This is a genomic window from Serratia sp. BIGb0163 (genome assembly GCF_024809935.1).
GTDB lineage: Bacteria > Pseudomonadota > Gammaproteobacteria > Enterobacterales > Enterobacteriaceae > Serratia > Serratia quinivorans.
Window position 1 is genome coordinate 229493 of the sequence record NZ_JANUDZ010000006.1, and the last position, 55393, is coordinate 284885.

Genomic DNA, 55393 nt, shown 5'->3' on the forward strand with positions numbered 1-55393 from the left:
CACAAGAAAGATTCAATGAAACAGCCATCGCAGAGCTGACCAACTATATCAATATAGCTAGTTATGCGAAAAATAAAGCCATATCATTCCCATACAGCAAAGACTTTATAGCAAACTTCTTTAGTTCATCTAATGTCAATGAAATTGATAGAGTCATCCCAAGACTAACATTCGACACTTTAAATGATGATGATAAAAACATTGCACTAAGAAAAATATCCGACTTAATTTACATGAGAGAAATAGATGTAAAACGGCAAGTGATTCTAATAAAACACTTTGGTGATTTACTAATTTATAATGACGAAGAAATAACATCTGGCTCAAGATCAATATCAAGACTTTTTGACATGATCCAAGAAAATCCTTTCATAGCTTCTTGGCTTGACGTCCAAAATATTAACTTCGTGAAATGGAATCGTGATGATAAAAACTCTGCAATTGCAATTATTGTCGATAACATTAAGCTATTCCCGACATTAAGAGAAAAAACTGCTGTAAAAAACAAATTACGAACATTAAGCGATCAAGGTGGCTAATGCTCTGCGCGCGCAATACTCCCTCGCCTACGCGCTCTGACTTTATCATGCACATTTCATGCATGACACCGAGGCCCTGTAAGCCCTTGTGACGCGGGGTTTCGGCTGTTTTGAGAGTCTGGGGATTAATGCAAAATCATGCACCCTATGCATGCACGCGCAGTTTGAGGCAGGCTAGCCAGAAAAAAGGCTGTTTTCGGGCTTGGGGGAAGGGTAAAAACCCCGCAGCAAAATCAGCATTGCAGCGGGGCCAGTTCAATCAGTGAAGTGTTTGATTTCGGCTATAACGGCGGTAACGATTTAATGTCCTTTTTTCCGGCGGCGGTAAATCTTCACTGGTCACCGTCTCCGCTTGAATGGGCTGGCATAAAATCTTATCGACGCTCTCTACCGTTTTAAAGGTGCAGGAGCACACGATGTTTTGGCACTGGTAATAGGCTTCTTTCGTCCGCTCCGTGATATAGCGGCTGGTGCGAGTATAGGAGGCATGGGTGCACAACGGGCAGCGCATCATGATTTGGCCCCTTTCTGCTGCAAGCGTCGACGTTTTTCCTTCAGTTCTGAGACAACCTGCATGCGTCTGGCAGGACTGTTTTGCAGTTCCGGCAATGCGCCGGTTTCTTCCGGTATCGTCAGGCCAATCTCATTAAGCACCGGGTGGTCGATATTTTGCTGTGCCATGGCAACGTGAATACGGCCTTGTAGCGTTCCCAGTACCTGTTGCTCAATCATTTTCATCGGATTGTCCGCATAGACGCCGTAAGCCCGTGAAGCCAGTGCGCAAGCCTTGATAACTTCAGGGCTGATAAGCGCCTTGCTCAGCGCATCCACTGCCTGATGCATCGCATGAGCAGCAAAGGTCGTGAGGGCGTCTTTGTGCGCATCCACCACTTTCGGGGCTGTGCCGCCGCAACTGAGGTGAAGCTGCATTTTGTCCAGCTCCATTTCTTCAATCAGGCCGTCGAATTCCTTTGCCAGTTCCCGCGTGGAAATCCGGCTGTGGTGTTGCGCTTGTAGCTCCGGGGTCATTTCCCCACGCAGTTTGCGAAACAGGGTGCGCCACTGGCTTTCTGCCTCATGACTTTCCACTTCCGTGTCTTTCTTCTGTTGATGACAGCGGGCGATCCCCGTAATGACGTCCGTCAATGCCTGATAGTTTTTATCGTGGGCGGCGCGGGCATCACGCAGGGCGTGCAGTTTATCGGTGATGTATTTCGGTAAGGTGGTGGTGCTCATGGGGTTATCTCCGGTGTCAGTCAATGTGAGGCTATTCTGCTGACGGCCGTACAACATCGCCATTCATCCCGGTTGGACTGTCCGCAGGACAACAGCACTGAAAACTGACGATAAAACCATCAACGAGATTTTAGTTTTATATAAAACTATTCACTACTGTTCACTTTAATAAAAAAGGTAGATAAATCAGTAAATAAAGTAGTGACTAGTTTATCTAAAACTATTCACCCAGTGTTCACTACTGTTCACTTTTCTAAAAAAGACCTTTACTCTGGCTAGCCATGGTTAGATTTATTTTTGATATTCCTGCCTATTTATAAATTGCTTATTGATTGCTGAAAACTATGGACTAAAGGTGAGGAAGTACGAGGAGGGGTGGGCTAGTGCAACTTAGTGCAATTCGTTGTTTTTACGTACAATTCCTTAATCCACCACACAACATCCCCTTGTTGCCACCCCGCAAAATATTCTCATAATAGGGCGCTACCAGACGAACCCACACAGCACCGGTGAGATCCCACCGGGTATAAACGAGGTAGCATTCCATGCTTGCAGTTGCCACACAGCCCCCTTCCACACTCTCGCCCGTCCCGATCGATTACACACCACGCGATCGCTTCATTCGCCTGCCGGAAGTGCTGTACACCACCGGGCTGTCACGCTCTACCGTGTACGAGATGATGACCCGCCGCCAGTTCCCGGCCCAAATATCCCTTGGCGGCAAAACCGTGGCATGGCTCGAATCAGAAATCGAAAGCTGGATGGCTGAACGTATCGCCAACCGTCATCAGGGGGCCGCAGCATGATGCGGTTAACGCTCGGCCGACAGAACTTTACCCTGAACGATACCGACGCACTGTTTGTCGCAGAAGCCATCCTGTTGCAACGCAAACAGCCGGATATTGCCTTACCGGAACACCGCAGCGATAAACATGGTGTGATCCGCCTGGCCAGCAGCCAGGCCGAACCGCGCCTGTTCCGTGCCGGGCCGGTGCCACTGACCAGCGCCGCCGCCGATACCCGCCACGACCAGCTTACCGACTGTTGATCACTATGCGATCGATTGAACATCCGGGGGCGTCTTACGGCTTGCCCCCACGTCCAGCCCTGCGCTATAGTCCCCCCGCTGTCGCACAATCGGCAGCCGGGCGTGAGAACCCGAGTTACTCAATGGCGACACCACACGCGCCAAGCGTGTTTTTTTTCGTCGCAGCCTTAGTGCGCTCATTTTTTGCACAGTGGTTTATATGCTACTGTGGCTGTCAAACAATGGTGGCTCAGGCGGGGCAGCCTTCGGGCTGGCCGGTATTCATTGAGGCCGGTTTCTCACCCCCGTCTGGGCTGCCACCCTTGCGTGAGAACTTCGGTGGTAGCAATAACCATTACTCAATGGAGGCTGCCACCATGGCTACTATCCTCACCCCGACTCACCCTGAATTCTGTTTCCTGTTTGCGGCCATTCGCCGTACTGCCCTGACGGCAGCCCCGTGCATGCTGCGCACCGTGGCGGATTCCGAGCACAACGCCCGCCGCCTGCTGGCGCGTGACTACATTTTGTCGTTTGCGGGCCGTCTGCCTGCGCAGGGGGTGGCATGAATACGCTGGCCGCCCGTTTCCACAGTGAAACCTTCTATCCTATTCCGCATGCTGATTTCCTGCGTCTTCAGCACGCGCATTCTACCGGCGTGCTGTTTCTCGACATGCTGGACACGCTCGAATCGACCGGTCAGCACCCGGACACCGCTCAAAAAGCCGCCTTTGCGTCTGTCATTGCTGTACTCACTGACCAGCTCGGACAGGTCGTCAAAACCTGTGATTCCCACATTCTTGCCAGCATGGAGGCTTCCGCCGCATGAACACCCCACAGTCTTGTTTACCCATTGAAGTCCGTACCGCTGTTTACCGCCGTGCATTGGCCCATGCCTATCTCGATACCTGCGCTTTTTACCGGGTGAACCCCGGTTACACGCTGGATGAGCTGCAAATGGCGATTGCGATGGACATTGAGGGCTACTTTGTCCGCCAGCACGGCGCAGAGGTGGGCATGGATATGGCCTGCACCATGCTCAGTGACATGGTGCAGCCGGATATTCTGGTGGCGCCCCCGCGCCTGACCACGCTCGGCCAAAAGATGATGGATGAGCTGTGCTGTGGCCGGATGGCCGTCACCTGTAACACCACCGTGCACTGAGGAGACAAAACAATGACCGCATTAAGCGTTTCTCACACCTCACGTGCAGCGACCGGTCACTGGCCGGTGTTGCTCCCCGCGCTGGGCATTCATATTACTGCAGGGGGCCGGGCGCAGCCCTGCCCGGTCTGCGGCGGCAAAGACCGCTTTCGCTTTGATAATCTGCAGGGCCGTGGGACATGGTTTTGTAACCAGTGCGGCGGTGGCGATGGCCTGAATCTGGTCGAAAAAGCGCTGGCCGTGACCGCCAAAGAAGCCGCTGTGAAGGTGGCCGGGGTATTGGGTGAGCCGTCGGGCAATACATTGCCGGAGCACAATCCCCAGCAGGAACAGCAAGACAAGGCGCAGGCGCGAAATAACGCAGTGCAGCAGGCCAGACAACTGCTCGCCAGCGCGCGACAACAGGCCGGGAATAGCTATCTGACCGCCAAGGGCTGGCCGGACACTGACGCCCTGACATTACAGGGGCTGTCACTGCGTGTCGGCGGTATCACTTACCAGCCCGGCGATCTGCTGATCCCCTTGACCGACAGCACCGGGGAGGTGGTCAACATCCAGTTGATCAACGCCGCAGGCGACAAGCGCACGCTGGCCGGGGGACAAGTAAAAGATGCCTGCCATTTCCTGCACGGGCAAGATAATGCCGTTATCTGGCTGACTGAGGGCTACGCCACTGGCCTGACCGTGCACCACCTGACCGGGGAAAGTGTCTGCATCGCTCTTAGTGCCAATAACCTGCCCGCCATGGCGCAGCAGTTGCGGGCTCACTACCCTGACGCGCTGTTACTGTTGGCGGCCGACAATGACGAGAACGGCACCGGGCAGGCCCGTGCCGCCGAGGCCGCGCAACTGAGCGGCGGTAAACCGGCGTTGCCACCAGAGGTGGGAGATTGGAACGACGTATACCAGCAACAAGGCAAGCTGGCCGCGCTTGCGCAGTTGACGGCCTTTAGCCAGCCCAAGCAACCCAGCCCGTTTGATACGCTCAGCGATGCCGACCTGAAAGCCATGAGCGCCAGTGAAAAGGCCGAACTTCTGGCGGAGCACTACCAGCATCTGTTGGCCGTGCCACAGGTCGGTGAAGACCTGTGCCGCTATGAAAACGGTGCATGGCAGGTGTTGCCGCACCGGGTACTCAGCCGCGAGATTGCCGCCCTGTTCCAGAAAATCCGCGCCCCGTTCTCGGCGGCAGGTATCAACAGCATTCTGGACACGCTCCGGCTGATGGTGCCGCAAATGGGCACGCCGGCACGGCACCTGATTGGCTTTCGTAACGGGGTATTTGATACCACCACCGGGCACTTCAGTGCGCACCAGAAAACGCACTGGCTGCGTACCGTCAACAGTGTGGACTACACGCCGCCCAAGGCCGGGGAAAATCTGGCCGACCACGCCCCGCACTTCTGGCGCTGGCTAACCCGCGCCGCCGGGCAACAACCCGACAAGCAGGCGCGCATTCTCGCCGCGCTGTTTATGGTGCTGGCGAACCGCTATGACTGGCAACTGTTCCTTGAGGTCACTGGCCCCGGCGGCAGCGGTAAAAGCGTGATGGCCGCCATAGCCAGCCTGTTGGCGGGGAAAGACAACACCACGTCGGCCACCATCGATACGCTGGAATCGTCACGGGAACGCGCCTCCGTGGTCGGGTTCTCGCTGATTATCCTGCCTGACCAAGAGAAATGGAGCGGTGACGGCGCAGGCATCAAAGCGATCACCGGCGGCGATGCGGTGGCGATTGATCCGAAATACCGGGATGCCTACTCCACGCACATTCCGGCGGTGATTCTGGCGGTGAATAACAACCCGATGCAGTTCAGTGACCGCAGCGGCGGGGTGTCCCGTCGCCGGGTGATCCTGCCGTTCCCGGAAGTGATACCGGCCAACGAGCGTGATCCGCAGTTGCTGGCAAAAATCACCGGCGAGCTGGCGGTGATCGTGCGCCACCTGATGCAGCGTTTTGCCTCGCCCGATGACGCCCGCGCATTGCTGGAAGCACAACAGAACTCGGGTGAAGCGCTGGAGATTAAACGCAGTGCCGATCCGCTGGTCGATTTTTGTGGCTACCTGCTGGCAGTCAATGCGCCTGACGGTCTGTATATCGGTAATGCCAACATCACCCCGGCGAACCCACGCAAGTACCTGTATCACGCGTACCTGTCGTTTATGGAGTCACGCGGCCACCAACGGCCCATGAGCCTGAGCGCCTTCGGGCGTGCCGTACCGCAAACCCTGCGTGAGTATGAAATCGCGCTGTTGAAACGCAAGACTAATCAGGGGATGCAAACCAATCTGATATTAAGTGAAGACTGTGAAGCCGACTGGCTCCCCAAGTGTGAGATGCGCTGAGCGAATGGCATCACGATCGTTTCTGCCGATCAATAGGCGGTTATTGATCTGCCGAACCCATTGGACGCTGTTGTGTAGTGGCACTTATAGTTCCCCTGTACAAACCGCATACACCCAACACCGGGGAACCCCGTAGCGGTGACTACTCAGGCCTGCATTGCAGGCCTTTTCTCTGCCTGAAATCTCTCCCTGCCGCTCACCCGCAGCGCAATAAATCACCGGTTTAGGCCGGTATTTTGCATTTTGGGGTCTGACTGTTCACTGTGAGTGACCAGTTAGGGCAAACTCGTCACCAACTGGTCACTACTTAATTATTTGTTTTTAAACAACTAAAACCAAAAGTGAACACTGTGAACAGTTTTTCTATAAATCTTTTTTTCTGGCGTTCAGATTATTGCCTTGTTAGAGACTCTTCCAGTCAGGCAGCTTGTTGGCCCGCTTGCGCCATGAGTGGATTAGCGCCATGAATAAACCAAACAGCAAACCGGCAAAGAGGGCGTTTAATACCGCGATTTGTACAGTGACACCTTCATTTTTCCAGCTACCAAACCACATAAGAAGGCCCCATAGCGGGCCAAACCAAACGGCGAAGAACAGCGTATTCAGCCAGAAGGGGGCAAACGGTGGCGGTGGCATTTTACCCCCCATTTTCCAAAACAGGCGCAAGATCGGTGGTGCATAATTGCTCCGCCACATCTTTTTATCTTCCATCAGGGCGATTGCCTTTTTCTTCTTATCTTCAAATGCCATCATCCGAATCCTTTCATTGGGTATCTATAAAGATCGTCTAATAATATGCCTTATCAAGAGTCAGCCATAGCGTGAAATGAATGAACGTTCAGCCCTCCTGTAGCAAGGCAGATCTTACCGTCAGAAACACTTCTAGAACCCGCTCAGGCCGGTATTTGCATTTTTGGGCTGACTGTTCACGGTAAGTGACCAGTCAGGGCAAACTCATCACCAACTAATCACCGATTAATTAATTGTTTTTAAATAACTAAATCCAAAAGTGAACAGTGTGACTAGTTTTTCTATAAATCTTTTTTTTCTGAGAGAGATGACGGATTGGATCTATCATGGGGCAAAGCCAAAAACAGACTCATTTAAGGGATAACAGCTAAGATGGAAACGACCAAGAAAATAATTTTGGAAGGATTAGAACGGCATGATTTAAGCGAACTACCCGGCCGCCCTTATGATTGTTCCTTCGAATTACTGGCCGACAAGCCAGCAAGAAAGCGCTTAATCATGGTCGGGTTCAATGGTTCATCTGCAGATGGCGGTTTTACGAATGCTGAAGCAGTGATAAACGGCTTTAATTCACCTTGTTTCTCTAATGTTCAGGCCGGTACTGAAGGTGAATGGGGTATCAAACATTTGGCAAACCGCCTGCAATCAGTCCCTGAGCAGCTAGGCTTTAGATGGCAAGATACTGTCTATACCAATGCACTACTCATGTGTTCTAAAGATGCCCTGTCGCTCAAAAAAAGTGCTCAAGAGAGCACAATTGGCAGTTTGGATCGACTGATTGAAAAATCTATGAGTTTCTTTGAAAACGTTACCGTCCCCCTATGCAAACCTGAGCTAATTATTGCTTACAGTAACGGAATGAACTCTCACTCAGCAGCTCGCTTGCTATTAGAAGCATTCGGCGATGGCGATGAACCCGAGTACATAAGCCGAAACCGCTACTACTCCACGTTCTGCTTTACGGCACGGTTTAAGCAATTCGATGTGCCAGTGGTAGGCATCCGCCACATGTCGCGCTTCAAACCTGATGTGCAGCTCATCAAACAAGCATGGGAAAAAAAGCGCTAATTGGTGATACCAGATTCTAGAATCACCCTCTAAATCGGTATCACTTTTCTACATTGGTATACGTTTAGGTATATCCTACAAATCTTAACTCTATTTTTATCAAAAATTACAATAAGTTAATCAAGTTATTCAGATTCCCCCAGCCCAAATAGGTCACCGGTGATACCAGATAGATCCAGTGACAATAACGAAAAATCCCGCAATTCACGTTGCGGGTTTTTTTGTGCCCTCAATTTGCCCCGTGAAGTCTGAAGTCAACTTATTAAATCCGAATCTTCCAGGCACTTTCTAAAACATTATTGTTTTTGTGGCGCCCCAAATTTTGGAAACCCGGCAGTAGCAAGACAAACAGAAATCGAATCCGCCAACCCGCTCAGTGAGGCTTCAAGAAAGCCCCTGCGCGGACAACCACTTTCTTCGGATACCAGAACACAGCACTCCCTTCAATTTAATGAGTATTTAAAGTTACATTATTATACTCAATCGGCAATTGTGAGTATAAAAAGTTACATTAAACAGAAAAATCGTGTTTAATGAGTAATTAGTGACTCATTATCTACCGGGAGGCGGATATGGAAACTTTAACCCTGCAAGCGTTCCTCAACAATCAGTGGATTGATGTCGCCAATATTGCTTTCCCTGATGCCGAGCAACAATCATACAAAATCACCGAATTGCACTATCACACCGACTTTGCGATAGATTATTTAGATCGGGATGATAACCACGCCGTCTCAATCAACCATCCTGTCTCCCTGTTCTTTGAGGACGAAGGCCCACGCGGCTGGATGAAATTTCTGGACGACATCGTGCCCAACGGGTCAAGCCGCCGTTATTGGTTAAAGTATCTCGATATTGATGAGCTTACCCCTGGCCAGCAGGACTTTGTGCTGCTCAAGTATGGCACCATGTCACCCGTCGGGAATTTGCGCATCAAAGAATCCTTAGCCGAGGCTAATCCTCTGGCCGACAGACTGTTTTTTAGCATTGAGGATGTCAAAAACAGAGCCGGCGACTTTCTCGATTACGCTCAACAACGTGGTGCCGCCGCAGGTGGGGCGACAGGTGCGGGCGGAGAAGCACCAAAGTTATTATTGCGATACAGCCATGATGAGCGGATTTGGATTGATACCTTCCAAAATGACCTGACCAACCGGGATATACCCTATTTGGTAAAATATCCGCGCGGTCAAAAAACTGAAATTGATTGCAACATCGTCAGAGCTGAATTTCATTATTACCATGAGCTGGAAGCCATGGGGTTTAACACAATATCAACCCAACACATGCGGCTTGAGGAGGGAATAACCTATCCTTCAATCTGGTTGCCAAGGTTTGATATTTGTTTTGAAACTGCCGACAAGGTGAAGCGCTTCGGTATGGAATCGGTTTACTCTATGCTGAAAAAAACGGCCGGTACAACCCTGGATCAAGAGATAACAATAAGGACACTGATTGAAAAAATCACCCAAAGCAATATGGTGACAGAGCATGGGTTTGATTTTGACGTGCGGGAATTTGTGATTGAGTGGGTACGAAGAGATTTGCTTAACATTATCTTTGGCAATAGTGACAATCACGGCCGGAACACCTCATTTATCAAAGACTCCTTCAGTATTCAGCTAGCCCCAATTTATGACTTCGCCCCAATGAAAGCAGATCCAGAGGGCATACCAAGAACAACCAAATGGGCACAAAAATTAGAAGTTGGCGGAGAATACAACTATGAAGCCATTACGGCTGCACTCGCCGACCTGGTGCCTGAAAACGAACTTATGCATGCATTAAAAACCACAGCGAAACAATTGGTTGGGCTTAAGGAAAGATTACAAAACAGAGGCGTTCCCCTACAAATCATTGAGATGCCATCGATCGGTTTTGACTATATACCAGAGAAGTTGAAGAAATGGGGTTTGCTATGAAAACGCCAGAAAAGATGAGTGATTCAGCGAGAGAGACCATTAATCGGCTGCGTGAAAAAAACAAGGCTAATTATAAAGAAAACAGCAGCATCAGCGATGTGAAAAATGAAGTGAATTCAGAAAAAGAGAGAGGGCGCCAAAGAGCCTCTGGCACCTCTAAATCGATGAGTGCAATTGAACGGAATTCTGCCCGGCATAACATCATGAAATTGCTTCTCTTGGGAGAGATCACTCAGGGGCAAGCTTTAAAGACATTGAGAGTCGACGTACTGGGATTAAAACAGGAAAATTATGCCACTCTGGTTTCGGTATCGAGAAAGACATTGTCGGAAATTGAAAATAACAGAGGTAACTATACCTCCGACATTATAAATAAAGTATTCAAGCCCTTTGGGCTTCAGGTGGGATTAGTGCCGATATCTCGTCATACCTTAAGTACTTTACTTAACGAGTAAAGTACCATTTACCAAACCTCGGCCAAGTTCCTCTAAAACCCGTAACCTAAATTACGGGCTTTAGAATCAACGGCACAAACCTCTCGCCACTAGTGATCCAAATACAGGTAGTGCATCCAGCTGGTCATGCGCAGCAGGACTTTACGCATAATGGAAAGATGCTCAAAGTGCTCGGTATATACTGCAGTCTGCGCCGTCACGCCATCGGGCAGTTTGTCGAGTTCCTTGCTGGGGGCCAGATCAATCATCACGTAAACCCCTTCCTGTTGGGCGCCAACATTTAACCCCTGCAATGCCCCGCTGGCCTGGTAGCTGCCGTCCGGTACCACCGGCAACACTCGCGTCACCGAGCCACCATAGATTTTGCCCGGCAAGCCGTTAAATACCACCTCGGCTTTATCGCCCTCGGTTAAACGCAGGATCGAGTTTTGTCGGAATACCGCCACCACCTGCCGTTTTTGCTGCGGAATAAAAATCATCACCGGCTTGAAAGGCAAACGCACTGCGGTGGTGCCCGGTCTGGCCAGTACCTGGGTAACATAACCGTCGCTGGGTGCGCGAATAGTGGTTTGTTCCAGGTTATAAGTGGCCTCTGCAATTTGTGACTTCAGGCTGGCGATATGGGCATCTTCACCGTTGTAGTGGCCCGAAAGCTGTTCCTTCGCCTGCTGATGCTGGGCCCTGGCGGCCTGCAGCGCGGCGGATTGCGCCTGGTATTGTTGCTGCGCATGGCTGATGTCTTGCTCAGAAAAAGGGTTGACCGCCATGGTCGCGCCTTTGGCATAGCGCTGATAATCCTTGCGGGCCCGTTCATACTCGGCATTTACCCGCTGAACATTCGCGGCAGACTCATTCAATGTCGCCTGGCGCCCACGTACATCCGCCTGCGCACCGGCAAGCTCCGCCTGCAGTTTGTTGAGTCGGGCGCGGTAGCGGGTATCATCAAGGCGAAACAGAACTTCCCCTTTGCGCAGTAACACGTTGGTTTTATCGGTGACTTCAACAATCATCCCCGAGACCTGCGGGACGATCGGTACGGATATCGCGATCTTCTGCGCCCGGTAGGTATAAGGATGGTTGTAGTTCATGCCCAGGATTAAGGCACCCACAATGAAAATACCGCCAAGCACCGCCGTCGGCACCGTCCATTTATTGACCGGGATACGGAACAGTTTGAATACGCCGTAGCTCAGCGCAACGTAGCTGAGAATAATTAAGAGATCCATACTGTTTGCTTAACCTTTATTGGACGACGAGCTTTGAGCGGCAACCTGCGTCTGCATACGCTGCAATTCACTTTCGAGCCGATTAATTCGTGCCTGCAACACATCAGGTTGCTCAGCTTTGTCGCTCATTCCCCAGCCCCGTTCCGGCCGGTATAAAGTCGCCCAAATCCATAACAGTGGCCAAATGGCATGCAGAGTAAACAGGCTGACCCAGCCTGCCACATGGATGGCATCCTGATGCGGGTGCTGGCGTTTCTTGGCCAGCAGATAAGGAATATCGTGGATAATGATCACGCCGTAAAACAGAATTAAAAACACGGCGATCAATACGCCTAAAGCGAAGTAATCTAGAAACATGCGAAACCCTGGTTAATAAGGCAAACTAATTACCGACGTCTATGACGTCTTATATTCTTTAATATCATTGGCAATGGTATCTATGGCATTTTTCACATCAGCCACTTTTAACTGCGACTTTTCATTATTCAGATTCTCTCCGGACGCCTTCCTCACCACTTTGATTACCGGCTGGTTGGTTGAAGCGTCGATAAATTCACCTTCCATATAAACGGCGCTTTCCATGGTGCGGTGGCCGGTTACGCTTTGCGTTGCGGCAACCAGCAGCGTAATCGGCAGTACTTCATACACCTGTAGCCCCTTCTTCTGCGTGTCGATCGCCGTGATAGCTCCACGGAAAATCAGCGTATTTTCACGCGGAACATCCTCCAGGGTAAAATGCGACCCCATAGCTTGCTTGAACTGCCTGTTGGTGTAACTGAGAATATTATCAAGCGCCTGCTGGCTCACCATCTCGCTAGGCTTTGGCCGTGGGAAATAGATCATCGGCTGGTAAACCAGATATTTATATTTGGAAAAATCAACGTTCTTATCCTTCCAATATAATACATCCTTACCGGAGGCCGATTGGCTCTTGGTAATATCATTATAATCAGGCAGAAACGTCGAGAATTTCTCTTTTTCAGTGACCGATGATGAGCAGGCGGTCAATGTTAACGCCACGGGTAAAATTATCGCGCAGGTTTTTTTCATTATAATCTTCCATGTCAATTTTAATGCATAGCAAATAATTGACCAAAAGAATACCCGCCGGTCAGTGATAAGTCATATGACAATAACGGCAAAAATGTATATCATTTTTGATATACAAACTCAGAATGGCTCACCGCGTGAAAGCAAAAGACTTCAGGATCGACGAACTCAGGATCGTTCGCACCATCGCCGAAACCGCCAGCGTCAGCAAGGCGGCACAGCTGCTGGATATGCCGCAATCCAATGTGTCGCGCACCCTGACGGCGCTGGAACGGCGACTTGGCCTGGAGATATTTCTACGCAGCCCACGAACGCTGTCTTTGACCGAGTTTGGTGAACAGTTTTTACGTCGCGCCGCTCAGCTATTGGATGAGCATAACGACCTGCTCGATATGTCCGGCACCTATAAACAAAGCCTGAACGGCATGGTGACGCTTGGCGCACCGATCGGCATCCATTCATTCCTGACCCGTTATCTACTGCCGCCGTTGCTGCGCGAGTCACCCGAACTGATCGTCGACCTGGTGACCCGCAATCCGGATGAACGAGAGAAAAAATATGGCGCGGTTTTCGACAGTGACAGCGATCTGCTGATCAGTTTCTTCCAGCCACAGAATGAAAGCCTGATCGCCCGACCACTGACCCGCTTCCGGGTGGGGCTGTTTGCATCGCCGGATTATATCGCCAACTCTCCGCTCGTGGAGCCGACTGAATTGACGCAGCATCGCTGCATCACCCTGCGGGTATTGGGCGGCAGCCGTAATACCTGGAGCTGTTACAACTCGCTGGGGCAGTTGGTCGATGTAGCGGTCAACGGCACCAGCATCTGCGACAATATTCTGCCGGCGATTGAGTTAGCCAAGCAGGGGCTGGGCATTGTTTATGCTCCTTACTACTCGGTGGCCTCGGCGCTGGAGTCCGGTTCACTGCTGCCCTGCATTGAGCGCGAACGCTGCATCGATATGCAGGCGTATCTTATTTACCGCCAACGTGGCGTGTTACCCCACCGGGTGCAGGTGATGATGGACAGCATCATGAATACCATTAAGCTGCACGAACATCGATTGGTCTAACCGCCAGCATCCATTAACGCATACGGCTACCACTCCCGGCATATTATTTAAATAAACCCAGAGTCCAATTTCGGACTCTGGGCACAACCTTATGAAATAAAATAAAAACCTTCAACTTGAATATATCTTGAAACATTCTCAACCGCACTGAATTTAAATTAATGCGTAATATCGCCATGAGACAAATATAAGGAGTAGATAATGAAAAAAAGAATAAAAATGCTGATCGCCGGCATGTGTTTATTTTCCGCTGGTTCTGTTTTTGCCGCCGAAGGCTTGCAAAGCGCCAGTCGTCTGGCCGGTGTATTGGATCTGAGTCAAACACAGCGTCAGGAAATACATGTTATTCGCGATAAGGCGCAACTGCAGCTCGACAGCATCAAAACGGATAAGGTCGACAACGGCGCCATTCTGAAAGTGCTTGGCTCCTCTCAGTGGGACGAGCCAACGGTAAAAAAACGCATTGCTGAAATGGGCATTTATCAACAACAGGCGGAATATATCCGTTACCGCTACTTGTTTGACGTAATGCAAACCCTGACGCCAGAGCAGAAAACCAAACTGCAAAAAATGATCAAGTAACCCCATTCCCAGCTATACCCACTGCCACTCATTCCCCCGGCAGTGGGTTACGCCCAGGGCAAAGAACGTTTAATTCCCCGAATTAAGCAGCCTCCCCTATACTCAGCCGGTACAACACGCATAGACTACAAGCTAACGTGCTGATTAACGGGGAATCAAGGTGACAGACAAGCCGCATGCAGCCGGGAGTGCTCCAGGCAACGACCACTTCAACGATGCGCTGCAAAAAATCATTCCGCATAAGCCAAGCGACATCATTGCTCGTCTGATGGCGGAGCTGAAACCCGAGGCCGTCGAAGTGACCGCCAGACGCTCACGCCAGTTCAGCGGTAAAAACCCTCAGGTATTCCTGCTATTACAGGGTGCGGTCAACCTGCATCGTCAGTCGGACGATCTGCTGATGACCACCATCTACGCGCCGCATATCATCGGCCTGGCGGAACTGCTGCACCCGGTGGGACAAACCTATCTGCATCTGGAAAAAGACTGTGAGATCCATGTGGTGGCAGGCAGCAAGGTGCTGCAAAAGCTCGACCAGCACCCCATGTTATGGGCCGACGTCTCTCGCATTTTGGCTTATCAACTGCATTTCGCCAGCCTGCGTGACCTGCACTTGTTGAATAACCATGCTTATGACGCCATCCGCGGTAAGCTATTGGAATTGATCAATGCACCAGAAAGCACAAGGCTCGACTATTCGGCATTGAGGTATATTCAGGAACGCACCACACTGGCGCGCAGCACCATATTAAAATGTTTGAGTGACTTGAAGACCGGCGGTTATATCGCCATGGAGAAAGGCCACCTGACTCAGGTGTTTAATTTGCCTCAGCGTTATTAAAAAAGGCCGCTGGGGATGCCAGCGGCAACGGACACTACTGATATTGTCTTTCTAGCTTTCTTATTGCTTACACACAGTGGCAATAATAGAGTAATAAAATCCTATGCCCATCATTATCCAGTCCGAATTCGGACTCTTTCCGCTGTAATTATTCCGTAAAATACACCGCAATCAATCTCTTTCTGTATTTAATCAGCCGCCAGACCGCATTGCGATACCCTCTGGCCAACGGGATAATCATGAACAAAAACGCATTATGCTTAACCGGCAGCTTACTGCTGTGCGGCGGTCTGCTGCTTACCGGTTGTAAAGATAAAAACCCTAAGGCCACGCAGCTTCCGCCGCATCCGGTCGGTGTAGTCACCTTGCGCTCTCAGCCACTGGCAATAAAAACAGAACTGCCGGGTCGCACCAATGCTTACCGCACGGCGGAAGTCCGGCCTCAGGTCAGCGGTATTGTCCTCAAGCGCCAGTTTGTTGAAGGCAGTGACGTGCAGGCCGGTCAATCGCTGTATCAAATCGACCCGGCCAGCTATCAGGCCGCCTGCGACAGCGCGCTGGGCGATCTGAAAAAGGCCCAGGCCAGCAGCGAAATAGCGCATCTGACCGTAAAGCGTGAGCAACCGCTGCGGGCCAAAAACTACGTCAGCCCGCAGGAATTCGACACCAGCGTGGCTCAAGCCAGGCAGGCCGATGCCGATGTTATCGCCGCCCGCGCAGCGCTGGAAAGCGCACGCATCAACCTGCAGTACACCAAGGTTATTGCGCCAATCTCCGGGCGCATCGGCAAATCCAGCGTCACCGAAGGTGCGCTGGTGACCTCCAGCCAGAGCAGCGCGCTGGCGACGGTGCAACAATTGGATCCGATGTATGTCGACGTCACCCAGTCCAGCGACGATTTCCTCAAGCTTAAACAGGCTATCGCCTCCGGTACCATTACCCACAACGGCGGCAAAGTGCCGGTCAGCCTGATCCTGAATAACGGCCAGCGTTATCAGCCGACTGGCACCCTGGAATTCTCCGACGTCACCGTTGACCAAAGCACCGGTTCCATTACCCTGCGCGCGATCATCCCTAATCCGCAGCATAGCCTGCTGCCCGGCATGTATGTCCGCGCCGAGATTGACCAGGGGCAACAGAAACACGCGCTATTGGTGCCGCAGCAAGGTATCACTCGCAACCCGCGCGGCGAAGCCACGGCGCTGATTGTCGACGCCCACAATAAAGCACAGTTACGTCAGGTGATCGCCAGCCAGGCGATTGGCGACAAATGGTTGGTGACGTCGGGGTTGCAGGCCGGCGACAAAGTGATCGTCAGCGGCATGATGCGCCTGAAGCCGGGTATGCAGGTACGGGCAACGGAAGAGACGCCGGACACCGCTCAGGCCTTGTCTGACGTCTATCACGGTTAAGGGGCGCCAAGGCATGTCTAATTTCTTTATCAACCGCCCGATATTTGCCTGGGTTATCGCCATCATCGTCATGATGGCCGGTGCCCTGTCCATCATGAAGCTGCCGATCGCGCAGTATCCGACCATCGCGCCGCCGGCGGTCAGTATCAGCGCTACCTATCCGGGAGCCGACGCCAAGACGGTGCAGGATACGGTCACCCAGGTGATTGAGCAGAATATGAATGGCCTGGACGGCCTGATGTACATGTCGTCCAACAGTGACGCCGCCGGTAACGCCACGGTCACCCTGACCTTTGCCACCGGCACCGATCCGGACATTGCTCAGGTACAGGTGCAAAACAAGCTGCAACTGGCGATGCCGCTGCTGCCGCAGACCGTGCAGGATCAGGGGATTAACGTGCAGAAGGCCTCCAGCAGTTTCCTGATGGTGGCCGCCTTCACTTCCGACAGCAGTGCCATGACGCAGGCCGATCTGGCGGACTATGCGGTCGCCAATATCAAAGACCCGATCAGCCGTACCAGCGGCGTCGGTCAGGTACAGTTGTTCGGCGCACAATACGCCATGCGCATCTGGCTGGATCCCAACAAGCTGGATAATTACCAACTGACCAGCGAAGACGTGGTGCGTGCCATCAAGGCGCAGAACAACCAGATTGCCGGTGGCCAGCTCGGCGCCCTGCCGGCGGTACCGGGGCAGCAGCTCAACGCATCGATCATTGCCCAAACCCGCCTTAGTTCGCCGCAGCAGTTCGGCAATATCCTGCTGCGCGTCAATCAGGATGGTTCTCAGGTGCATCTGCGTGACGTTGCTCGCATTGCGCTGGGCAGCGAAAACTACACCACCAGCGCCGAATACAACGGCAAACCGGCCGCCGGGCTGGGGATTAAATTAGCCACCGGCGCCAACGCGCTGGATACCGCCAACGCGGTGAAGGCTGAAATTGGTCGTCTGGAACCTTATTTCCCGGCCGGGATGCACGTGGTATATCCGTATGACACCACGCCGTTCGTTAAAATCTCGATCGGTGAAGTGGTGAAAACGCTGATCGAAGCCATCATCCTGGTGTTCCTGGTGATGTATCTGTTCCTGCAAAATCTCCGTGCCACGCTGATCCCGACCATTGCGGTGCCGGTGGTGTTGCTGGGGACCTTTGCCATTCTGGCGGCCTTTGGCTTCTCGATTAACACCCTGACAATGTTCGGCATGGTGCTGGCCATTGGCCTGTTGGTGGATGATGCCATCGTGGTGGTCGAGAACGTCGAACGGGTCATGACGGAGGAAGGGTTACCGCCCAAAGAGGCCACACGCAAATCGATGGCGCAGATCCAGGGCGCACTGGTGGGCATCGCCATGGTGCTGTCGGCGGTATTTATTCCCATGGCGTTCTTCGGTGGCTCAACCGGCGCCATCTATCGCCAGTTTTCGGTCACCATCGTTTCCGCCATGGTGCTGTCGGTACTGGTGGCGATGATCCTGACTCCGGCACTGTGCGTCACGCTGTTGAAACCCGGCGTGCATGCGCCCAAAACCGGCTTCTTCGCCTGGTTTAACCGCCTGTTCGAACGCAGCACCCAACATTATCAGGGCAGCATCGGCAATATCCTCAACCATACCGGTCGTATGCTGCTGATCTACCTGCTGATTGTGATTGGTATGGCGCTGCTGTTCATCCGCTTGCCCACCGCCTTCCTGCCCGACGAGGATCAGGGGGTATTCATGAACATGATCCAACTGCCGGCCGGCGCCACCCAGCAACGCACCGAGGCCGTATTGGGCCAGGTAACCCACTACTACCTGAACAAGGAGAAGGCTAACGTCAATTCGGTCTTCACCGTTGCCGGGTTCGGCTTTAACGGTAACGGCCAGAATAACGGGTTGGCGTTTGTCAGCCTGAAGGACTGGAGCCAACGTCCGGGGGAGAAAAACAAGGTTGAGGCGATCATCAAGCGCGCCAATATGGCCTTTGCCCACACGATCAAACAAGGCATCGCCTTTGCCTTTAACCTGCCGGCGATTACCGATCTCGGCACCGCTACCGGCTTTGACTTCGAGCTGATCGACAACGGCGGTCTCGGCCATGCCGCGTTAACCAAGGCACGTAACCAATTGCTGTTTATGGCCGCCAAATACCCTAACGTGGCGACCAAGATCCGCCCAAATGGCCTGGAGGACACGCCGCAGTTCAAGGTCGATGTCGATCAGGCCAAGGCCGAGGCGCTGGGGGTTTCGGTTGACGACATCAACCAGACGCTGTCCACCGCCTGGGGTGGCACCTACGTTAATGACTTTATCGATCGCGGTCGGGTGAAAAAGGTCTATGTGCAGGCCGATGCGCCGTACCGCATGCTGCCGGACGATCTCAACCAGTGGTACGTGAAGGGTAACCGCGGCCAGATGGTACCGTTCTCCGCCTTTGCCAGCGCGCACTGGGAATACGGCTCACCACGCCTGGAGCGTTACAACGGTCTGCCTTCGATGGAAATTCTGGGTGAACCGGCCCCGGGGCGCAGTTCAGGCCAGGCGATGATGCTGATGGAAAAACTGGCGGCCAAACTGCCGAAGGGCATCGGCTATGACTGGACCGGCATGTCTTATCAGGAACGACTTTCCGGCAACCAGGCTCCCGCGCTGTACGCCATCTCGCTGGTGGTGGTGTTCCTGTGTCTGGCGGCGCTGTATGAGAGCTGGTCCATCCCGTTTGCCGTAATGCTGGTGGTGCCGCTCGGCGTGGTCGGTGCGCTGTTGGGGGCCACCTTACGCGGCCTCAATAACGACGTTTACTTCCAGGTCGGCCTGCTGACCACCATTGGCCTGTCAGCCAAAAACGCCATTCTTATCGTCGAATTCGCCAAGGATCTGATGGAGAAAGAGGGCAAACCGCTGATTGCCGCCACCCTTGAGGCCACCCGCATGCGTCTGCGTCCGATTCTGATGACTTCGCTGGCCTTTATCCTTGGCGTGCTGCCGCTGGTTCTCAGCAGCGGTGCCGGTTCCGGCGCGCAGAACGCAGTCGGCACCGGCGTCATGTTCGGCATGATCAGCGCCACCCTGCTGGCGATATTCCTGGTCCCGGTATTCTTCGTTGTCGTCCAACGTCGCTTCGGCCGTAAATAACCCGATTAACCCTGGCGGGCCGCTTTGGCCCGCACTTTTTTAAAAGGCCTCATGATGATTAAAAAACAGAAATTAACCTGGATCCTGCTGAGCGCGGGTTGCTTAAGCCACCCCGCCTGGGCGCAAAGCCCGTGGACACTGGGTGCGTCGGTGTTGGTCAGCCCCAGCCCTTATCAGGGGGAACAGGACCGGGTAATGCCACTGCCGGTGATCGGTTATGACAGTGACCGTTTCTTCGTGCAGGGGCTTAGCGCCGGAGCCTATCTGTGGAAGGACCAGCAGAATCAGCTCAGCCTGAACGCCTACTATTCTCCGTTGCATTTCAAGGCCTCCGACAGCGACAACGACGCCATGAAACAGTTGAACAACCGCCACGCCACCATGATGGGCGGTATCGGCTATCGCCATCAGGCCAGTTGGGGCACCCTCCGCACCGAGCTGGCGACCGATATGCTGAACAACAGCAACGGCTTTACCGGCGACGTCGCCTATCTGTACCCGATCGAACGCGGTGATTGGCAATTTCGGCCCGGCGTTGGCGTCACCTACAGCAACGGCAAAACCAATGATTACTACTATGGCGTTTCTTCCGATGAGTCGGCGCGCAGCGGACTCTCTGCTTATAAGGCCGGTTCGTCCTGGTCGCCCTATCTGGAACTGTCAGCCAGCTACCAGCTCACCCCGCAATGGACGACCTTTATCACCGGGCGCTATACCCACCTGGCAAACAGCATCACCGACAGCCCGATGGTGGATAAAAGCGGCAGCGGCATGCTATGGACCGGCGTGACCTACCGCTTCTGACAGTGCGGTCCGATTCCGGACCCGGTTTAAATATCGCCCAATGAGTGAACATGGGATTCTGGGGCATCCGAGAAACTGAGCGGGGAATGGCGTTAAACGCCGCAGCCAGGTCGGCGCTTCCCCCTGAATGGCTCAAGAGATCCTCGGCTCAACAAGAGGAGCATCGCATGTTCAACATGAAAAAATTACCCTGGGTTCTGATGGCGCTGCTGGCGCTGAGTGGTTGCGACCGAGCGCAAGACCGCCCTGCACCGCCGTCGTCGTCATCTGCCACCGCGCCGGTACCACTGGTGCAAAATAGCGGCCTACCACAGAGTGCCGCAAGCACTCAGCAGTTGTACTCACTGCTCGGCCCGATCGCCCTGTTCCCGGATAATTTGCTGGCACAGGTCCTGGCAGCGAGCACCACGCCCGATCAGATTACCGCCGCCAATGCCTGGCTGCTGCAGAACAAAAGCCTGACCGGCAGCGCACTGACGCAAGCAGTTAACGCGCAGCCCTGGGCGCCGGCGGTAAAAGCCATGGTGACCTTCCCCGACGTGCTGCAGCAAATGGCACAGAATCCGGGTTGGACTCAGGCTCTGGGCAGCGCTTATAGCCAAGATCCGAGCGACGTGATGAACGCGGTTCAGCTACTGCGTCAACGCGCCAGCAACAGTGGTGCGTTGAAAAGCAACGCACAACAGCAAGTTATCGTTACCGCTAATAACGCAGCAGGCACGCCCGCGACTGCGGCCAATAAAACCACGGCTGCACCGACCCAAACCATCGTCATCAAACCGGCTCAGCCAAGCGTGGTATATGTGCCCAGTTACGGCACCGCCGTTTATGGCAATCCGCCAGTGGCCTACTATCCGGGCTATGCGCCACCACCGGCTTACAGTACCAGTGACATGGTGGCTACCGGGTTGATCAGCTTTACCGCCGGGGTCATGGTCGGATCGATGTTCGATAATAACTGGGGTGTGCACTGGGGCGGCAGCCCGGTAGTGGTATATAACAACCGGACCTTTATCAGCAATAACGGTTGGCATCACAACGGATATGGGCCACGCGCGCCCTTCAGCGAACCGCACTTCGCACCGGCGCGCAGCAACTTTACCCCACGGCATGCCACGCCGCTGGATCATCAAGGTCTCCGTTCACCGACCTTCGACCCGCATCGCAATGCCGAGCGTTACGCAGGCCCAGTGCGTACCACGACACGCCAGCCGGAACGTCATGTCGAGCATGCCCTGCCCCAGCGCAGCAGCGGATTGCAATCCGAACGTCATCTGGCCCCCGGACCGGTACGCTTGTCCTCCGTGCATCAGCCCCAGTTCCAACGTGAGCGTGATGTGCGTCCCTTCGGCGATGGCGCATCCCACCCGGCATTTTCCAGCGCGCTGAACCGCTCGTGGGGGGATGGGCATCTCTTCGGCGGGAATAATCATCGCCGCCGGCTGTAATCGCACTCAGACAACAGTCCACAGCAGATGTCGGGCTTTTCACAATGTCCGCGTATACACTCGCGAAGCCTCACCCCAGGGGTGATAGCCCAGCCCATTGAAGGCAAACCCCTGTTTCTCGTAGTAGCCTTCCAGATCGGTGCACAAATGCAACTGCGGGAAGCCGAACTTGCGCGTCTCCTCCGCCACATGATTAATCAGTTGTGAGCCATAACCGCGCCCGCGGTGCTGCGGCTCCACATACAGCGCACACAGCCAGGGATAAAGTTCACCACGGCTAATAAAGTCATTGGTGATCAGCCCAGCACAGCCCAGAATTTGTTCGTTATCCATTAACAAATACCACTGCGGCAACGGATTGACCGCGCCAATGCATCGGGTGATGGCATCCTCATACATCATCAGGGTCTCTTCCGTGGCCCAATGTTGTTGGAAGTAGCGAATCGCCTGAGATTTAAACTCGGGTAACTGACGCACCGAAATCATCTTCATATCCGTTCCTGAGGTTAGTTTTCATGCTTTTTCCGGTCGACGATTATGCGACAGCCTACACGGGTTATCACTACCTTTATTATGGGAATCAGTTGGATGTGCGGATAATATGGTAGCACTGCCCGAATATCCGGCAGCGGTTTACCCCAACAGGAGTCGTTATGACACAGAATATTTATGACAATCAGGCGTTTTTCGACGGTTATGCCCAGCTCAGCCGCTCGGTACACGGGCTGGATGGTGCACCGGAATGGCAAAGCATCCGTAGCATCCTGCCGGACTTGCAGGGTAAAAAAGTGGTCGATCTTGGCTGTGGTTATGGCTGGTTCTGCCGCAGCGCACGTGAACAGGGCGCCGCCAGCGTTTTGGGCTTAGATCTGTCGGAGAAAATGCTCGATAAGGCACGGACGATGACAGAGGATAGCGGTATTGAATACCGCCAACAGGATCTGGAACAGCTTCAATTGCCATCGCAGTCTTTTGATCTGGCTTACAGCTCACTAACGCTGCACTACATCAAAGATCTGGCACGGCTGTTCGCCACGGTTTATCAGGCGCTGGTGCCGGGCGGGCAGTTTATTTTCACCGCCGAACACCCGATTTACACCGCCCCAAAACAGCAGGGCTGGCTGATGGACGAAAACGGGAAAAAATCCTGGCCGGTCAACGGTTATCAGCAGGAGGGGCAACGCATTTCAAACTGGTTGGCGGAAGGAGTGATCAAGCAGCATCGCATGCTCGGCAGTTACCTTAATCTGCTGGTGCAGCAAGGTTTCGTCGTGAGTTATCTCAATGAATGGGGCCCTTCGGCACAGCAAATCGCAGAAAACCCCGCGCTGGACGAAGAGAAAGAACGCCCGATGATTTTTATTCTGGCCGCCCATAAAACCGCGTAGTTATTCCCTGCCACAGTAAATCCTTAACATATCCAATATTGGGGAGGCTGCCTCCCCCAAAGTCACCTATGGCCCAGCCTTCAGGCACGGATATCCTGATATTCCGGCATGGTGTCAAACTCATGTTTGGCGAACGGGCACAGCGGAATAATTTTACGGTTTTCCGCCCGCATTTTCGCCACCACCAGCGCCACCAGCTTTTTACCGACGCCCTGACCTTTCAATACCTCATCCACCCAGGTGTGATCGATAATGGTTAATTTGTCTCCGCTCGGTACAAAGGATATCTCGGCGATCATTTTTCCCTGCCGATCGTTTATATAAAAACGTTTCTCGTCTGCCAGAATTTCAAGATCCATAAATTTATCCCATTTTAAAAGTGCATAACTGTGGGTGAACGCTAGAACAAACCTGATATTAGTCTACTATTTAATCAGTAACACAACATAATTTTGACAGTGGCTGAGGAGTTCAAAATGGGTGAAGGCTCAAAAGACGGCGTTATTCTGCTATCCCGAATCTTATTGATGATCCTGTTTATCATTTTTGGTTGGATGAAATTGATCGGTTTTGGTGCAACCGTTAGCGCAATGGAAGGTTATGGCACGCCAATGCCCTATTTGGCGGCGATTATCGCCGTGGTGGTTGAGTTCTTTTTTGGCATCGCGCTTATTCTCGGATTATTTACCCGGCCTATTGCGGTTATTTTTGCCGTCTATGTCCTGGGCACCGCTTTTATCGGTCACCCGTTCTGGAAAATGACCGGCATGGAAATGATGGGCAACGAAATAAACTTCTTTAAAAATATCAGCATTATCGGCGGGCTGCTGTTGCTGGCGGTCACCGGTGCCGGGCGTTATTCGCTGGACCATAAATTCTTTAATAAATAGCCTATTCCAGCCGGCGGCAACGCTGCCGGCTGCTGCTGTTCCACAATCCCCTAACGGCTGCGCTTGGCGTGGCGCTCGAAATTATCCGCCCTGGCCTGCGCCGATTTGCGCAGCGTGACATAGCAGGCACCTTCACCGCCGTCACGCGGCAGCGCCCGGCAAAAAGCCTGAACCTGTTCAAACTGTGCCAGCCACTTGGCGAGATAGCTGCGAATGATATTGGCATGGCTCTCTTCTTCCCGACCACGGCCGTGGACAATCAGCAGCGAACGCAGGTTTTGCTTTTCTGCCTGCAAAATAAAGCGGAACAGCGCCTGCCGCGCAGCCTCCACCGATTGTTTCAGCAGGTTCAGACTGGCCTGCGGCGGATAGCGGCCATGGCTCAGTTTGTCCAGTACTCCCTGCTGAATGCCCTCGCCTTTGTATTCCAGCGGGACTTCGCAAGGGATCAGTTCGAGAAAGCCGGTACTGAGAAAGTTTTCCTGCCGCAGCGCCTGCGCCTCACGCCGGGCACTTTTATCCATCGTTTCCTGCGGTTTAAGGTACAGGGTCTCGGGGGCGCTGGATAACGGGATGACATCCGCCATCGCCTGTTCAAAAAAGTCTTTGTCCTGGTTGCTCATCTTTCTGCCACTCTCAGACTGGGCCTTTAATGCCGGGGATGAACCTGATTGTAAGACGGCTTGCCGCGGTTGCAAGCCGGGAATTTTCCGCAATTGTCGTCAACGGGTGAGGTTCTGTGCAGTTTTCGTTATACTGCTAAACCATTATTGAGTGCCGCAAAGGATCGATCCCATGAAAATGCGCGAGCTGGAAACCCAGTTTCAAAATGCCATGAGCGAGTTGCAGGCCAGCTTCGAAAAGCAGCACCGTGAATGGCAGCACAGCTATCAGGCACTGCAGCAGTTGCTGGAAGAGGCTAAACAGCGTGAAGTCGCATTGCGTATGCAAAATGAGCAGCTGGTGCGCAAGCTGAGCACCGCCAGTTCAGTGCCGGAGCAGCACGCGTTAGTGAAGCAAATCAAAATGCTGGGCGCCCATCTGGACGCGCTGGCCAAGGATGCAGCCACCTTCAACCACCACCTGCGTCATCAACAGCGGGCAGCCGACAATTTCAGCGGCGAACAGCGTTGACACCGGGCGCTGTCACGCAGCGCCTCCTGCCAAATACTGGCGCAATGAGAGTGTAATAAATCATAAATGACCTGGATCATCATCGCTGCCCTGATCGTTGTATTTATTATTGGTTACCGCATTCTGACTTCCGATACTCGCAAAGCCATCGACTCTCTGGCCCACCTGCTGAAAGTAAAACCGATGCTGATTGAATCCATGATTCAGGAGATGGGCAGCCGCAATAGCCAGACGTTTATCCGCGTGCTGAACAACGGTTACACCGAAGAGATGCACCAGGCGGCCTATTTGCTGTTTATCTATCTGACCTTTATCAAACAGGCGGATGACCACCAGATAGCTCTGTGGCGGGAAACGCTGATACGCGCCGGGCTGTCGCCGGAGCTGCATGCCGAACACACCGAGGCCGCGCTGTTTTACTTTGCCGATCTGGATATCGACGCTTTCGAACTGGCGCAGTTTCGCCGCGCTTACAATGAGCGTTTTAATCAGGAAGCGATTGCGAATTGGTAAAATTGTGTCCCCCGCTGGCGGGGGAGGCATTACTGGAACATGCTGTAGATATAGCGCGAAAGCGCATCACGCGAGCTGAAGCCGTGGGGAATGCCGTAACGCGCACTCGGGGCATCGCTGCTTAAATCCAGGGGAAACTCAAGGTACTGATTGCTGATGCGCACCGGCGAGGTCGGCGTGGCAAAATGCACGCTTTTCTCTTTCAGCGCCGGGTGGATCACCAACGCGGTTCTGCCCATCCGCGCCTCACGATTCACATAAACGTAGTGCTCACCCTTGCGGTAACCATAAGACTGGTCGGTGACATAATCACGCTCAAAGCCAGTATTCTCCAACACTCTAGCCACTTCATCCGGCCGTAAATACATCGATTTCTCCTCTCGTTCTGGACCGCTGAGCGACCTTACCGTAATCATGAGATGAAACAATAAATTTTTCGGTATGGATGTGGGTTTAGGAATAATCCTTAACTATAGATTTTGCCGGTTTTGCAGCAGCAAGCGCAGCGTCAACAGCACGCCCAGAAACACTATCAGCGCCGCCGCCAGATAGATTGATGGCACGCCCATGCGGCTCATCAGCAAACCGGCCAACGGCCCGGTGATCCCCAGCGCCAGATCGAGAAACGCCGAGTAGGTGCCCAGCGCAGTGCCCTGATTCTGCTGCGGCACCTGTTTCACCGCCTCCACGCCCAGCGCCGGGAACACCAGCGAGAAACCGGCACCCGCCAACAAAGCCCCGGCCTGCACCATCAGCGGATCGCCGGCCTGCCAGATCATCAACAACCCGACAATCTCGATCAGGAACGACACCAGCGTAACTTTCAAGCCGCCGTGGCGATTAATCGTCTGGCTAAATATCAGGCGGATACCGACAAAGGCAACGCTGAACAGCGTCAGTGAGAACGCGGCCCCACTCCAGCCCTTATCAGCATAGTAGAGGGTAATGAAAGTGGCGATCACGCCAAAACCCACGGTCCCCATCGCCAGCCCCAGGCCGTAAGCCCAGATGCGGCCAAACACGGCGCTAAAGGCAATACGCTGACCGGCTGCGATCGTCACATTGGGCTTACCGCTCGCCAGCCACAACGAAATCGCGACCGCCAGCACGATCAGCGCCGCCACCCCGGCCAATCCCCAATGCTGGTTGAGATAAACGCCCAGTGGCGCTCCGGCCGCCATGGCACCGTATGTCGCTACCCCATTCCACGAGATCACCCGGGCGGTATGCAGCGGCCCCACCAGACCAATGCCCCACAGCGTGGAGCCGGTGCTGGCAAAGCTTTCGCCGACGCCAAGAAACACCCGGCCGACGCATAGCAGGATTAAACTCAGTAACGGCAGGCCGCTGAACCAAAAAGCCACGGCGTAAAACAGGCCGCTTGCGCCGCAGCAGGCCAGGCCGAACAGCACCACCTTTTTCGGGCCGAGCTGATCGGCATAGCGTCCGGCATGCGGGCGGCTAAACAAGGTAGCGAAATACTGGGCGCTGATAATCAAACCGGCCAGTACCGAGTTGTAGCCCAGATCGTTATGCACAAACCCAGGCAGCACCGCCAACGGCAGGCCGATGGTCAGGTAACAAACGAAGGTGAACATCACGACCGACAAAATACGTTTATTCAGTTGGAGATGGTTTTCTTTGGAACTGATTGCGGTCATCGAAGGTGGCTCGCATCGAACGGGGTAAGCAACAGTGCTCAGCATACCCCGATGGGATCCGATGATAAATGTGAGAGTTATAACGAATTATTATTTAACTACGCGTTTGTTGCCTGCGCCATTCGCTCGGATTAACACTATAAATACGCAAAAATTCGCGGTTAAAGTTCGACTTGGTGGTAAAGCCTGCCGCCTGCATGATATCGGTCACCGGATCATCACTGGCAAGCAGCCATTGCGCCGCCTGGTGGACACGCAGCTGATTCACATATTGCGACACATTCATGCCCGCATGCCGATTGATGGCTTGTGACACCCGACGCGCCGGCAAGCCCACTTTGCGCGCCAATCGGGCCAGGTTCAGCTCAGGCTCCAGATAAAGATCATCCTGCAGCAACCGCTGTTGTACCCGGTCAAACCACTCGGCCAATTGCTCTTCGTCTTCGGTAACCTCCGGCGTCGACTCCGGCAGCGACTCCACCGGATGGTCCAGGGGACGGCTACGGGACAACACCAGATAAAGGCTCAAGGCCACCAGCACGTTAACGAGGGTCGCCAGCACAGCAGCGTGCCGGCCATCGAACAGTGAGAAATCGAGTGCAATCACCAGTTCGGCCAGCGCGATGGCTATTAACAGCATGCCCAGACCGCGCCACAACCGGTAACTGAGCCAACTTTCCGCCAGCGCCACCTGCTGTAAGCCGTTCTCACCGCGCCGCAACGCGTACAGCAGTGCCAGGCCGTAACCCAGATAAGCGCTAACAATCAAGGTATCCAGCCAAAAAGGCGCGATCAGACTGGCTAACAGCGTCAGGCCCAACGGCGTCAGGTGCCCAAGCTCACGCCAGCGAAGCTGGCCCTGGGTACTGACCAAAAATGCCAGATAGGTCAACGCAGGGATCGCCACCGCGCCGAACGGTTGCAACCGGTTAAGTTGCGTCACGCCATAGCCGTAGCGGACACCCACCAGCAGACTTTGCCAGGCGCATAACAGCAGCAATAGCTGGAAAACCCAAAGCTGCGGCCGCGGTCGTCCCAGGCGGTACAACAACCCCAGACACAGCAAACCAAACAGAAAAGTGAGCGGAATAAGTGGCATTATCGGCATCTTGTTGTGTTCACACAGAACCGGCAGTGTACTGTCAAAACAATCATTTAACGACCCGGATCGCGATCGAGGTCGCCGGATAGCGCCGCCAATGCCACCCTCGCAAGGTCAACATTTTGAGGAGTGAAAATGAACAGAGCGTTATTGTTGTGGATACTGCTGTGCGGCGTTGCCAGCGCTACCCCTTATCAGGTCGCCACCCACGATCAAGTCTTCCAGGCCGGTTCACGTTCGTTGAACAGCCGAATTTACTACCCTACCACCGAGACCGCTCAACAAAGGGCCATCGGGGCGAATCCGGTCTTTACCGGTATCAACAGCCAACCGGATGCCGTTGTGGCCAGTGGACGTTTCCCGCTGATCGTTATCAGCCATGGCAGCGGCGGTAATAACAGCAGTCAGGGCTGGTTGGCGGCGGCATTAGTCCAACAGGGAGTGATCGTGGTGGCGGCCAATCACCCCGGCAGCACCACCGGCAACTCTGTCCCGGCGCTCTCCGCCGAATTGTGGTTACAGACCGAAGATATTTCCGCCTTGATCAGCGCCATCACCGCCGATCCCCAGTGGGATAAAGTCATTAATCGCCAGATGATTGGCGTTATCGGCCACTCCAAGGGCGGTTACAGTGCCATTGCCGCCATCGGCGGACGAGTTCGACTGGCCGATTTTATCAGCGGCTGCCGACAGGCCCCGCAGTCACCCAACTGCCAGTTTTATACCCAGGCCAAGGTTGATTTGGCTGCGCTCTCCGCCCGGCAATTTGATGCGGATTATACCGACCCGCGCATCCGCTTTGCCGTTGCCCTCGATCCCGGCATGGTGCCTTATCTGTTGCCTGCCAGCCTGCGTCGGCTCAATGCCCCTTTATTGGTCATCGAACCTCAACGTTTCGAACCAGATAACCGGATACCCGGCCTTGGCGGTGCCGCACTGGTCAAAGACGCAGGGCAACAACCGATTGATGCACTACGGCTGTCGAACGGTAACCATTTCGATTTTGTTCCGCTTTGTCAGTCGAATGGCCGTCAAATTCTGGCCGCAGAGGAGAAAGACGCAGCGGTGTTATGCGCTTCCTCCAATACGCAGCGTGAATGGGTACACCAGAAGACAGTGGCAGCCATAATGACGTTTATTCGCCCGTGGCTACCCGCGCCCGCAGAAAATCAATAAACGCCCGCACCTTTTCCGGTACGTGACGCGTGTTTGGATACAGTGCATAAATGCTTTGTATCGGGAATTGATGGTCTGCCAGCAGCGGGCACAGCTTGCCTTCGGCAATGGCGGGTCGCACCAGCCATTCTGGCAGCAATGCCACCCCGGCACCGTGCAGGGCAAAAGCCAGCAGTGCAGCGGCGCTGTCCCCCGTCAGTGTGGCGGCGTCTTCAACCTTGAACAGCACCGCCTGCCGTTCCGGGGTAATCACCTGCCAGCTCAACGGTGAACTAAGGCGGCTGTGGGCTATCCACTGCGCCTGCGCCAGTTGCGCCAGCGAGCCAACAGGATGACGCGCCAAATACGCCGGTGAGGCGACCGGCAGGATGGCAAAACTGTCGAGCCGCGCTGCGTGATGACTGGAGTCCGCCAGTTGCCCCAGCCGGATCGCCACGTCGAAGCGCTCCGAAATCAAATCGGCATGATAAGAAGAAGAAACGTGCTGAATGCGCAAGCGCGGATGCAACTGGGAAAATGCCGCCAGCGCCGGTACCACCACCTGTGCGCCGTATTCCGGCGTGGTGGTGATACGCAATACCCCGCTCAGGCCGTGGTGATCGCGGCGCACGTCATCCAGCACATTCTCCGCGTCTTGCAGTAGCCGCAGGCAGCGTTGATAAAAGCGTTCACCGGCATCGGTCAACGCCAACCGCCGGGTGCTGCGCACCAGCAACGAGACGCCCAACTCGCTTTCCAACTGTTTGACATTGAAACTGACCACCGCCTTGGTTTGCCCCAATGCCACCGCTGCGGCGGTGAAACTGCCCGCATCCACCACCGCCACAAAGATCGCCAAACGCTGCAGGTTAAGCATAGTGTTGCCCGTTATTGTCAAAATTATTTTGACAGTGTAATCGTTCGCAGCCGATTTATCCGCAGTTTCCCACCCGCTACACTGCGGGCCTTCAACCGGAGGCCTCATGCCCTATCGCATCAAAGTCGCAATCGTCTATCTGCTCGGATTTTTTGTCGATCTGATCAACATGTTTATCGCCAATGTCGCTTATCCGTCGATCGGCCATGCGCTGCAGGCTTCGGTCGGTGAACTGGCCTGGGTCAGTAACGGTTATATTCTCGGCCTGACGCTGGTGATCCCGCTCAGCGCCTGGCTGGCACAGCGCATCGGCGGACGACGGGTGTTTTTGTTGTCGCTGACGCTGTTTATGCTGGCGACAACCGCGGCGGGCTACGCCAGCTCCATTGGCGAGTTGATTGGTTGGCGGGTACTGCAAGGTATGGGCGGCGGTTTGCTGATCCCTATCGGCCAAACGCTGACCTATCAACTGTATCGCAGCCACGAACGCGCCGGGCTTTCCGCCGCCATTATGCTGGTCGGCCTGCTGGCACCGGCGCTGTCACCGGCGCTGGGCGGGTTGATTGTCGACAGTCTTGACTGGCGTTGGGTGTTCTTCGCCAACCTACCGCTGGCCGCGCTGGCGTTGCTGCTGGCCGCGCTGTGGTTACGCCCGCAGGCGGCCGATCCGCAGCGCAGGCCGCTCGATCTCAATGGGTTGCTCAGCGCCTGCGCTGCGCTGACGCTAATCCTGCTGGGTCTGACCCGGCTGGGTGAAGCCGATGGCCTGACGCAGGGCATGGTGTTATTGGCTGCCGGGGCACTGATGCTGGCCTATTACCTGCGACGCAGCCTGCGCATTGCCCAACCGCTGCTGAATTTGCGGCTGATGCAGGATCCGTTGCTGCGCACTTCAATGATGATTTATCAATGCATTCCCGGCCTGTTTATCGGCGTCAGCCTGGTCGCCATGCTATATCTGCAAAATCAATTGGGCATGCACGCCGCACAGGTCGGCAGCCTGATGCTGCCCTGGTCGCTGGCCTCGTTTTTGGCCATCACGCTGACCGGCAAGAAGTTTAACCACCTTGGCCCACGACCGCTGTTTATCGCCGGTTGCCTGCTGCAGGGGTTGGGCATTCTGGCGCTGTCGCAAATTACCCATGCCGGGGATCATGGGTTGCAGCTGGCGGCCTTCGCCCTGATGGGCTTTGGCGGCAGCCTGTGCAGCAGCACCGCGCAAAGCAGCGCTTTCCTGCAGATTGCCGATGAGCAACTGGCGGATGCCAGCGCACTGTGGAATATCAATCGACAGCTCAGTTTTTGCCTGGGGGTCGCCCTGCTCAGCCTGCTGCTGAATCTGCTGCTTGAACATTTTTCCCCCGCCGTCGCTTACCAAAGCTGTTTTTACCTGGCCGCCGCCAGCACGCTGATCCCACTGCTGCTGTGTCTGCGCATCGCTAACCGCGCCATCGTGCGCCATCTCAATACTCAACAGGAAAACTGATGAACCGCTATTTTACCGAAGTGATCGACGCTCATGTCGCCATTGAAAACTGGCTGGAGAAAGGTGCAGGGGAAGAACAGGCCTTATTGGCACGTTTTGACCCGGCATTCAGCATGATCGCGCTAAACGGCAGTCGGCTGGATTTCGCCGCACTGAGCGCCTTTTTCCACGCGCATCGCGCCGCTAAACCGGGGCTGGAAATCACTATAGAAGAGATGACGTTGGTGGCCGAATGGCCGACCGGTGCGGTGGTCAGCTACCGTGAAAAGCAAATGTTGCCGGGACAGGCGGCAACGCTACGCAACTCCACCGTGGTGTTCGAACAGACCCAAACCGGGCTGGGTTGGCGGCACCTGCATGAAACCACGCTGGCGCAGTAATCAGAGAAAACCGTCGGCCAGGAACAGCTCCCAGGCGACAATTAACCCACACAGGGTGACGGCGCTGAAAATCACTTCGAATAAATAACGATTGATCATCATGAGCTAGCCCTCAAAAGAAAACACCCGGCAAAACCGGGTGTTTAAATACTGTCTGGATGCTGCGGTACCCGCAGACTTCACTTATTTAGCGGCTGGAGCTGCTTTTTTGGTGGCTTTGTGGTGTTTTTTAGCAGCCTGGGCTTTTTGAGCTGCAGCTGGCTTGGTCGCTTTGTGGTGCTTTTTAGCGGCCTGGGCTTTCTGTGCTGGAGCGGCTTTGGTCGCTTTGTGGTGCTTTTTGGCGGCCTGGGCTTTCTGTGCTGGGGCTTTCTTGGTCGCTTTGTGGTGCTTTTTAGCGGCCTGAGCTTTCTGAGCTGGGGCTTTCTTGTGCGCTTTCTTATGGTGAGTGGCTTTAGCTGGTGCCTTGGTAGCAGCAGCGGCTGGTGCAGCGGTAGTGGTTGCAGCTGGAGCCGCAGCCGCTGGAGCTACTGCATCGGCAGCGAAGGCAACAGAAGACAGACCCATGGTAGCAGCAACGATCAGGGCTAATACTTTTTTCATCTTTAATTCCTCAGAGTGTTTTTTCAGTAAGCCCCGTTGGGCCGTTGAAGCAGATACTAGAGGAATCGATGAGCCGCTTCCGTGAGTGATTGGTTTCGCCGAGTAACCAAATGTACAGCGACAGTATGACCATCGGACAGGCCGTTTTTTTCCGTGATCGCCAACACATTTTAAATAATGGTCTACACTTAAAAGACATGTGTCGAAACGGAGAATCGAATGTTTAAGAGATCAGAAAAAGTAGAACGCGACATCGATCAAGACGTCACCCTGCTGGCGGATACGCTGGATGAGGTGCTACGCGAATCCGGTGACAAGACCAAGGAGGAACTGAAAGAGCTGCACAGCAAGGCAAAAGGCGTTTTACGCGATGCCCGTGCGCGCTTCAATGGCTCCAGCAATTTGACACAGCACGCCCGCGATGTCGTCGGACAAGCCGACAGCTACGTGCGCGACAAACCTTGGCAGGGCGTTGGGATCGGGGCCGCTGTCGGCATCGTCCTTGGCGTACTGCTGGCCCGGCGTTAACACCCCTTGCAGTCATAAAGATAAAACAGATGTGCGTCTGGCCCACGGGAAACCGTGGGCCGTTTAATTTCTGCCTTTGAACAACTCAGCCAATCTGGCCACCGCACGCTCCGTCTCGGTCTGCTGAGTAAAGTTGGCAAACCCCATCAGCAAACCAGTACCTGTAGGCTCTGTGATTCGCCAGTCCGATAGCGCCTGCACCGACAGACCGCACTGCCAGGCGTCCTGCGCCAAGCGCCGATCCTCTCCATCCTGTTTAAAACGAGCCAATAGCTGAATGCCGCCGTCCTGCGACGCCACCGTCAAATACTCCGCCAACTGTTGTTCCAGCGCTTGCGCCAGCCACGCTCTGCGCTGGCGGTAGATTGGCCGCATCCGTTTCAAATGGCGATAGAAATGCCCCTGTTCTATAAAGTCCGCCACGCTGGCCTGTAACAACGGCGGGCAACCGCAGCCGCGCAGCCGACTGCTGCGCCCAAAGGCTTCCACCTGCCCTGCCGGTACCACTAAATACGCCATGCGCAATGCCGGGAACAGCGTTTTGCTGAAGGTTCCGGCGTAAAGCACCCGCCCCTGACGATCGAGACTTTTCAGCGGTGGCAACGGCCTGCCGTGGTAACGAACCTCACTGTCGTAGTCATCTTCAATCACCCATGCCGCCTGCTGTTGCGCCCACTCCAGCAATGCCATGCGCCGCGCCAGGCTAAGCGAAACCCCCAATGGACTTTGGTGAGTCGGCGTCAGCACCGCCATCCGTGCCTGAGGCGCCCTGGCCATACCGCTGGCAATGTTCATGCCCTGTTCATCAACCGGCACCGCCACCGGCCGCATGCCGGCGGCTTGAAACAGCGGCAGCGTCACCGGATAGCCCGGATCCTCCAGCCATACCTGATCGTCCGGCTTGAGCAGGGTACCGATCACCAGATCCAGCAGCGCCTGATACCCTGCGCAGATAAACACCTGTTCCGGTCGGCAACTGATGCCGCGCGAAAGCTGTAAATAATTGACGATCGCCGCACGTAGCTCAGGCAATCCCTGAGTTGAAGGATGGGCCAGAGCAGCCAGTGGGCTGGTGCGCAACTGGCGGCCGACAATCCGCTGCCACAGTGCGCGAGGAAAGGCATCCAACGCCGGTAGCCCCAGTTGAAACGGCTGTGTGGCGCCGTTCGGATGCAGCGGATTCGCCGTCACCGCTGGCAAAGGCTCCACCGCCAGCGCCGCACGCACCGGCAGGTTTTGCAACTGCGGGGAAACATAGGTTCCCGCCTGCCCCCGACTTTGCAGAAAACCTTCGGCAATCAGCTGAGCATAGGCACTTTCCACCGTCGCGCGCGCTACGCCCAGATCGCTCGCCAGTCCACGAACCGAAGGCAGCCGACTGCCCGCCTGCAGAGTTCCCTGCGCAATGGCATCTTTAATTCGCAGATAAATCTGCCGGTACAGCGGATCGGCAAGCCGACTGTCCAGCGTTAGGGAGGAAAGAAACGGACGCATCACGTCTTAATGCTACAAATCAAGGCGAAATAGTCCCCTCTCCCTTGGGAGAGGGTTAGGGTGAGGGGAAGCACACTGATGCAAAAGCCCCTCACCCCGGCCCTCTCCCAAAGGAGAGGGAGATGCTCACTCAAGCAACGTCGCACACACATATGCCCAATACTGCTGGTCTGATGGATACAGTGCATTATGGCCCGGTTAAATAATCATTTTATGGCCCTATAGTATAGTCCATATCACCGTTAAAGTAGCGTCATGTTCCTGTTATTCGCACACCGAGGTTGACCATGATTAAGCAACGTTTGAACTATTCCGCACTCTCCCCCGCACCGTACAAAAGCATGGTGAGCGCCCTGATGGCACTGGAGAAAGGCGCGCTGGACAAAGCGACGATTGAACTGATGTTCATGCGTGTTTCGCAGATCAACGGCTGTGCCTTCTGCCTGGATATGCACGGCAAAACGCTACGCGAAAGCGGCGTCAATAACGCCAAACTGGACCAGTTGGCAGGCTGGCGCGTTAGCCATGAATTCAGTGAGCGCGAGCGTGCAGCACTGGAATGGGCAGAGTCCGTCACTCTGATCGCCACGACTGGCGCACCGGACAGCGCGTTTGAAGCACTGCAGGCGCACTTCAGCGACGTGGAAATTGCCGATTTGACCTTCGCCATCAGCATCATGAATGCCTTTAACCGCCTGGCCATCAGCATGCGTCAGTGATAAAACCGCACTTCCCCTCTCGCGACGAGAGGGGTTTTCCGTCAATAACCCTCTGCAAAAAAAATTTACCCGCCGCTTTTCCAGCCCCGCTGCGCCCTGCGCAAAAAACCCAACAAAACACCATATATAGCGTGGTTGATAAAACAAATATCTACATATAGTATTTAAGCCATCAACCGCAGGGAATATGTCGCGGTCGGTAACGCCGTCAGAAACGCCGTTCAATGCTCCGTTATCTGACCTTTCCGCCTTTCCTTCAGCTTAAAAGGTAAATGCGAATCATGAGCATTATTATTTACAGTAAACCGGACTGTGTCCAGTGCAACGCCACCTATCGCGCATTCGATAAACAAGGGATTGGTTATCAGGTGATCGACCTCACCCAGGATCAACAGGCGCTGAGCCATGTCAAATCCCTTGGCTATCAGCAGGTTCCGGTGATTATCGCCGGTGACGATCACTGGTCCGGTTTCCGCCCGGACAAAATTGGCGCACTGGCTCACGCCCTGGTGCCTTGAGGCCGACCATGAACCCGCTGGTCTATTTCTCCAGCAGCTCGGAGAACACCCACAGGTTCGTTGAAAAGTTGGGCTTGCCGGCGATGCGCATACCGATCGCCGGTGCCCGCAGCAAACTGTTGATGGAAACACCCTATATTTTGATCGTGCCCAGCTATGGCGGCGGCAGCGCCGTGGGAGCCGTGCCGATCCAGGTGATCCGCTTTCTCAACGATCCACAGAATCGCGCCTTCCTGCGCGGCGTCATCGCCGCCGGGAATACCAATTTCGGTGCAGCGTACGGCATTGCCGGCGACATCATCGCCAAAAAATGTCAGGTGCCTTTTCTTTACCGTTTTGAACTGCTCGGCACCACACAAGACGTTGCAAACGTTCGACAGGGAGTAACCGCATTTTGGCAACGACAGAACTGACCAGGCCCACCACCAGCGCGCTGGATTATCATTCGCTCAACGCGATGCTCAATCTTTATGATGCCGAAGGCCGCATCCAGTTTGATAAGGATCGACTGGCGGCGCGGCACTACTTCCTGCAGCACGTGAATCAAAACACCGTGTTCTTCCACAACCTGGAAGAAAAGCTGCGCTATCTGGTGGAAGAAGGTTATTACGAGCAAAGCGTACTGGCGCAATACGACTTCGCCTTTATCAAGCAGCTATTCCAGCAGGCCTACGCGAAAAAATTCCGCTTCGAGACCTTCCTCGGGGCCTTTAAGTACTACACCAGCTACACGCTGAAAACCTTTGACGGCAAACGCTATCTGGAACGCTACGAGGACCGGGTGTGCATGGTCGCCATGACGCTGGCCGCAGGCGATACCGCACTGGCGCAGGATTTGGTAGAAGAAATGATCTCCGGTCGCTTCCAGCCGGCGACGCCAACCTTCCTCAACTGCGGCAAACAGCAGCGCGGCGAACTGGTTTCCTGCTTCCTGCTGCGCATTGAAGACAACATGGAGTCGATTGGCCGGGCGGTGAATTCTGCGCTGCAACTATCGAAACGCGGCGGCGGCGTGGCATTTTTGCTGACCAATATCCGTGAAGTCGGTGCGCCGATCAAACGCATTGAGAACCAATCCTCCGGCGTTATTCCGATCATGAAAATGCTGGAAGACGCCTTCTCTTACGCCAACCAACTGGGCGCACGCCAGGGGGCAGGAGCGGTCTATCTCAATGCCCACCACCCGGATATCCTGCGTTTTCTCGATACCAAGCGCGAAAACGCCGACGAGAAGATCCGCATTAAAACGCTGTCGCTCGGAGTGGTGATCCCGGATATCACCTTCGAGCTGGCGAAAAACAACGAAGAGATGTACCTGTTCTCGCCGTATGACGTCGAGCAGGTGTATGGCGTGCCCTTCTCGGAAATCAGCGTCAGCGAGAAATATCGCGAAATGGTGGATGACAAGCGCATCCGCAAATCACGCATCAATGCGCGTGAGTTTTTCCAGGTGCTGGCGGAGATCCAGTTCGAATCTGGTTACCCGTACATGATGTTTGAAGATACCGTCAATCGTGAGAACCCGATCGCCGGACGCATCAATATGAGTAACCTGTGCTCGGAGATTTTGCAGGTTAACCGCGCCAGCACTTACCACGATGACCTGAGCTATGACCAGGTGGGCAAGGATATCTCCTGCAACCTCGGCTCGCTAAACATCGCCAAAACCATGGATGCGCCGGACTTCGGCAAAGCCGTCGACACCGCGATCCGTGCGCTGACTGCGGTGGCAGATATGAGCGACATTCGTTCGGTGCCGTCGATCGCCGAAGGCAATCGCAGCTCGCACGCCATCGGTCTGGGCCAGATGAACCTGCATGGCTATCTGGCACGCGAACGCATCTTTTATGGCTCGGAGGAAGGGATTGATTTCACCAATATCTATTTCTACGCCGTTGCTTACCACGCCATTCGCGCCTCTAACCAATTGGCGATTGAACGCGGCAGCGCCTTCGGCGGCTTTGAGGATTCCACCTACGCCTCCGGTGAGTATTTCAGCAAATACACCGAGCGGGATTGGCTGCCACAGACCGAGCGAGTTCGCACACTGTTTGCCGACGCCAATATCGCCATTCCAGGCCGTGAAGAGTGGCTGGCGCTGCGCCAGTCAGTGATGATGCACGGACTGTACAACCAGAACCTGCAGGCGGTGCCACCAACCGGTTCCATTTCTTACATCAATAATTCGACCTCCAGCATTCATCCGATTGTGTCACGCATCGAGATCCGCAAAGAGGGCAAGATTGGTCGCGTGTATTATCCGGCGCCCTATATGACCAACGACAACCTGGAGTACTACCAGGATGCCTATGACATCGGGCCGGAAAAGATCATTGATACCTATGCCGCCGCCAGCCAGCACGTCGATCAGGGATTGTCGCTGACGTTGTTCTTCCGCGACACCGCCACTACGCGCGACATCAACCGCGCGCAGATTTACGCCTGGCGTAAAGGCATCAAAACCATTTATTACATCCGTCTGCGCCAGATGGCGTTGGAAGGCACCGAGGTGCAGGGCTGCGTGTCCTGCGCACTGTGAGGCAAATTATGAATAGCATTAAACCGGCGCAGCTGGTGCGCGCAGTCAACTGGAACATCATCGAAGACGACAAGGATCTGGAGGTGTGGAACCGTCTGACCTCCAACTTCTGGCTGCCGGAGAAGGTGCCGCTGTCGAACGATATTCCCTCGTGGGCCACGCTGACACCAAAGGAACAGCAACTGACCATCCGGGTGTTCACCGGCCTGACGCTGCTCGATACCATTCAGAATACCGTCGGGGCACCCGCGCTGATCGCCGATGCCATTACGCCGCACGAGGAGGCGGTGTACTCCAATATCAGCTTTATGGAGGCGGTACACGCCCGCTCCTACAGCTCGATTTTCTCCACGCTGTGCCAAACGCCGGACGTCGACGACGCCTACCGCTGGAGCGAGGAAAACCGTGCGCTGCAGAAAAAGGCCAGCATCATTTTGGCCCACTACCGCAGTGACGATCCGCTGATGAAGAAGGTCGCCAGCGTGTTCCTCGAGTCGTTCCTGTTCTATTCGGGCTTTTACCTGCCGATGTACTGGTCTAGCCGCGCCAAACTGACCAACACCGCCGATCTGATCCGCCTGATCATCCGCGACGAGGCAGTACACGGCTATTACATTGGCTATAAATTCCAGAAAGGATTGGAAAAGGTCGACGCCGCCCGCCGGCAACAGGTGAAAAACTTCGCCTTCGATCTGCTGCAGGATCTGTACGACAACGAGGTGCGTTACACCGAAGAGCTGTACGACGGCGTGGGCTGGAGCGAGGACGTGAAAACCTTCCTGCACTATAACGCCAACAAGGCGCTGATGAATCTGGGGTACGAAGCGCTGTTCCCACCGTCGATGGCGGAGGTCAATCCGGCGATTCTGTCTGCGCTGTCGCCGAACGCCGATGAGAACCACGACTTCTTCTCCGGCTCCGGCTCGTCTTACGTGATTGGCAAAGCGGTCAATACCGAGGATGACGACTGGGATTTTTGAGGTTAATAGCAGGGGCGAATAACTTCGCCTTATAACGATAACCGGTGAACGGGCGCAGCATGCAGCGCCCCTACAATTCATTCTTTTGCTAGCTGCACATTACTTTCGAGAAAACCTCGCATATCGCCCCAGGAAAGCGTTTTTCCCGTTGCCACTAGATTGGCATAACGATTTTCTGCCTCATCCTCAAAATTGCGGCGCAGTTCTCTTCTCTGAATTTTCTCGGTAATTGCCTGTAAAATAAAACTGTTAGAAGTTATACCACTTTGTTTTGCTGCCGCTATTATTCGACCTTCAAGCCTTTCAGGTATCAAAACAGTAATTATTGGCATAGTAAGTCCCTCTCTTACATCCTCAATATATTCATTCAGAGATCACGGCACGCTGCCGGATGCGTTGCCAGATGGCCCGCTTTTCATCGTCATCGGCGCTCGACCAGGCGGCGATTTCATCCAACGTGCGCCAACAGCCACGGCACCACGATTTTTCGGTGTCGATCTGGCAAACATTATTGCAGGGCGAACGGACGCCATCATCGATCTGACTGCCCGTCTTCCTTCTTCTACTGCGGCCTACCATTAAACGCTTCCTCGCGGTGGATTTCCCGCCACAGGATACCCGATCCCACCGCGGAAAAACCGGTCGCAAGCATCAGATAATGCCACCGTTGGCACGCAAGGTTTGGCCGTTGATCCAGGCACCGTCGGCACCGGCCAGGAATGATACCGCCGCGGCGATATCCTGCGGCTGGCCCAGACGCTCCAGCGGTGCCATTTTCGCCAGACGTTCGACAAGCTCCGGCGTTTTACCGTCCAGAAACAATCCGGTGGCGGTCGGGCCCGGCGCTATCGCATTGACGGTGATATTACGCCCGCGCAGCTCTTTCGCCAGCACGCTGGTCAGCGCCTCAACGGCGGCCTTACTGGCGGCGTACATGCCGTAGCCCGGCTGTAACAACCCGACCACGCTGGAAGAAAAGTTGATGATGCGGCCATTGTCGCGCAGACGTTTCGCCGCTTCACGCAGGGTATTGAAGGTGCCCTTCAGGTTGATGTCGATCAGCCGATCGACATCGGCATCGCTCATTTCCGCAACCGGGGCCAGTGCAATTACCCCGGCGTTGTTGACCAAAATATCCACGCCGCCGAAGGCCTGTTCGGCGTGGTCAAACATTTTTGCCACCGCTGCGGCATCGCTGACGTCCGCTTTGGCGCTCAGCGCGCGGCCGCCATTTTGCTCGATTTTGCGCACCAGTTGATCGGCCAAAGCCTGATTACCTGAATAATTGACGATCACTGTCATACCGTCGGCGGCCAGCCGTTCGGCGATGGCGGCACCGATGCCGCGTGATGCGCCGGTTACGATGGCAACTTGTTGGGTGGTGGTGTTCATCTGATCTCTCCTCGTCGGCGCTGCGCCGGCAGACTTGCTGGCGTGAGATCATCATGCACCTTTCGCAATGGCGGATAATCCCCTAATCTTCGTTATCACTATTCGAATAAAACGAACAATCCCATGGACAGAATTGATGCCATGCGTCTGTTTACCCGCGTGGTGGAACAACGCAGCTTTACCCAGGCCGCGCAGGATCTGGCTCTGCCACGTTCGACGGTGACCGATGCCATCAAACAACTGGAGGCCAGGTTGCAGGTGCGGCTGCTGCAGCGCACCACTCGCCACGTCAGCCCAACGCTGGATGGCGAGGCTTACTATCAGCGCTGCCTGACTATTCTGGCGGATATCGAAGATGCCGAAATGGCCTTTGCCGGTGCAAAACCGCGTGGGTTGTTGCGCATTGATGTGCATGGCACGCTGGCCCGCCACTTTCTGCTGCCGGGGTTGCCCGACTTTCTGGCGCAATACCCGGATATCGAATTGTTTATGAGCGAAGGCGATCGGCTGGTGGATCCGGTGCGGGAAGGCATCGACTGCGTGATCCGCGTAGGTAAACTGAAAGACAGCGATATGGTGGCGCGTCGGCTGGGTGAGCTGGAAGAAGTGACCTGCGCGGCACCGGACTATCTGCAACGCTTCGGCACGCCACTTGGCATCGATGAACTTGAAGGGCACCGCATGGTGGGTTTTCGCTCCTCGGCCAGCGGCAGCATAATGCCACTGGAGTTTAATGTCGCAGGCCAGCCGCAGCAGCTAATATTGCCCTGCACGGTGTCGGTCAGCGCGGCGGAAAGCCTGGTGGCTGCGGCTCGTATGGGGTTGGGGATTATTCAGGTGCCGCGCTATCACCTGCGCGACGATTTGGCCAGCGGCAGTCTGCTGCCGCTGTTACCACAATTCCCTTCCACACCAATGCCGGTATCGCTGTTGTATCCCCGCAGCCGCCAACTTTCACCCCGGGTACGGGTATTTATCGACTGGTTCAGCAAGGTGTTCGCCGCAGGCAACCACTAAAAAACCGCCCATAAGGGCGTAATGCCGGTCAGTTAAGCAAAGTTCTGAATCAGAATGTACGACGTTGTTTAAGTGGGCGTCCCCCTCTCCAGAGGGAGAGGGCCGGGGTGAGGGGCTTTGGCCTTGGTATGTATCCCCTCACCCTAACCCTCTCCCAAAGGAGAGGGAACAATAACAAGCATTACCCATCGGGGCGGCCAATGGCTTACATTGTGCCGTAGTCCAGCGGGACCCAGTTGTAGCCTTCACCCTGCTGATTGAGATAACCCAATCCCGGGAATGACAGATGCGCAGCGCCCACCAGCACACTCTGCCGGGCGCTATCACCAAAGACTCGCAGGCGCTGAGCCACCGCCGCTTTGGCATCGCTGTCGAAACTTATGGCAACGCGCGGATCGGGAAGCTGCACTGCCGCCACATGGATCAGATCGCCAATCACCAGCAGCTTTTTACCTTCGCTCTCGACCAGATAAATACTGTGCCCCGGCGTATGGCCATGAGTCGCGAACGCGCTGATCCCTGGCGACAACTCACCGTCACTGGCGAAAGATTTAAAGTGCCCAGCAGCCTGATAGGGTTTGATCGCCGCCATTGCCCTTTCAAACGAGGCTCTGTCTTCGCTTTTCGCCTGCTTCAATCGGCTCTCGCTCAGCCAAAAATCGGCATCCTGCTGACTGGCGCGCACCACCGCATTCGGGAATACCGCCTTGCCGTTTTGCGACAGGCCGCCGAGATGATCCGGATGCAGATGGGTCAGATAAATTTCGTCCACCTGTTGCGGCTGATAGCCGGCGGCCTTCAGGTTGGCCACCAGCTTGCCCAACCCGTCCCCCAGCAACTTGCCGGCGCCGGTATCAATCAGGATCAGCTTACTGCCGGTGTTGATCAGATAGGCATTGACCGAGGTGATCACCGGCAGTTTCTGATGGCGCTCGGCCAGGGCGTTTTCAATCTGCTTTGGCGAGCTGTTAAGCAGCAGTTTTTCCACCGGCAAACGGAGCACACCATCGGACAAGGCGGTGACCTCATAGCTGCCCAGCATGATGCGATAAAAACCCGGCGCGGGGGTTTTCACCTGTGGCGCAGCGGCCAGAGTTTGCAGCGACATGACGGCCAGCGCCGCCCCCAGCAGGTAACGTTTCCAGAACATAACGACTCCTTATTGTAAATTTGGCAGCGCTAAGTATTGACGCAAAACCCAGAGCCTGCCCGCAAGAGCGATGACACAGGCAAAAAAAATCCCCGCGGGGGCGGGGAAAGGCAAAGAAAACTGAGTTTTTTTTGTTATACGAAGAATTTGGCCAGGACTAACAAAGAGAGTGAGACGTTGATCGCACCGCCAATACGGGTGGCGATCTGGGCAAACGGCATCAGCGACATGCGGTTACCGGCAGTCAGGATGGCCACATCACCGGTGCCGCCCTGCCCGCTTTGGCAGCAGGAGACAATCGCCACGTCGATCGGGTGCATGCCAATTTTTTTGCCGACGAAGAAACCGGTCGCCACCAGGGTGGAAACGGTGCTGACAATCACCACCAGGTTTTGGAGAGTGAAGGCGTTAACCAGTTCCTGCCATGGGGTGATGGCTACGCCAACGGCAAACAGGATTGGGTAGGTCACCGCCGTGCGGAAGAACTTATACACCACCTGCGAACCTTCCTGAATGCGTGGGGAAACACCGTGTGCCAGCTTCACCGCTACCGCCGCGAACAGCATGCCAACCGGTGCAGGCAGGCCAATCATGCGGTGCAGCAGCATCCCGACCATGTACAGCAGGATGGCCAGCAGCGCGCCACAGGCAATGGTACTGACATCCACCTTACCGCTGATTTTATCCACCGCGCTCATTTCGCTGTCACCCTGCTTGCTCGGCATCAGGCTGCCCTCACCGGTCAGGTGCGGGTAGCGTTTACCGAGTTGATTCAGCAAGCCGGCAAGCACAATGGCGGTCAGACTGCCGAGCATCACGATCGGCAAAATACGACCTAACGCCACCCCCTGCTCCATATGCAAAATTGCCGCGTAGCCCATCGACAGCGGGATCGCGCCCTCACCGACGCCCCCGGCCATGATTGGCAAGATCAGGAAGAAGAAGATCTGGAAGGGTTCCAGCCCAAGAGCCATACCAACGGCCATGCCCACCAGCATGCCGGCAATCTCGCCGCACAGCATCGGTACAAAGATGCGCAGGAAGCCCTGGATCAGCACCTGACGATTCATACTCATAATACTGCCGACGATAATGCAGCAGATATAGAGGTACAGAATATTGGTCGACTTATAGAATTTGGTGGTCGACTCCACCACCACATCCGGCAGCAGGCCGTAATGCACCAGTGCGGAAGGAATAAAGGTGGCGCAGATCGCCGCGGCACCCATTTTGCCGATCAGCGGCAGGCGTTTACCGAACTCACCGCAGGCAAAGCCAAAGAAGGCCAGCGTTGCGACCATCACTACGATATCGCTGGGTAATTTCCCTTCCAGGCAATCAAGTAAAATAAGTACGCCGGCCAGAACAAAGAACGGCAACGGAATAATCCCTACTTTGTAGTTATCCAGTATGTGCCACCATTTTTCACGCAATGGTATTTCAGCGGCTTTATCTTTGGCGACGAGGTAAGAATCATCTGTTGTGCTCATAATCTGGCCTCTTATTAGTTTGTTCAGCCATCATAGAGAAACGCACGGATTATCTGCTGTGATTTTGTTCAAAATAAAAAAGGGTTTTTAATGGTGGTTATGGTTTCTATGGTGTTAATTGAGGTTATGTAAAATACAGAGTGGTTTTAATGGTGTTAATGTTATTTTAACTTTAAAAGTTATCAATTTTATTGCAGTCATGAATGCAGCGACCCGCCAAGAATAAACCCGTGGCGGCGATCACAAGTTGATCCGGCGCAATATTACATGAACCCCGACTCATGATAGGGTAAGCGCTCAGGATTTCTCAGGGTGCCTCCCAGACCATGCGCATAAAACTCTCATTTCAAATCAAGCTATTCCTGTGCCTGGTCGCCTTCTCCTGCCTGCTGCTGAGCTTTATTGGCGCCTATACCTACTATCAGCTCGATGCCCAGTTGCACCGCGATCTCGGCGCGCGAGCGCAGGTACAGGCGCGAGAAATTGCCCTGATCCCCTCGCTGGTCAGCGCGGTGGAAAAAAACGACCCGGTAAAAATCGCCGAATTGATGAAAAAAATACGCGCCAGCAGCGATGCCAGCTATATCGTGATCGGCGATAAACAAACCCGGCATCTTTACCATTCTGAATATACCAACCGTGTCGGTACCCCAATGGTCGGGGGCGATAATAAAGAGGTTTTGGAAGGGAAAAGTATTATTTCCATCCGCAAAGGTGGCATCGGCATTTCATTGCGCAGTAAAGCGCCCATTATGGATGAGTATAATAACGTCATCGGCATTGTTTCGGTCGGCTATCTGAAATCCCATATTGATAACCTGAATGCCAGAACCCTGACGCAAATCGTCGGCTCCATTGTGTTGTTATTAATCGCCCTGTTTGTTTTTTCCTGGCTATTGTCGAAGAATTTAAAACGCCAGATGTTCTGGCTGGAACCCAAAGAAATTGCGCTACTGGTACGTCAGCAAAAAGCCTTGCTAGAGGCCATCTATGAAGGCGTCATCGCCGTCGACCCGCAACTGCGGATCATCACCATCAACCACGCGGCGCGTGAACTGCTGGAGCTGCGCCAGCCTGCCGCCGCGCTGATGGGCCGCAATATCGGCGAGATTATCCAGTCACAGCCGGACTTCTTCGGCGCCTCCCAGTTGGGGCACGACACCCACGACGAGGTTTGCCGCTTTAACCACGTGCGGGTTATCGCCAGCCGGGTGCGTATTATGCAGGAGCAAGAGCTGCAGGGCTGGGTGATCAGCTTCCGCGACAAGAACGACATCAATACCCTGAGCAGCCAGCTCAGTCAGGTCAAACGCTACGCTGACAACCTGCGCATCATGCGCCATGAGCAGCTTAACTGGACTGCCACCCTGGCCGGGCTGTTGCATATGCAGCGCTACGACGAGGCGATCCGCTATGTGGAGGCTCAATCGGAAGGCGCGCAAGAAATTCTCGACTTTATTTCGCAGCGTTTCAGCTCGGCGGCACTCTGTGGTTTGCTGTTGGGCAAATACTCCAGCGCCAGGGAAAAAGGCGTTGAGCTGCGCTTCGATCCCGCCTGCCAGCTACGACAAATCCCGGCGGCGCTGAATGAAACCGAACTGATGTCGATCATCGGCAATTTGCTGGATAATGCGGTAGACGCTACGCTGCATTGCGCCGAGCCACACGAGGCGGTAGAACTCTATATTAGCGATATCAGCAATGAGCTGGTGATTGAAGTGGCCGATCGCGGTATCGGCATTGCGCCCGAGGTGCGTGATACGCTGTTCGAGCAGGGCGTCACCACCAAAGAAGATAAAGGTGACCACGGCATCGGCCTGCATTTGGTCGCCAGCCACGTAGCGCAGGCGCATGGCAGTATAGAAGTGTCGGACAACGAGCCGCACGGGGCCATTTTTTCTTTATTTATCCCTAAAACCTTATAACCCGTTTCGAGCACCCGAATGATGCAACCAGAAGCACTGGACGTTTTGATCGTGGAAGATGAGCCGCAGTTGGCCACGCTGCACGCCGAGTTTATCGAGCAAAACTTTGCTCTGCGGGTGGTGGCTTATGCCGCCACGCTGGCCGAGGCCAGAGCCAAGGTCAACGCCCACCAGCCGCGGTTGATCCTACTGGATAACTTTCTGCCGGACGGCCAGGGCATCGAACTGATGGAAGAAGCTGCGGTGAAAAACCCCGGCTGTTCGGTGATCTTCATTACCGCCGCCAGCGATATGAACACCTGCAGCCAGGCTATCCGCAACGGTGCCTTCGACTACATCATCAAACCAGTATCCTACAAGCGGCTGCGCAACTCGCTGGAGCGTTTTATGCAGTTTGTTCAAACCCAGCGCACCTTTAAGGTGATCGACCAAAGCAACGTCGACGCGCTGTATAACCTGCAATCCAAACAGTTCTCCAGCGAACCCAGTGCCAAGGGCATTGAAACCAATACGCTGGAGTTGGTGCAGGCGCTGTTTATCGAACAGCCGGAGGCGGCGCACGCGGTGGAAGACGTGGTCAAACAGGTGGGTATCAGCAAAACCACCGCCCGGCGTTATCTGGAATATTGCGTCGCTACCCAGTTCGTGCGCGTAGAGATGATGTACGGCAATATCGGTCATCCACGCCGCCTGTATCGCAAGGCTTAATCTGACATCTGGCTGTCATATTAAGCGGATAATATGACCGTGCCGATATCCCCTCGATATCGGCACCTGTCGTTGAAATTAATGAAATACTGATGACTTTTACCCGGCCTATGGTCGGGTTTTTTATTGTCTGAATTCAGTGCCGAACGGGGAAATAACAAGATTATTGCAGCAGGATTATTTTTACCTAAAACCAAGCGTTTAAGGCGAATATCAGATTCAAATAATTGAATATCCACCCCACTACCATAGCCAATCGAAATGTTGATGTAAATCGCTAATATCCCATTCATCGGACATTGAGGGTTGTCTCAGATATTCACTGTGTTAGGGTATAGGCGACTATTATTTTCTATTGGGACATTTTTTATCGTTTGATAATTCATCAGAGGAAACAGCAAATTGCATGGCAATTAAACTCGAAGTAAAGAACCTGTATAAGATATTTGGCGAACATCCGGATCGCGCATTCAAACTGATTGAGAAAGGTCTGACAAAAGATCAACTGCTTGAAAAAACCGGGTTATCACTAGGCGTAAAAGACGCCTCTCTGGCCATTGAAGAAGGCGAGATATTCGTCATCATGGGGCTTTCCGGTTCAGGAAAATCCACCCTGGTACGCCTTCTCAATCGTCTGATAGAACCCACTCGCGGCCAGGTGCTGATTGACGGTGAAGATATATCGAAAATATCCGACAGCGCACTGCGCACCGTACGTCGAAATAAGATCAGCATGGTGTTTCAATCATTCGCTTTAATGCCGCATATGAATGTGTTGAATAACACCGCATTCGGTATGGAATTAGCCGGTATTCCGCCGCAGGAACGTCAGGAAAAAGCCCTCGAGGCCCTGCGTCAGGTCGGACTGGAGAATTATGCTCATTCTTATCCCGATGAACTTTCTGGTGGGATGCGTCAGCGCGTGGGATTAGCCCGTGCCATGGCTAATAATCCGGATATATTATTGATGGATGAAGCCTTCTCAGCACTTGATCCATTAATCCGTACCGAAATGCAGGATGAACTGGTTAAATTACAGGCCCAACATCAGCGTACCATCGTCTTTATTTCCCATGATTTGGACGAAGCGATGCGTATTGGCGATCGTATTGCCATTATGCAGGGCGGTGAGGTGATTCAGGTCGGTACGCCGGAGGAAATATTAAATAATCCGGCCAACGATTATGTACGCACCTTCTTCCGTGGCGTAGATGTCAGCCATGTTTTCAGCGCCAAGGATATCGCCAAGCGTCGTCCGGTCGCGCTTATTCGTAAAACCCCCGGTTTTGGTCCGCGCTCAGCGTTACAGCTGCTGCGGGATGAAGACCGCGATTATGGTTATGTTGTTGAACGCGGAAAGAAATTTATCGGCGTGGTGTCGGTAGATTCACTCAAGCAGGCGCTGGCGGCCAATCTGACGCTGGATGACGCCCTGCTGGAAGCTCCCGCCCCGGTACCGGCCGACATGCCGCTAAGCGAACTGATTTCATTGGTCGCTCTGGCGCCTTGCGCGGTACCTGTGGTCTGCGAAGAAAATAACTATATCGGAATTATTTCCAAGGCCATGCTGCTGCAGGCCCTGGATAAAGAGGGCCCAACGAATGAGTGATACTACACAGGATCCATGGGCCACTGCGCCTGCCGACGCTGGTGCCAGTGCCGCACCGGCCACTGACGCTGCAAATTCAGCGGCTCCCGCCGGCGATGCCTGGTCGAGCGCGCCGCCACCGGCAAGCCATGACGCCGCTAATCAGGCCGCTCAGGGCGCCGACTGGCTGAATAGCGCACCGGCTCAGCCGGAGCATTTCAACCTGCTCGATCCGTTCCACAAGACCTGGGTACCGTTTGACTCCTGGGTCACCCACGGCATTGATTGGCTGGTGCTGCACTTTCGCCCGCTGTTCCAGGGGATCCGCGTACCGGTCGACTTTATCCTCAGCGGTTTTCAACAACTGCTGCTGGGCATGCCGGCACCGATCGCCATTTTGCTGTTCTCGCTGATTGCCTGGCAGCTCTCCAGCCTCGGTATGGGTGCCGCCACGCTGGTCTCACTGATTGCCATTGGCGCTATTGGTGCCTGGTCGCAGGCCATGGTGACGCTGGCGCTGGTATTGACCGCCCTGTTCTTCTGTATCGTCATCGGCTTACCGCTCGGCATCTGGCTGGCGCGCAGCAAGCACGCCGGCAAGGTCATACGGCCGTTATTGGACGCCATGCAAACCACGCCGGCCTTCGTCTATCTGGTGCCGATCGTCATGCTGTTCGGTATCGGTAACGTGCCGGGAGTGGTGGTCACCATTATCTTCGCCCTGCCGCCCATCGTGCGGTTGACCATTCTGGGCATTAAGCAGGTGCCGGAAGATCTGATCGAAGCCGCTGAATCCTTTGGTGCCAGCCCGCGCCAACTGCTGTTTAAAGTGCAGTTGCCATTGGCGATGCCGACCATTATGGCCGGGGTAAACCAAACGCTGATGCTGGCACTGTCGATGGTGGTGATCGCCTCGATGATCGCCGTCGGCGGTCTGGGCCAGATGGTGCTGCGCGGTATCGGCCGCCTCGATATGGGGCTGGCCGCCGTCGGCGGGGTCGGTATCGTGATCCTGGCGATTATTCTCGACCGTCTCACCCAGTCGCTGGGGCGCGATCGCCGCAGTAAAGGCATGGGGCGTTGGTACGCACACGGCCCCATCGGCCTGGTCACCCGGCCCTTCATCAAAAAGCCTTAATTGCCCTGCCCCCGGCCAGCGTCGGGGGCACCGATAAAATCGAAGGAACCACTATGCGCTCGACAGGAATTTGGGCTTTGGCCCTGACTTCATTGCTTGGCACACAGGCGTTCGCCGTCGAACTTCCCGGCAAAGGCGTCACGGTTAAACCCTTGCAAAGCACCCTCGCCGAAGAAAGCTTCCAGACCGAACTGGTCAACCGTGCCCTGACCCAGCTGGGTTATAACGTCCAGCCGACCGCCGAGGTGGAATACAACATTGCCTACACCTCTATCGCTTCCGGTGACGCCACCTATATGGCGGTGAACTGGGATCCGCTGCAAACCGACATGTACCAAAGCGCCGGCGGCGACAAAAAGTTTTATCGCCAGGGCGCCTATATCACTAATGCAGCGCAGGGTTATCTGATTGACAAGAAAACCGCCGATAAATACCACATCAGCGATATTTCGCAGTTGAAAGATCCCAAGCTGGCCAGGCTGTTTGACGCCGACGGTGACGGCAAGGCCGATCTGGCCGGTTGTGAGCCTGGCTGGGTGTGCGGCAGCGCGATCAACACGCATATCAAAACCTATGGCCTGAGCAACACGGTTACTCAGAACCAGGGTAACTACTCCGCCATCATCGCCGACACCCTGACCCGCTATAAACAGGGCAAACCGGTGCTGTACTTCACCTGGACACCGTACTGGGTCAGCGACGAGCTGGTGCCCGGCCGCGATGTGGTCTGGTTGACCGTGCCGTTCTCCGCCAGTCCGGGTTCGTTGAAAGACAAGGATACCGCCTTGCCGAACGGCAAAAATTACGGCTTCTTCGTCAATAACGAGCATATCGTCGCCAACAAGCAATGGGCGCAGGCCAACCCGGCGGCGGCCAAGCTGTTCGCCATCATGAAGCTGCCGTTGGCGGACGTAAATGCGCAGAACCTGCGGATGCACAAGGGCGAGAACAGCGCCGACGATATACAACGCCACGTAGACGGCTGGATTAAAGCCCACCAGGCCACTTTTGACGGCTGGGTCAGCACCGCTGCGGCGGCAGCGAAATAATCCCGACGTGCCGGAAATCCCGGCTTCATAACATAAAAAAGGTATTTCACTATGCGCACTACAGGAATCTGGGCGGTTGCCCTCACCACATTGATTAGCTCACAGGCGGTTTCCGCCGCGGACTTACCGGGTAAAGGCATTAGCGTTCAGCCGGTGCAAAGCACCATATCTGAAGAAACCTTCCAGACGCTGTTGGTCAGCAAGGCGCTGGAAAAGTTGGGCTATGACGTCAAGGACACCCGTGAAGTGGACTATAACGTCGCCTACACGTCGATCGCCTCTGGCGACGCAACCTTCCTGGCGGTGAACTGGGATCCGCTGCACGCCGATCAGTACAAGGCCGCCGGTGGCGACGCCAAGTTTTACCGTGAAGGGGTTTATGTCAACGGCGCGGCGCAGGGTTATCTGATCGACAAAAAAACCGCCGATAAATACCACATCACCAACGTTGAGCAGTTGAAAGACCCGAAGATCGCCAAATTGTTTGACACCAACGGTGACGGCAAGGCCGACCTGACCGGTTGTACGCCGGGCTGGGGCTGTGAGGCGGCGATTAACCACCACATCAAGGCCTACGGCCTGTATAAGACCGTCGAGCACAACCAGGGCAACTACGCGGCGATGATTGCCGATACCATTACTCGCTACAAGGAAGGCAAACCGGTGCTGTATTACACCTGGACGCCATACTGGGTGAGCGACGTGCTGGTACCGGGCCGTGACGTCGTCTGGTTGCAGGTGCCGTTTTCCGCCATGCCGGGCGAAATGAAAGATATGGATACCAAACTGCCAAACGGTGCCAACTATGGGTTCCCGGTGAACACCATGCGCATCGCCGCCAACAAGAAATGGGCCGAAGCCAACCCGGCAGCCGCCAAGCTGTTTGCCATCATGAAACTGCCGATTAGCGACGTGAATGCGCAGAACCTGCGGATGCATGAAGGTCAGGCGTCAGAAGCCGATATCCAGGGCCACGTTAATGGCTGGATCAAGGCGCATCAGGCCACCTTTGACGGCTGGGTGAAAACCGCCGCCGAAGCCGCGAAGAAGTAATAACACCGGGGCGCAGTTCACCACTGCGCCCCGTTCTATTCATTCAGCAATAGCTATCCCACTAAACTGCAAAAACCGCTCGGCGGTTCTGGACAGTGGCTGCGGCCATACGCAGTACACCTGTCGCCGCGGACCATCCTCGATCGGGATCGACACCAGCGAACTCAAACGCTGCGCCGTCGAGATGGGCACAATGCCTGCCGCCAACCCACGCCGCACCAGATTTTCCAGCCATTCGATATGGTCAATTTCAAAACTGACATGCCGCTTGATACCTGCCGCCTGAAACGCACGGTCGGTCTGCCGCCGGGCACCGGTCCCGCTGTAAAAGTCCACCAGCGGCACTTCTGACAGGGTTTGCAGATTGACCCGTTGACGGCTGGCCAGCGGATGCTGCGTCGCCACCAGCGCAACCAGCGGCTCATCGGTTAGCTGCCGATGCGACACCGGCAGCATATCAATATCCCCCGGCCAGAGACCGACAAACGCCACGTCCGTCTTTTGTTGGCGGACGTCTTCCAGCAATGCTTCGCTCATGCCCACGTACAGCCGGATATTCACCGCCGGATAATGGCGATGAAAGTTGCCCAGTTTTTCGGTCAGATCAATCGCGTTTATGGTTGAAATAGTGCCGATGGTCAGGGTGCCGGATACCGTGCCGCTGGCGGCAACCACCTCTTCCACCAGCGCCTGTTTCGCCGCCAGCAGCCGTTGCGCCGGTTGAATAAACGCCTGCCCGGCGGTGGTCAGCCTGACCCGCCGCGAGGTGCGTTCGAACAATGTACAGCCCAGCTCCTCTTCCAGTTTGGCGATCTGGTGGCTAAGGGCAGACTGCACCGTATGGCAGCGCTGCGCCGCCCGGGTAAAGCTCTGCTCTTCGGCTACCGCCAACGCAAAGCGTATCTGTTTCAGGTTCATGGCATCTATCGCAAAATGAGATTGATCAAATGAAAATTATACATTGGATTCGCCGGCTGTCGTGCCCGATACTTCGGCTAACTTTTCCCTGTGATTAATATCTTATGAGCCAACAACATTCACAGCCGGGTCTCAGCCCGGCGCTGATCGTGCTGATCGCTATCGCCACCGGTCTGGCGGTCGCCAGTAACTATTACGCCCAGCCGCTGCTGGAAACCATCGCCCAGAACTTCGATTTATCGGTCAATCAGGCCGGCTTTATCGTCACTGCAGCCCAGTTGGGCTACGCCGTTGGCCTGCTGTTGCTGGTGCCACTCGGCGATATGTTTGAACGCCGCGGCCTGATCGTCTTTATGACGCTGCTGGCGGCGGGCGGCATGCTGATCACCGCCAGTTCCACGACCTTGCCGATGATGATCCTCGGGACCGCGCTCACCGGGCTGTTCTCGGTGGTGGCGCAAATTCTGGTGCCGCTGGCGGCCACCCTGGCCCATCCGGAAAAACGCGGCAAAACCGTCGGCATTATCATGAGCGGCCTGCTGCTCGGCATTCTGTTGGCGCGCACCGTAGCCGGAGCGCTGGCGTCACTCGGCGGCTGGCGTACCATCTACTGGGTCGCCAGCGTGCTGATGATCCTGATGGCATTGATCCTGTGGCGCACACTGCCGCGTTACAAGCAGCATTCGGGGCTGAATTACCCGCAGTTGCTGAAATCGATCTTCACCCTGTTTTGCGGGACCCCGCTGCTGCGTACCCGCGCGATACTCGGGGCGCTGTCGTTCGCCAACTTCAGCGTGCTGTGGACTTCGATGGCCTTTTTACTGGCGGCTCCGCCGTTTGGTTATTCCGAAGGGGTGATTGGTCTGTTTGGCCTGGTCGGCGCTGCCGGCGCATTGGCGGCTTCACGCGCCGGGCATTTGGCGGATCAGGGTAAGGCCGGTTTAACCACCAGCGTGGGCCTGGTCCTGCTGCTGCTTTCCTGGATACCCATCGCTTTCGCTAAACAATCCCTGTGGGCGTTGATCGCCGGTATCCTGATCCTCGACCTGGCCGTGCAGGCCGTACACGTCACTAACCAGAGCGTGATTTACCGCATTATGCCGGAAGCGCGCAACCGCCTGACAGCCGGCTACATGACCAGCTATTTCATCGGGGGTGCACTCGGCTCACTGCTGTCTGCCTCGGCCTATCAACATGCGGGTTGGACCGGCGTTGCCGTGGCCGGGGGCGTTTTGTGCCTGCTCAACCTGCTGACCTGGTGGCGCGGCAAGCACCACGATCCGCAAGGACCGGCGACAATCTGATTAGCAAGCGAATAGTCATATCGGGAATTTATTAGCGCCGCAGGGTATAAACATTACTCACTCTCTGGTAATGTTCTGCAGATGAACTATTGATCTCTATATCCTGCGACACTAATAAAAATGCAAAGCCAAGCTGCAGAAAACCTCAATCCCCCAGCCGTCAGTTCTACCTTCACCCACGGCATCGTCGACAGTTTACCGATCGTCATCGGCTACGTGCCGGTGGCCTTTGCCTTTGGCCTGAGCGCCGTTAAGCTGGGGTTCTCCCCACTGGAGAGCATCTTCTTTTCCTGCATTATCTATGCAGGCGCCAGCCAGTTCGTGATCACCGCCCTGCTGAGCGCCGGCATGTCGCTGTGGGTTTCCGCGCTGACCGTGATGGCCATGGATATACGGCATCTGCTGTATGGCCCCGCTCTGCGCCACCGCATCGTCTCACGCATGTCGGCCGGTAAAACCGCACTCTGGGCCTTCGGCCTGACCGACGAAGTGTTCGCCGCCGCTACCGCCAAACTGATGCGCAATAACCGCAGCTGGAGCGAGAACTGGATGCTCGGCATTTCACTGTGCTCCTGGCTGTCGTGGGTAGCGGGCACCGCCATCGGAGCGCTGTTCGGTAACGGACCGCTGGAGCAATAC

The 55393-nt window shown here is 54.8% G+C and carries 60 protein-coding genes (2 of these 60 cut by a window edge); 39 read left to right on the forward strand and 21 right to left on the reverse strand.

Going from position 1 to position 55393, the window contains the following annotated elements; translation table 11 throughout:
- Positions 1–539, forward strand: the end of a protein-coding gene (locus M2406_RS19960; RefSeq protein ID WP_259191090.1) for a KAP family NTPase. 2671 nt of this gene lie to the left of the window's left edge; the window shows 539 of its 3210 coding nt (coding positions 2672–3210); the start codon falls outside the window, past its left edge; the stop codon is at positions 537–539.
- Between the two features lie 259 nt (positions 540–798).
- Here M2406_RS19960 and M2406_RS19965 read toward each other — a convergent pair whose 3' ends face one another.
- The gene (locus M2406_RS19965; protein WP_115058183.1) at positions 799–1053 is read right to left on the reverse strand and encodes an ogr/Delta-like zinc finger family protein; all 255 of its coding nucleotides are present in this window, start codon (positions 1051–1053) and stop codon (positions 799–801) included.
- Complete coding sequence (locus M2406_RS19970) at positions 1050–1775, reverse strand: NAD-dependent aldehyde dehydrogenase (protein WP_115058182.1); 726 nt, start codon at positions 1773–1775, stop codon at positions 1050–1052. Before M2406_RS19970 ends, M2406_RS19965 begins: the two co-directional genes overlap by 4 nt.
- A gap of 545 nt (positions 1776–2320) precedes the next feature.
- On the opposite strand from M2406_RS19970, the gene M2406_RS19975 reads away from it, so the two are divergent.
- Genes M2406_RS19975 through M2406_RS20000 form a run of 6 tightly spaced genes read left to right on the forward strand, consistent with a single transcriptional unit; the run spans position 2321 to position 6312 of the window.
- Positions 2321–2581: an AlpA family transcriptional regulator gene (locus tag M2406_RS19975; protein WP_259191091.1), complete on the forward strand. Its 261-nt coding sequence runs from the start codon at positions 2321–2323 to the stop codon at positions 2579–2581.
- Positions 2578–2823 (forward strand): hypothetical protein, encoded by a 246-nt coding sequence (locus M2406_RS19980; RefSeq protein WP_115058180.1) that lies wholly within the window; start codon positions 2578–2580, stop codon positions 2821–2823. Before M2406_RS19975 ends, M2406_RS19980 begins: the two co-directional genes overlap by 4 nt.
- 5 nt (positions 2824–2828) lie before the next feature.
- Entirely contained in the window at positions 2829–3371 is a 543-nt protein-coding gene (locus M2406_RS19985) for a host cell division inhibitor Icd-like protein (RefSeq protein WP_259191093.1), read from the forward strand.
- On the forward strand, positions 3368–3631 hold the full coding sequence (locus M2406_RS19990) for a hypothetical protein (protein ID WP_115058178.1): 264 nt from the start codon (positions 3368–3370) through the stop codon (positions 3629–3631). Before M2406_RS19985 ends, M2406_RS19990 begins: the two co-directional genes overlap by 4 nt.
- Positions 3628–3966: a DUF5375 family protein gene (locus tag M2406_RS19995; RefSeq protein ID WP_115058177.1), complete on the forward strand. Its 339-nt coding sequence runs from the start codon at positions 3628–3630 to the stop codon at positions 3964–3966. Before M2406_RS19990 ends, M2406_RS19995 begins: the two co-directional genes overlap by 4 nt.
- Positions 3967–3978: 12 nt before the next feature.
- Positions 3979–6312 carry a primase-helicase zinc-binding domain-containing protein gene (locus M2406_RS20000; protein WP_259191100.1) on the forward strand — a complete coding sequence of 778 codons (2334 nt, stop codon included), beginning with the start codon at positions 3979–3981 and terminating at the stop codon, positions 6310–6312.
- Between the two features lie 402 nt (positions 6313–6714).
- On the opposite strand, the gene M2406_RS20005 is transcribed toward M2406_RS20000, so the two are convergent.
- Positions 6715–7062 (reverse strand): DUF6404 family protein, encoded by a 348-nt coding sequence (locus tag M2406_RS20005; RefSeq protein ID WP_115060943.1) that lies wholly within the window; start codon positions 7060–7062, stop codon positions 6715–6717.
- 372 nt (positions 7063–7434) lie between these two features.
- On the opposite strand from M2406_RS20005, the gene M2406_RS20010 reads away from it, so the two are divergent.
- The 3 genes from M2406_RS20010 to M2406_RS20020 all read left to right on the forward strand — a co-directional run bounded on the left by M2406_RS20010 (position 7435) and on the right by M2406_RS20020 (position 10507).
- Entirely contained in the window at positions 7435–8130 is a 696-nt protein-coding gene (locus tag M2406_RS20010; RefSeq protein ID WP_242501612.1) for a hypothetical protein, read from the forward strand.
- Between the two features lie 572 nt (positions 8131–8702).
- Positions 8703–10052 (forward strand): type II toxin-antitoxin system HipA family toxin, encoded by a 1350-nt coding sequence (locus M2406_RS20015; protein WP_259191104.1) that lies wholly within the window; start codon positions 8703–8705, stop codon positions 10050–10052.
- Positions 10049–10507 (forward strand): helix-turn-helix transcriptional regulator, encoded by a 459-nt coding sequence (locus M2406_RS20020; protein WP_259191106.1) that lies wholly within the window; start codon positions 10049–10051, stop codon positions 10505–10507. Before M2406_RS20015 ends, M2406_RS20020 begins: the two co-directional genes overlap by 4 nt.
- Positions 10508–10596: 89 nt before the next feature.
- Here the strand turns inward: M2406_RS20020 and M2406_RS20025 are convergent, their stop codons facing one another.
- From M2406_RS20025 to M2406_RS20035, 3 genes are read right to left on the reverse strand one after another with little or no spacing between them, the layout of a single operon-like run.
- Positions 10597–11733, reverse strand: coding sequence for an HlyD family secretion protein (locus M2406_RS20025; protein WP_259191110.1), 1137 nt, complete (start codon positions 11731–11733; stop codon positions 10597–10599).
- 9 nt (positions 11734–11742) lie between these two features.
- Positions 11743–12090 carry a DUF3302 domain-containing protein gene (locus M2406_RS20030; protein ID WP_112348568.1) on the reverse strand — a complete coding sequence of 116 codons (348 nt, stop codon included), beginning with the start codon at positions 12088–12090 and terminating at the stop codon, positions 11743–11745.
- Between the two features lie 39 nt (positions 12091–12129).
- Positions 12130–12783 (reverse strand): DUF3313 domain-containing protein, encoded by a 654-nt coding sequence (locus tag M2406_RS20035; protein ID WP_135345003.1) that lies wholly within the window; start codon positions 12781–12783, stop codon positions 12130–12132.
- Between the two features lie 137 nt (positions 12784–12920).
- Here M2406_RS20035 and M2406_RS20040 point away from each other — a divergent pair, with 137 nt between their 5' ends.
- The 7 genes from M2406_RS20040 to M2406_RS20070 all read left to right on the forward strand — a co-directional run bounded on the left by M2406_RS20040 (position 12921) and on the right by M2406_RS20070 (position 22058).
- Complete coding sequence (locus M2406_RS20040) at positions 12921–13856, forward strand: LysR family transcriptional regulator (protein ID WP_026142501.1); 936 nt, start codon at positions 12921–12923, stop codon at positions 13854–13856.
- Positions 13857–14057: 201 nt separating this feature from the next.
- Positions 14058–14438, forward strand: a complete 381-nt coding sequence (locus M2406_RS20045) for a Spy/CpxP family protein refolding chaperone (RefSeq protein WP_012146403.1) — start codon at positions 14058–14060, stop codon at positions 14436–14438.
- Positions 14439–14598: 160 nt separating this feature from the next.
- On the forward strand, positions 14599–15279 hold the full coding sequence (locus tag M2406_RS20050; RefSeq protein ID WP_012146404.1) for a helix-turn-helix domain-containing protein: 681 nt from the start codon (positions 14599–14601) through the stop codon (positions 15277–15279).
- Positions 15280–15518: 239 nt separating this feature from the next.
- A complete protein-coding gene (locus tag M2406_RS20055; protein WP_259191115.1) occupies positions 15519–16691 on the forward strand; it encodes an efflux RND transporter periplasmic adaptor subunit in 1173 nt (390 codons plus the stop codon).
- A 13-nt stretch (positions 16692–16704) separates the two neighbouring features.
- Positions 16705–19806: an efflux RND transporter permease subunit gene (locus tag M2406_RS20060; RefSeq protein WP_218218363.1), complete on the forward strand. Its 3102-nt coding sequence runs from the start codon at positions 16705–16707 to the stop codon at positions 19804–19806.
- Between the two features lie 51 nt (positions 19807–19857).
- Positions 19858–20610 carry a MipA/OmpV family protein gene (locus M2406_RS20065; RefSeq protein WP_115184925.1) on the forward strand — a complete coding sequence of 251 codons (753 nt, stop codon included), beginning with the start codon at positions 19858–19860 and terminating at the stop codon, positions 20608–20610.
- A 167-nt stretch (positions 20611–20777) separates the two neighbouring features.
- On the forward strand, positions 20778–22058 hold the full coding sequence (locus M2406_RS20070) for a DUF3300 domain-containing protein (protein WP_259191116.1): 1281 nt from the start codon (positions 20778–20780) through the stop codon (positions 22056–22058).
- 39 nt (positions 22059–22097) lie between these two features.
- Here M2406_RS20070 and M2406_RS20075 read toward each other — a convergent pair whose 3' ends face one another.
- Complete coding sequence (locus M2406_RS20075; RefSeq protein WP_115183963.1) at positions 22098–22550, reverse strand: GNAT family N-acetyltransferase; 453 nt, start codon at positions 22548–22550, stop codon at positions 22098–22100.
- Between the two features lie 161 nt (positions 22551–22711).
- Between M2406_RS20075 and M2406_RS20080 the strand changes: the two genes are divergently transcribed.
- The gene (locus M2406_RS20080) at positions 22712–23446 is read left to right on the forward strand and encodes a bifunctional 2-polyprenyl-6-hydroxyphenol methylase/3-demethylubiquinol 3-O-methyltransferase UbiG (RefSeq protein WP_259191117.1); all 735 of its coding nucleotides are present in this window, start codon (positions 22712–22714) and stop codon (positions 23444–23446) included.
- 80 nt (positions 23447–23526) lie between these two features.
- Here M2406_RS20080 and M2406_RS20085 read toward each other — a convergent pair whose 3' ends face one another.
- Positions 23527–23805, reverse strand: a complete 279-nt coding sequence (locus tag M2406_RS20085; RefSeq protein WP_259191118.1) for a GNAT family N-acetyltransferase — start codon at positions 23803–23805, stop codon at positions 23527–23529.
- Positions 23806–23922: 117 nt separating this feature from the next.
- Between M2406_RS20085 and M2406_RS20090 the strand changes: the two genes are divergently transcribed.
- Positions 23923–24336: a DoxX family protein gene (locus M2406_RS20090; RefSeq protein WP_012146412.1), complete on the forward strand. Its 414-nt coding sequence runs from the start codon at positions 23923–23925 to the stop codon at positions 24334–24336.
- Positions 24337–24386: 50 nt separating this feature from the next.
- Here the strand turns inward: M2406_RS20090 and smrA are convergent, their stop codons facing one another.
- A complete protein-coding gene (smrA, locus tag M2406_RS20095; RefSeq protein ID WP_259191119.1) occupies positions 24387–24959 on the reverse strand; it encodes a DNA endonuclease SmrA in 573 nt (190 codons plus the stop codon).
- A 172-nt stretch (positions 24960–25131) separates the two neighbouring features.
- Between smrA and M2406_RS20100 the strand changes: the two genes are divergently transcribed.
- Complete coding sequence (locus tag M2406_RS20100) at positions 25132–25470, forward strand: MbeD/MobD family mobilization/exclusion protein (protein WP_012146414.1); 339 nt, start codon at positions 25132–25134, stop codon at positions 25468–25470.
- A gap of 66 nt (positions 25471–25536) precedes the next feature.
- Positions 25537–25983 carry a DUF1198 family protein gene (locus tag M2406_RS20105; RefSeq protein WP_012146415.1) on the forward strand — a complete coding sequence of 149 codons (447 nt, stop codon included), beginning with the start codon at positions 25537–25539 and terminating at the stop codon, positions 25981–25983.
- Positions 25984–26012: 29 nt separating this feature from the next.
- Here the strand turns inward: M2406_RS20105 and M2406_RS20110 are convergent, their stop codons facing one another.
- From M2406_RS20110 to M2406_RS20120, 3 genes are all read right to left on the reverse strand, one after another.
- The gene (locus M2406_RS20110) at positions 26013–26351 is read right to left on the reverse strand and encodes a DUF2002 family protein (protein ID WP_012146416.1); all 339 of its coding nucleotides are present in this window, start codon (positions 26349–26351) and stop codon (positions 26013–26015) included.
- Between the two features lie 102 nt (positions 26352–26453).
- On the reverse strand, positions 26454–27644 hold the full coding sequence (locus tag M2406_RS20115; RefSeq protein ID WP_083757608.1) for an MFS transporter: 1191 nt from the start codon (positions 27642–27644) through the stop codon (positions 26454–26456).
- 94 nt (positions 27645–27738) lie between these two features.
- Positions 27739–28752: an AraC family transcriptional regulator gene (locus M2406_RS20120; protein WP_259191122.1), complete on the reverse strand. Its 1014-nt coding sequence runs from the start codon at positions 28750–28752 to the stop codon at positions 27739–27741.
- Between the two features lie 129 nt (positions 28753–28881).
- Here M2406_RS20120 and M2406_RS20125 point away from each other — a divergent pair, with 129 nt between their 5' ends.
- Positions 28882–29922, forward strand: coding sequence for a dienelactone hydrolase (locus tag M2406_RS20125; RefSeq protein WP_259191123.1), 1041 nt, complete (start codon positions 28882–28884; stop codon positions 29920–29922).
- Here the strand turns inward: M2406_RS20125 and M2406_RS20130 are convergent.
- Positions 29882–30778, reverse strand: a complete 897-nt coding sequence (locus M2406_RS20130) for a LysR family transcriptional regulator (protein WP_259191124.1) — start codon at positions 30776–30778, stop codon at positions 29882–29884. The two genes, M2406_RS20125 and M2406_RS20130, sit on opposite strands and share 41 nt — an antisense overlap.
- Before the next feature lie 106 nt (positions 30779–30884).
- On the opposite strand from M2406_RS20130, the gene M2406_RS20135 reads away from it, so the two are divergent.
- Complete coding sequence (locus M2406_RS20135) at positions 30885–32264, forward strand: MFS transporter (protein ID WP_259191125.1); 1380 nt, start codon at positions 30885–30887, stop codon at positions 32262–32264.
- A complete protein-coding gene (locus tag M2406_RS20140) occupies positions 32264–32644 on the forward strand; it encodes a hypothetical protein (protein ID WP_017893759.1) in 381 nt (126 codons plus the stop codon). The genes M2406_RS20135 and M2406_RS20140 overlap by 1 nt, the downstream gene beginning before the upstream one ends.
- Positions 32645–32827: 183 nt before the next feature.
- On the opposite strand, the gene asr is transcribed toward M2406_RS20140, so the two are convergent.
- Positions 32828–33244, reverse strand: coding sequence for an acid resistance repetitive basic protein Asr (gene asr, locus M2406_RS20145; RefSeq protein ID WP_012146423.1), 417 nt, complete (start codon positions 33242–33244; stop codon positions 32828–32830).
- Positions 33245–33463: 219 nt separating this feature from the next.
- Here asr and M2406_RS20150 point away from each other — a divergent pair, with 219 nt between their 5' ends.
- Positions 33464–33772 carry a YqjD family protein gene (locus M2406_RS20150; RefSeq protein ID WP_012146424.1) on the forward strand — a complete coding sequence of 103 codons (309 nt, stop codon included), beginning with the start codon at positions 33464–33466 and terminating at the stop codon, positions 33770–33772.
- 63 nt (positions 33773–33835) lie between these two features.
- Here M2406_RS20150 and M2406_RS20155 read toward each other — a convergent pair whose 3' ends face one another.
- Complete coding sequence (locus tag M2406_RS20155) at positions 33836–35269, reverse strand: PLP-dependent aminotransferase family protein (RefSeq protein WP_259191129.1); 1434 nt, start codon at positions 35267–35269, stop codon at positions 33836–33838.
- 284 nt (positions 35270–35553) lie between these two features.
- Between M2406_RS20155 and M2406_RS20160 the strand changes: the two genes are divergently transcribed.
- The 5 genes from M2406_RS20160 to nrdF all read left to right on the forward strand — a co-directional run bounded on the left by M2406_RS20160 (position 35554) and on the right by nrdF (position 40022).
- Positions 35554–35985 (forward strand): carboxymuconolactone decarboxylase family protein, encoded by a 432-nt coding sequence (locus M2406_RS20160; protein WP_012146426.1) that lies wholly within the window; start codon positions 35554–35556, stop codon positions 35983–35985.
- A gap of 281 nt (positions 35986–36266) precedes the next feature.
- Positions 36267–36503 carry a glutaredoxin-like protein NrdH gene (nrdH, locus tag M2406_RS20165; protein ID WP_012146427.1) on the forward strand — a complete coding sequence of 79 codons (237 nt, stop codon included), beginning with the start codon at positions 36267–36269 and terminating at the stop codon, positions 36501–36503.
- Between the two features lie 8 nt (positions 36504–36511).
- Positions 36512–36916 carry a class Ib ribonucleoside-diphosphate reductase assembly flavoprotein NrdI gene (nrdI, locus tag M2406_RS20170; protein WP_017893761.1) on the forward strand — a complete coding sequence of 135 codons (405 nt, stop codon included), beginning with the start codon at positions 36512–36514 and terminating at the stop codon, positions 36914–36916.
- Positions 36898–39042 carry a class 1b ribonucleoside-diphosphate reductase subunit alpha gene (nrdE, locus tag M2406_RS20175; protein ID WP_017893762.1) on the forward strand — a complete coding sequence of 715 codons (2145 nt, stop codon included), beginning with the start codon at positions 36898–36900 and terminating at the stop codon, positions 39040–39042. Before nrdI ends, nrdE begins: the two co-directional genes overlap by 19 nt.
- A gap of 8 nt (positions 39043–39050) precedes the next feature.
- A complete protein-coding gene (gene nrdF, locus M2406_RS20180; protein WP_112362826.1) occupies positions 39051–40022 on the forward strand; it encodes a class 1b ribonucleoside-diphosphate reductase subunit beta in 972 nt (323 codons plus the stop codon).
- Between the two features lie 77 nt (positions 40023–40099).
- On the opposite strand, the gene M2406_RS20185 is transcribed toward nrdF, so the two are convergent.
- The 3 genes from M2406_RS20185 to M2406_RS20195 form a co-directional block, all read right to left on the reverse strand.
- Complete coding sequence (locus M2406_RS20185) at positions 40100–40354, reverse strand: hypothetical protein (RefSeq protein WP_041418669.1); 255 nt, start codon at positions 40352–40354, stop codon at positions 40100–40102.
- Positions 40355–40385: 31 nt separating this feature from the next.
- A complete protein-coding gene (locus tag M2406_RS20190) occupies positions 40386–40601 on the reverse strand; it encodes a DUF1289 domain-containing protein (RefSeq protein ID WP_012146432.1) in 216 nt (71 codons plus the stop codon).
- Positions 40602–40673: 72 nt separating this feature from the next.
- On the reverse strand, positions 40674–41414 hold the full coding sequence (locus M2406_RS20195; RefSeq protein WP_259191130.1) for an SDR family oxidoreductase: 741 nt from the start codon (positions 41412–41414) through the stop codon (positions 40674–40676).
- A gap of 123 nt (positions 41415–41537) precedes the next feature.
- Here M2406_RS20195 and M2406_RS20200 point away from each other — a divergent pair, with 123 nt between their 5' ends.
- The gene (locus M2406_RS20200) at positions 41538–42431 is read left to right on the forward strand and encodes a LysR family transcriptional regulator (RefSeq protein ID WP_259191131.1); all 894 of its coding nucleotides are present in this window, start codon (positions 41538–41540) and stop codon (positions 42429–42431) included.
- A 205-nt stretch (positions 42432–42636) separates the two neighbouring features.
- On the opposite strand, the gene M2406_RS20205 is transcribed toward M2406_RS20200, so the two are convergent.
- Positions 42637–43581 carry an MBL fold metallo-hydrolase gene (locus tag M2406_RS20205; RefSeq protein ID WP_259191132.1) on the reverse strand — a complete coding sequence of 315 codons (945 nt, stop codon included), beginning with the start codon at positions 43579–43581 and terminating at the stop codon, positions 42637–42639.
- A gap of 134 nt (positions 43582–43715) precedes the next feature.
- Positions 43716–45071 carry a 2-hydroxycarboxylate transporter family protein gene (locus M2406_RS20210; protein ID WP_017893767.1) on the reverse strand — a complete coding sequence of 452 codons (1356 nt, stop codon included), beginning with the start codon at positions 45069–45071 and terminating at the stop codon, positions 43716–43718.
- A 326-nt stretch (positions 45072–45397) separates the two neighbouring features.
- On the opposite strand from M2406_RS20210, the gene M2406_RS20215 reads away from it, so the two are divergent.
- The 6 genes from M2406_RS20215 (at position 45398) to proX (M2406_RS20240) (ending at position 52532) form a co-directional block, all read left to right on the forward strand.
- Entirely contained in the window at positions 45398–46996 is a 1599-nt protein-coding gene (locus M2406_RS20215; RefSeq protein ID WP_135344988.1) for a sensor histidine kinase, read from the forward strand.
- 21 nt (positions 46997–47017) lie between these two features.
- On the forward strand, positions 47018–47704 hold the full coding sequence (locus M2406_RS20220; protein ID WP_115183947.1) for a response regulator: 687 nt from the start codon (positions 47018–47020) through the stop codon (positions 47702–47704).
- 406 nt (positions 47705–48110) lie between these two features.
- Complete coding sequence (proV, locus tag M2406_RS20225) at positions 48111–49313, forward strand: glycine betaine/L-proline ABC transporter ATP-binding protein ProV (RefSeq protein WP_012146439.1); 1203 nt, start codon at positions 48111–48113, stop codon at positions 49311–49313.
- Positions 49306–50430: a glycine betaine/L-proline ABC transporter permease ProW gene (gene proW / locus M2406_RS20230; protein WP_012146440.1), complete on the forward strand. Its 1125-nt coding sequence runs from the start codon at positions 49306–49308 to the stop codon at positions 50428–50430. Before proV ends, proW begins: the two co-directional genes overlap by 8 nt.
- 53 nt (positions 50431–50483) lie before the next feature.
- On the forward strand, positions 50484–51479 hold the full coding sequence (proX, locus tag M2406_RS20235; protein WP_135344987.1) for a glycine betaine/L-proline ABC transporter substrate-binding protein ProX: 996 nt from the start codon (positions 50484–50486) through the stop codon (positions 51477–51479).
- A 51-nt stretch (positions 51480–51530) separates the two neighbouring features.
- Positions 51531–52532 (forward strand): glycine betaine/L-proline ABC transporter substrate-binding protein ProX, encoded by a 1002-nt coding sequence (proX, locus tag M2406_RS20240; RefSeq protein WP_259191133.1) that lies wholly within the window; start codon positions 51531–51533, stop codon positions 52530–52532.
- A 39-nt stretch (positions 52533–52571) separates the two neighbouring features.
- Here the strand turns inward: proX (M2406_RS20240) and M2406_RS20245 are convergent, their stop codons facing one another.
- Positions 52572–53450, reverse strand: a complete 879-nt coding sequence (locus tag M2406_RS20245) for a LysR family transcriptional regulator (protein ID WP_012146443.1) — start codon at positions 53448–53450, stop codon at positions 52572–52574.
- 104 nt (positions 53451–53554) lie between these two features.
- On the opposite strand from M2406_RS20245, the gene M2406_RS20250 reads away from it, so the two are divergent.
- Together M2406_RS20250 and M2406_RS20255 are read left to right on the forward strand one after the other, a co-directional pair.
- Positions 53555–54754, forward strand: coding sequence for an MFS transporter (locus M2406_RS20250; RefSeq protein ID WP_259191134.1), 1200 nt, complete (start codon positions 53555–53557; stop codon positions 54752–54754).
- Between the two features lie 120 nt (positions 54755–54874).
- On the forward strand, positions 54875–55393 hold the 5' portion of the coding sequence (locus tag M2406_RS20255; protein ID WP_017893772.1) for an AzlC family ABC transporter permease. Its footprint extends 228 nt past the window's final position; 519 of the gene's 747 nt are visible here — the first part of the coding sequence; its start codon is at positions 54875–54877; the stop codon falls past the right edge of the window.

Excerpts from the sequence above, each read along its gene's own strand:
- M2406_RS19965 (WP_115058183.1), bottom strand. The coding sequence starts at position 1,053 with ATGATGCGCTGCCCGTTGTGCACCCATGCCTCCTATACTCGCACCAGC.
- M2406_RS19970 (WP_115058182.1), bottom strand. The coding sequence starts at position 1,775 with ATGAGCACCACCACCTTACCGAAATACATCACCGATAAACTGCACGCC.
- M2406_RS19975 (WP_259191091.1), top strand. The coding sequence starts at position 2,321 with ATGCTTGCAGTTGCCACACAGCCCCCTTCCACACTCTCGCCCGTCCCG.
- M2406_RS19980 (WP_115058180.1), top strand. The coding sequence starts at position 2,578 with ATGATGCGGTTAACGCTCGGCCGACAGAACTTTACCCTGAACGATACC.
- M2406_RS19985 (WP_259191093.1), top strand. The coding sequence starts at position 2,829 with ATGCGATCGATTGAACATCCGGGGGCGTCTTACGGCTTGCCCCCACGT.
- M2406_RS19990 (WP_115058178.1), top strand. The coding sequence starts at position 3,368 with ATGAATACGCTGGCCGCCCGTTTCCACAGTGAAACCTTCTATCCTATT.
- M2406_RS19995 (WP_115058177.1), top strand. The coding sequence starts at position 3,628 with ATGAACACCCCACAGTCTTGTTTACCCATTGAAGTCCGTACCGCTGTT.
- M2406_RS20000 (WP_259191100.1), top strand. The coding sequence starts at position 3,979 with ATGACCGCATTAAGCGTTTCTCACACCTCACGTGCAGCGACCGGTCAC.
- M2406_RS20005 (WP_115060943.1), bottom strand. The coding sequence starts at position 7,062 with ATGGCATTTGAAGATAAGAAGAAAAAGGCAATCGCCCTGATGGAAGAT.
- M2406_RS20010 (WP_242501612.1), top strand. The coding sequence starts at position 7,435 with ATGGAAACGACCAAGAAAATAATTTTGGAAGGATTAGAACGGCATGAT.
- M2406_RS20015 (WP_259191104.1), top strand. The coding sequence starts at position 8,703 with ATGGAAACTTTAACCCTGCAAGCGTTCCTCAACAATCAGTGGATTGAT.
- M2406_RS20020 (WP_259191106.1), top strand. The coding sequence starts at position 10,049 with ATGAAAACGCCAGAAAAGATGAGTGATTCAGCGAGAGAGACCATTAAT.
- M2406_RS20025 (WP_259191110.1), bottom strand. The coding sequence starts at position 11,733 with ATGGATCTCTTAATTATTCTCAGCTACGTTGCGCTGAGCTACGGCGTA.
- M2406_RS20030 (WP_112348568.1), bottom strand. The coding sequence starts at position 12,090 with ATGTTTCTAGATTACTTCGCTTTAGGCGTATTGATCGCCGTGTTTTTA.
- M2406_RS20035 (WP_135345003.1), bottom strand. The coding sequence starts at position 12,783 with ATGAAAAAAACCTGCGCGATAATTTTACCCGTGGCGTTAACATTGACC.
- M2406_RS20045 (WP_012146403.1), top strand. The coding sequence starts at position 14,058 with ATGAAAAAAAGAATAAAAATGCTGATCGCCGGCATGTGTTTATTTTCC.
- M2406_RS20055 (WP_259191115.1), top strand. The coding sequence starts at position 15,519 with ATGAACAAAAACGCATTATGCTTAACCGGCAGCTTACTGCTGTGCGGC.
- M2406_RS20060 (WP_218218363.1), top strand. The coding sequence starts at position 16,705 with ATGTCTAATTTCTTTATCAACCGCCCGATATTTGCCTGGGTTATCGCC.
- M2406_RS20065 (WP_115184925.1), top strand. The coding sequence starts at position 19,858 with ATGATGATTAAAAAACAGAAATTAACCTGGATCCTGCTGAGCGCGGGT.
- M2406_RS20070 (WP_259191116.1), top strand. The coding sequence starts at position 20,778 with ATGTTCAACATGAAAAAATTACCCTGGGTTCTGATGGCGCTGCTGGCG.
- M2406_RS20075 (WP_115183963.1), bottom strand. The coding sequence starts at position 22,550 with ATGAAGATGATTTCGGTGCGTCAGTTACCCGAGTTTAAATCTCAGGCG.
- M2406_RS20080 (WP_259191117.1), top strand. The coding sequence starts at position 22,712 with ATGACACAGAATATTTATGACAATCAGGCGTTTTTCGACGGTTATGCC.
- M2406_RS20085 (WP_259191118.1), bottom strand. The coding sequence starts at position 23,805 with ATGGATCTTGAAATTCTGGCAGACGAGAAACGTTTTTATATAAACGAT.
- M2406_RS20090 (WP_012146412.1), top strand. The coding sequence starts at position 23,923 with ATGGGTGAAGGCTCAAAAGACGGCGTTATTCTGCTATCCCGAATCTTA.
- smrA (WP_259191119.1), bottom strand. The coding sequence starts at position 24,959 with ATGAGCAACCAGGACAAAGACTTTTTTGAACAGGCGATGGCGGATGTC.
- M2406_RS20100 (WP_012146414.1), top strand. The coding sequence starts at position 25,132 with ATGAAAATGCGCGAGCTGGAAACCCAGTTTCAAAATGCCATGAGCGAG.
- M2406_RS20105 (WP_012146415.1), top strand. The coding sequence starts at position 25,537 with ATGACCTGGATCATCATCGCTGCCCTGATCGTTGTATTTATTATTGGT.
- M2406_RS20110 (WP_012146416.1), bottom strand. The coding sequence starts at position 26,351 with ATGTATTTACGGCCGGATGAAGTGGCTAGAGTGTTGGAGAATACTGGC.
- M2406_RS20115 (WP_083757608.1), bottom strand. The coding sequence starts at position 27,644 with ATGACCGCAATCAGTTCCAAAGAAAACCATCTCCAACTGAATAAACGT.
- M2406_RS20120 (WP_259191122.1), bottom strand. The coding sequence starts at position 28,752 with ATGCCGATAATGCCACTTATTCCGCTCACTTTTCTGTTTGGTTTGCTG.
- M2406_RS20125 (WP_259191123.1), top strand. The coding sequence starts at position 28,882 with ATGAACAGAGCGTTATTGTTGTGGATACTGCTGTGCGGCGTTGCCAGC.
- M2406_RS20130 (WP_259191124.1), bottom strand. The coding sequence starts at position 30,778 with ATGCTTAACCTGCAGCGTTTGGCGATCTTTGTGGCGGTGGTGGATGCG.
- M2406_RS20135 (WP_259191125.1), top strand. The coding sequence starts at position 30,885 with ATGCCCTATCGCATCAAAGTCGCAATCGTCTATCTGCTCGGATTTTTT.
- M2406_RS20140 (WP_017893759.1), top strand. The coding sequence starts at position 32,264 with ATGAACCGCTATTTTACCGAAGTGATCGACGCTCATGTCGCCATTGAA.
- asr (WP_012146423.1), bottom strand. The coding sequence starts at position 33,244 with ATGAAAAAAGTATTAGCCCTGATCGTTGCTGCTACCATGGGTCTGTCT.
- M2406_RS20150 (WP_012146424.1), top strand. The coding sequence starts at position 33,464 with ATGTTTAAGAGATCAGAAAAAGTAGAACGCGACATCGATCAAGACGTC.
- M2406_RS20160 (WP_012146426.1), top strand. The coding sequence starts at position 35,554 with ATGATTAAGCAACGTTTGAACTATTCCGCACTCTCCCCCGCACCGTAC.
- nrdH (WP_012146427.1), top strand. The coding sequence starts at position 36,267 with ATGAGCATTATTATTTACAGTAAACCGGACTGTGTCCAGTGCAACGCC.
- nrdI (WP_017893761.1), top strand. The coding sequence starts at position 36,512 with ATGAACCCGCTGGTCTATTTCTCCAGCAGCTCGGAGAACACCCACAGG.
- nrdF (WP_112362826.1), top strand. The coding sequence starts at position 39,051 with ATGAATAGCATTAAACCGGCGCAGCTGGTGCGCGCAGTCAACTGGAAC.
- M2406_RS20185 (WP_041418669.1), bottom strand. The coding sequence starts at position 40,354 with ATGCCAATAATTACTGTTTTGATACCTGAAAGGCTTGAAGGTCGAATA.
- M2406_RS20190 (WP_012146432.1), bottom strand. The coding sequence starts at position 40,601 with ATGGTAGGCCGCAGTAGAAGAAGGAAGACGGGCAGTCAGATCGATGAT.
- M2406_RS20195 (WP_259191130.1), bottom strand. The coding sequence starts at position 41,414 with ATGAACACCACCACCCAACAAGTTGCCATCGTAACCGGCGCATCACGC.
- M2406_RS20200 (WP_259191131.1), top strand. The coding sequence starts at position 41,538 with ATGGACAGAATTGATGCCATGCGTCTGTTTACCCGCGTGGTGGAACAA.
- M2406_RS20205 (WP_259191132.1), bottom strand. The coding sequence starts at position 43,581 with ATGTTCTGGAAACGTTACCTGCTGGGGGCGGCGCTGGCCGTCATGTCG.
- M2406_RS20210 (WP_017893767.1), bottom strand. The coding sequence starts at position 45,071 with ATGAGCACAACAGATGATTCTTACCTCGTCGCCAAAGATAAAGCCGCT.
- M2406_RS20215 (WP_135344988.1), top strand. The coding sequence starts at position 45,398 with ATGCGCATAAAACTCTCATTTCAAATCAAGCTATTCCTGTGCCTGGTC.
- M2406_RS20220 (WP_115183947.1), top strand. The coding sequence starts at position 47,018 with ATGCAACCAGAAGCACTGGACGTTTTGATCGTGGAAGATGAGCCGCAG.
- proV (WP_012146439.1), top strand. The coding sequence starts at position 48,111 with ATGGCAATTAAACTCGAAGTAAAGAACCTGTATAAGATATTTGGCGAA.
- proW (WP_012146440.1), top strand. The coding sequence starts at position 49,306 with ATGAGTGATACTACACAGGATCCATGGGCCACTGCGCCTGCCGACGCT.
- proX (WP_135344987.1), top strand. The coding sequence starts at position 50,484 with ATGCGCTCGACAGGAATTTGGGCTTTGGCCCTGACTTCATTGCTTGGC.
- proX (WP_259191133.1), top strand. The coding sequence starts at position 51,531 with ATGCGCACTACAGGAATCTGGGCGGTTGCCCTCACCACATTGATTAGC.
- M2406_RS20245 (WP_012146443.1), bottom strand. The coding sequence starts at position 53,450 with ATGAACCTGAAACAGATACGCTTTGCGTTGGCGGTAGCCGAAGAGCAG.
- M2406_RS20250 (WP_259191134.1), top strand. The coding sequence starts at position 53,555 with ATGAGCCAACAACATTCACAGCCGGGTCTCAGCCCGGCGCTGATCGTG.